At 74.9% G+C, this 57,671-nt stretch carries 44 protein-coding genes and 2 pseudogenes (2 of these 46 cut by a window edge); 27 read left to right on the top strand and 19 right to left on the bottom strand.

All coding sequences use genetic code 11. The features are described from left to right. The 6 genes in view from AB0F01_RS24685 to AB0F01_RS24660 are tightly spaced (at most 41 nt apart) and all read left to right on the top strand, a layout consistent with a single transcriptional unit that may run on beyond the window. Positions 1–1,433, top strand: the 3' portion of a protein-coding gene (locus AB0F01_RS24685; RefSeq protein ID WP_362099674.1) for a biotin carboxylase N-terminal domain-containing protein. The gene continues 628 nt to the left of window position 1, outside the view; only the last 1,433 of its 2,061 coding nucleotides appear in the window; its start codon lies off the left edge, out of view; the stop codon is at positions 1,431–1,433. Next, complete coding sequence (locus AB0F01_RS24680; RefSeq protein ID WP_362099672.1) at positions 1,430–2,593, top strand: acyl-CoA dehydrogenase family protein; 1,164 nt, start codon at positions 1,430–1,432, stop codon at positions 2,591–2,593. The genes AB0F01_RS24685 and AB0F01_RS24680 overlap by 4 nt, the downstream gene beginning before the upstream one ends. 41 nt (positions 2,594–2,634) lie before the next feature. Beyond that, the gene (locus tag AB0F01_RS24675) at positions 2,635–4,215 is read left to right on the top strand and encodes a 4-coumarate--CoA ligase family protein (RefSeq protein WP_362099669.1); all 1,581 of its coding nucleotides are present in this window, start codon (positions 2,635–2,637) and stop codon (positions 4,213–4,215) included. Further along, a complete protein-coding gene (locus AB0F01_RS24670; RefSeq protein WP_362099666.1) occupies positions 4,212–4,946 on the top strand; it encodes an enoyl-CoA hydratase family protein in 735 nt (244 codons plus the stop codon). Before AB0F01_RS24675 ends, AB0F01_RS24670 begins: the two co-directional genes overlap by 4 nt. Further along, positions 4,934–5,548, top strand: a complete 615-nt coding sequence (locus AB0F01_RS24665; protein ID WP_362099663.1) for a TetR/AcrR family transcriptional regulator — start codon at positions 4,934–4,936, stop codon at positions 5,546–5,548. The genes AB0F01_RS24670 and AB0F01_RS24665 overlap by 13 nt, the downstream gene beginning before the upstream one ends. A 21-nt stretch (positions 5,549–5,569) precedes the next feature. After that, the gene (locus AB0F01_RS24660) at positions 5,570–6,109 is read left to right on the top strand and encodes a hypothetical protein (protein ID WP_362099660.1); all 540 of its coding nucleotides are present in this window, start codon (positions 5,570–5,572) and stop codon (positions 6,107–6,109) included. Positions 6,110–6,137: 28 nt separating this feature from the next. On the opposite strand, the gene pdxH is transcribed toward AB0F01_RS24660, so the two are convergent. Continuing rightward, the gene (gene pdxH, locus AB0F01_RS24655; RefSeq protein ID WP_362099657.1) at positions 6,138–6,824 is read right to left on the bottom strand and encodes a pyridoxamine 5'-phosphate oxidase; all 687 of its coding nucleotides are present in this window, start codon (positions 6,822–6,824) and stop codon (positions 6,138–6,140) included. A gap of 400 nt (positions 6,825–7,224) precedes the next feature. Here pdxH and AB0F01_RS24650 point away from each other — a divergent pair, with 400 nt between their 5' ends. Continuing rightward, a complete protein-coding gene (locus AB0F01_RS24650) occupies positions 7,225–8,325 on the top strand; it encodes a citrate synthase 2 (RefSeq protein ID WP_362099655.1) in 1,101 nt (366 codons plus the stop codon). A 778-nt stretch (positions 8,326–9,103) separates the two neighbouring features. Continuing rightward, the gene (locus AB0F01_RS24645) at positions 9,104–10,501 is read left to right on the top strand and encodes a PAS domain-containing protein (RefSeq protein ID WP_362099652.1); all 1,398 of its coding nucleotides are present in this window, start codon (positions 9,104–9,106) and stop codon (positions 10,499–10,501) included. 313 nt (positions 10,502–10,814) lie between these two features. Here the strand turns inward: AB0F01_RS24645 and AB0F01_RS24640 are convergent, their stop codons facing one another. After that, complete coding sequence (locus AB0F01_RS24640; RefSeq protein WP_362099649.1) at positions 10,815–11,570, bottom strand: SIS domain-containing protein; 756 nt, start codon at positions 11,568–11,570, stop codon at positions 10,815–10,817. Positions 11,571–12,024: 454 nt separating this feature from the next. On the opposite strand from AB0F01_RS24640, the gene AB0F01_RS24635 reads away from it, so the two are divergent. Both AB0F01_RS24635 and AB0F01_RS24630 read left to right on the top strand, forming a co-directional pair. Continuing rightward, positions 12,025–12,717: a metal-dependent transcriptional regulator gene (locus AB0F01_RS24635; RefSeq protein WP_362099646.1), complete on the top strand. Its 693-nt coding sequence runs from the start codon at positions 12,025–12,027 to the stop codon at positions 12,715–12,717. Positions 12,718–13,550: 833 nt separating this feature from the next. Continuing rightward, positions 13,551–14,435 (top strand): alpha/beta hydrolase, encoded by an 885-nt coding sequence (locus AB0F01_RS24630; RefSeq protein WP_362099643.1) that lies wholly within the window; start codon positions 13,551–13,553, stop codon positions 14,433–14,435. A 328-nt stretch (positions 14,436–14,763) separates the two neighbouring features. On the opposite strand, the gene AB0F01_RS24625 is transcribed toward AB0F01_RS24630, so the two are convergent. The 3 genes from AB0F01_RS24625 to AB0F01_RS24615 form a co-directional block, all read right to left on the bottom strand. Beyond that, positions 14,764–16,356, bottom strand: coding sequence for a transporter (locus AB0F01_RS24625; RefSeq protein WP_362099640.1), 1,593 nt, complete (start codon positions 16,354–16,356; stop codon positions 14,764–14,766). Beyond that, positions 16,353–17,129, bottom strand: coding sequence for an ABC transporter ATP-binding protein (locus AB0F01_RS24620; RefSeq protein WP_362099637.1), 777 nt, complete (start codon positions 17,127–17,129; stop codon positions 16,353–16,355). The genes AB0F01_RS24625 and AB0F01_RS24620 overlap by 4 nt, the downstream gene beginning before the upstream one ends. 72 nt (positions 17,130–17,201) lie before the next feature. Then, a complete protein-coding gene (locus AB0F01_RS24615) occupies positions 17,202–17,855 on the bottom strand; it encodes a bifunctional DNA primase/polymerase (protein WP_362099634.1) in 654 nt (217 codons plus the stop codon). Positions 17,856–18,145: 290 nt separating this feature from the next. Here AB0F01_RS24615 and AB0F01_RS24610 point away from each other — a divergent pair, with 290 nt between their 5' ends. Then, positions 18,146–19,531 carry a transcriptional regulator gene (locus tag AB0F01_RS24610; RefSeq protein WP_362099631.1) on the top strand — a complete coding sequence of 462 codons (1,386 nt, stop codon included), beginning with the start codon at positions 18,146–18,148 and terminating at the stop codon, positions 19,529–19,531. A gap of 216 nt (positions 19,532–19,747) precedes the next feature. Then, on the top strand, positions 19,748–21,586 hold the full coding sequence (locus AB0F01_RS24605; RefSeq protein ID WP_362099628.1) for a hypothetical protein: 1,839 nt from the start codon (positions 19,748–19,750) through the stop codon (positions 21,584–21,586). 107 nt (positions 21,587–21,693) lie between these two features. Here the strand turns inward: AB0F01_RS24605 and AB0F01_RS24600 are convergent, their stop codons facing one another. Continuing rightward, complete coding sequence (locus tag AB0F01_RS24600) at positions 21,694–23,016, bottom strand: ABC transporter substrate-binding protein (RefSeq protein WP_362099625.1); 1,323 nt, start codon at positions 23,014–23,016, stop codon at positions 21,694–21,696. A 172-nt stretch (positions 23,017–23,188) separates the two neighbouring features. On the opposite strand from AB0F01_RS24600, the gene AB0F01_RS24595 reads away from it, so the two are divergent. After that, positions 23,189–23,635 (top strand): hypothetical protein, encoded by a 447-nt coding sequence (locus AB0F01_RS24595; RefSeq protein ID WP_362099622.1) that lies wholly within the window; start codon positions 23,189–23,191, stop codon positions 23,633–23,635. 47 nt (positions 23,636–23,682) lie between these two features. Continuing rightward, complete coding sequence (gene purU / locus AB0F01_RS24590; protein ID WP_362099619.1) at positions 23,683–24,564, top strand: formyltetrahydrofolate deformylase; 882 nt, start codon at positions 23,683–23,685, stop codon at positions 24,562–24,564. Between the two features lie 198 nt (positions 24,565–24,762). Here purU and AB0F01_RS24585 read toward each other — a convergent pair whose 3' ends face one another. Then, a complete protein-coding gene (locus AB0F01_RS24585) occupies positions 24,763–26,133 on the bottom strand; it encodes a zf-HC2 domain-containing protein (RefSeq protein ID WP_362099616.1) in 1,371 nt (456 codons plus the stop codon). After that, positions 26,130–26,711 (bottom strand): sigma-70 family RNA polymerase sigma factor, encoded by a 582-nt coding sequence (locus AB0F01_RS24580; protein WP_362099613.1) that lies wholly within the window; start codon positions 26,709–26,711, stop codon positions 26,130–26,132. The genes AB0F01_RS24585 and AB0F01_RS24580 overlap by 4 nt, the downstream gene beginning before the upstream one ends. A 311-nt stretch (positions 26,712–27,022) precedes the next feature. Here AB0F01_RS24580 and AB0F01_RS24575 point away from each other — a divergent pair, with 311 nt between their 5' ends. From AB0F01_RS24575 to AB0F01_RS24565, 3 genes are all read left to right on the top strand, one after another. Further along, positions 27,023–27,403 (top strand): STAS domain-containing protein, encoded by a 381-nt coding sequence (locus tag AB0F01_RS24575; RefSeq protein ID WP_362099610.1) that lies wholly within the window; start codon positions 27,023–27,025, stop codon positions 27,401–27,403. A gap of 323 nt (positions 27,404–27,726) precedes the next feature. After that, positions 27,727–28,239: an EF-hand domain-containing protein gene (locus AB0F01_RS24570; protein WP_362099607.1), complete on the top strand. Its 513-nt coding sequence runs from the start codon at positions 27,727–27,729 to the stop codon at positions 28,237–28,239. A 1,188-nt stretch (positions 28,240–29,427) separates the two neighbouring features. Then, positions 29,428–29,898 carry an ATP-binding protein gene (locus AB0F01_RS24565; protein WP_362099605.1) on the top strand — a complete coding sequence of 157 codons (471 nt, stop codon included), beginning with the start codon at positions 29,428–29,430 and terminating at the stop codon, positions 29,896–29,898. Positions 29,899–30,702: 804 nt separating this feature from the next. Here the strand turns inward: AB0F01_RS24565 and AB0F01_RS24560 are convergent. Then, positions 30,703–31,881: a helix-turn-helix domain-containing protein gene (locus AB0F01_RS24560; RefSeq protein WP_362099602.1), complete on the bottom strand. Its 1,179-nt coding sequence runs from the start codon at positions 31,879–31,881 to the stop codon at positions 30,703–30,705. A gap of 246 nt (positions 31,882–32,127) precedes the next feature. On the opposite strand from AB0F01_RS24560, the gene AB0F01_RS24555 reads away from it, so the two are divergent. Next, the gene (locus AB0F01_RS24555; protein WP_362099787.1) at positions 32,128–33,375 is read left to right on the top strand and encodes an MFS transporter; all 1,248 of its coding nucleotides are present in this window, start codon (positions 32,128–32,130) and stop codon (positions 33,373–33,375) included. A 21-nt stretch (positions 33,376–33,396) separates the two neighbouring features. Here AB0F01_RS24555 and AB0F01_RS24550 read toward each other — a convergent pair whose 3' ends face one another. Further along, on the bottom strand, positions 33,397–34,605 hold the full coding sequence (locus AB0F01_RS24550) for an NAD(P)/FAD-dependent oxidoreductase (protein WP_362099599.1): 1,209 nt from the start codon (positions 34,603–34,605) through the stop codon (positions 33,397–33,399). Positions 34,606–34,782: 177 nt separating this feature from the next. Here AB0F01_RS24550 and AB0F01_RS24545 point away from each other — a divergent pair, with 177 nt between their 5' ends. Next, positions 34,783–35,715 (top strand): GNAT family N-acetyltransferase, encoded by a 933-nt coding sequence (locus AB0F01_RS24545; RefSeq protein ID WP_362099596.1) that lies wholly within the window; start codon positions 34,783–34,785, stop codon positions 35,713–35,715. 306 nt (positions 35,716–36,021) lie between these two features. Here AB0F01_RS24545 and AB0F01_RS24540 read toward each other — a convergent pair. From AB0F01_RS24540 to AB0F01_RS24530, 3 genes and pseudogenes are all read right to left on the bottom strand, one after another. Then, positions 36,022–36,678 (bottom strand): annotated as a pseudogene (locus tag AB0F01_RS24540) (pyridoxal 5'-phosphate synthase); the annotation flags it as partial. A 242-nt stretch (positions 36,679–36,920) separates the two neighbouring features. After that, positions 36,921–37,349, bottom strand: a complete 429-nt coding sequence (locus AB0F01_RS24535; RefSeq protein ID WP_362099593.1) for a pyridoxamine 5'-phosphate oxidase family protein — start codon at positions 37,347–37,349, stop codon at positions 36,921–36,923. A 158-nt stretch (positions 37,350–37,507) separates the two neighbouring features. Next, positions 37,508–38,134, bottom strand: a complete 627-nt coding sequence (locus AB0F01_RS24530; protein WP_362099591.1) for a LysE family translocator — start codon at positions 38,132–38,134, stop codon at positions 37,508–37,510. 82 nt (positions 38,135–38,216) lie between these two features. On the opposite strand from AB0F01_RS24530, the gene AB0F01_RS24525 reads away from it, so the two are divergent. Continuing rightward, on the top strand, positions 38,217–38,669 hold the full coding sequence (locus AB0F01_RS24525; protein ID WP_362099588.1) for an Lrp/AsnC family transcriptional regulator: 453 nt from the start codon (positions 38,217–38,219) through the stop codon (positions 38,667–38,669). Positions 38,670–39,112: 443 nt separating this feature from the next. Here the strand turns inward: AB0F01_RS24525 and AB0F01_RS24520 are convergent, their stop codons facing one another. Beyond that, complete coding sequence (locus tag AB0F01_RS24520; RefSeq protein ID WP_362099785.1) at positions 39,113–39,748, bottom strand: TetR family transcriptional regulator; 636 nt, start codon at positions 39,746–39,748, stop codon at positions 39,113–39,115. A 134-nt stretch (positions 39,749–39,882) separates the two neighbouring features. On the opposite strand from AB0F01_RS24520, the gene AB0F01_RS24515 reads away from it, so the two are divergent. The 3 genes and pseudogenes from AB0F01_RS24515 to AB0F01_RS24505 all read left to right on the top strand — a co-directional run bounded on the left by AB0F01_RS24515 (position 39,883) and on the right by AB0F01_RS24505 (position 43,907). Continuing rightward, entirely contained in the window at positions 39,883–40,623 is a 741-nt protein-coding gene (locus AB0F01_RS24515) for a VOC family protein (protein ID WP_362099585.1), read from the top strand. 198 nt (positions 40,624–40,821) lie between these two features. Continuing rightward, positions 40,822–43,191 (top strand): annotated as a pseudogene (locus AB0F01_RS24510) (serine/threonine-protein kinase). 197 nt (positions 43,192–43,388) lie between these two features. Continuing rightward, positions 43,389–43,907, top strand: a complete 519-nt coding sequence (locus AB0F01_RS24505; RefSeq protein WP_362099582.1) for a hypothetical protein — start codon at positions 43,389–43,391, stop codon at positions 43,905–43,907. Between the two features lie 447 nt (positions 43,908–44,354). Here the strand turns inward: AB0F01_RS24505 and AB0F01_RS24500 are convergent, their stop codons facing one another. From AB0F01_RS24500 to AB0F01_RS24490, 3 genes are all read right to left on the bottom strand, one after another. Continuing rightward, complete coding sequence (locus AB0F01_RS24500; RefSeq protein WP_362099579.1) at positions 44,355–44,540, bottom strand: hypothetical protein; 186 nt, start codon at positions 44,538–44,540, stop codon at positions 44,355–44,357. A gap of 221 nt (positions 44,541–44,761) precedes the next feature. Beyond that, positions 44,762–47,719 carry a BTAD domain-containing putative transcriptional regulator gene (locus AB0F01_RS24495; RefSeq protein WP_362099576.1) on the bottom strand — a complete coding sequence of 986 codons (2,958 nt, stop codon included), beginning with the start codon at positions 47,717–47,719 and terminating at the stop codon, positions 44,762–44,764. A 370-nt stretch (positions 47,720–48,089) separates the two neighbouring features. Further along, positions 48,090–48,482 (bottom strand): nitroreductase/quinone reductase family protein, encoded by a 393-nt coding sequence (locus tag AB0F01_RS24490; protein WP_362099573.1) that lies wholly within the window; start codon positions 48,480–48,482, stop codon positions 48,090–48,092. 207 nt (positions 48,483–48,689) lie between these two features. On the opposite strand from AB0F01_RS24490, the gene AB0F01_RS24485 reads away from it, so the two are divergent. The 4 genes from AB0F01_RS24485 to AB0F01_RS24470 all read left to right on the top strand — a co-directional run bounded on the left by AB0F01_RS24485 (position 48,690) and on the right by AB0F01_RS24470 (position 54,880). Then, complete coding sequence (locus tag AB0F01_RS24485) at positions 48,690–49,550, top strand: LLM class F420-dependent oxidoreductase (RefSeq protein ID WP_362099570.1); 861 nt, start codon at positions 48,690–48,692, stop codon at positions 49,548–49,550. A gap of 355 nt (positions 49,551–49,905) precedes the next feature. Next, entirely contained in the window at positions 49,906–52,494 is a 2,589-nt protein-coding gene (locus AB0F01_RS24480; protein WP_362099567.1) for a bifunctional FO biosynthesis protein CofGH, read from the top strand. Positions 52,495–52,829: 335 nt separating this feature from the next. Further along, on the top strand, positions 52,830–53,405 hold the full coding sequence (locus AB0F01_RS24475) for a hypothetical protein (protein WP_362099564.1): 576 nt from the start codon (positions 52,830–52,832) through the stop codon (positions 53,403–53,405). 356 nt (positions 53,406–53,761) lie between these two features. Continuing rightward, positions 53,762–54,880: an ADP-ribosylglycohydrolase family protein gene (locus AB0F01_RS24470; protein ID WP_362099561.1), complete on the top strand. Its 1,119-nt coding sequence runs from the start codon at positions 53,762–53,764 to the stop codon at positions 54,878–54,880. 157 nt (positions 54,881–55,037) lie between these two features. Here AB0F01_RS24470 and AB0F01_RS24465 read toward each other — a convergent pair whose 3' ends face one another. Further along, complete coding sequence (locus tag AB0F01_RS24465) at positions 55,038–56,732, bottom strand: MFS transporter (protein ID WP_362099782.1); 1,695 nt, start codon at positions 56,730–56,732, stop codon at positions 55,038–55,040. A gap of 602 nt (positions 56,733–57,334) precedes the next feature. After that, positions 57,335–57,671, bottom strand: the end of a protein-coding gene (locus AB0F01_RS24460; protein ID WP_362099558.1) for a D-alanyl-D-alanine carboxypeptidase. 2,585 nt of this gene lie beyond the right edge of the window; only the last 337 of its 2,922 coding nucleotides appear in the window; its start codon lies beyond the right edge, outside the window — the gene reads right to left on this strand; its stop codon occupies positions 57,335–57,337.

The raw sequence follows: 57,671 nt of genomic DNA, 5'->3' as shown, positions 1-57,671 counted from the left end.
TCGGCACCCGCGACTGCTCCCTCCAGCGCCGCCACCAGAAGGTGATCGAGGAGGCCCCGGCGCCCGGCCTGTCCCCGCGGCTCACCGAGGAGTTGCACGCCCTGGCGGTGCGCGCCGCGCGGGCCGTCTCCTACGTGGGCGCGGGCACCGTGGAGTTCCTGGTGGCCGGTGACCGGGCGCATTTCCTGGAGATGAACACCCGGCTCCAGGTGGAACACCCGGTCACCGAGGCCGTGTTCGGCCTCGACCTCGTCGCCGAGCAGATCCGGATCGCCGAGGGGCACGCCCTGGCCGGCGAGCCGCCGCGCCCGCACGGGCACGCCGTCGAGGCCCGCCTCTACGCCGAGGACCCCGCCCGCGGGTGGGCCCCGCAGACCGGCCGCCTGCACCGCCTCGCCGTCCCGGGCCACGCGCGCCTGGACACCGGGTACACCGACGGCGACACCGTCGGCGTCCACTACGACCCGATGCTCGCCAAGGTCGTCGCCCACGCCCCCACCCGCGCCGAGGCCGTCCGGAAACTGGCCGCCGCGCTCGAACGCGCCGACATCCACGGCCCGGTCACCAACCGGGACCTGCTGGTGCGCTCGCTGCGGCACGAGGAGTTCGCACAGGGCCGCATGAACACCGGCTTCTACGACCGGCACCTGTCCGCTCTGACCGCCCCGGCCACGAGCCCGGATGTCCGCCCGTCTCCCGCCACCGCCCTCGACGGGGCCGCCGCGCGGCCCCCGCTGGCCGCGCTGGCCGCCGCCCTCGCCGACGCCCACGGCCGCTCCCGCTTCGGCGGCTGGCGCAACCTGCCCGCCCAGCCGCAGGTCAAGCGGTACGCGCTGGCGGGCGAGGAGCACGAGGTGCGCTACCGGCACACCCGGGAGGGCCCGGCGGCCGACGGGGTGCGGGTGGTGCACGCCGGGCCGGACCTCGTGGTGCTGGAGGCGGACGGCGTACGGTGCCGCTACACCGTCGCCCGCTACGGCGACCAGGTGTACGTCAACGGCCTCGCCCTCACCGCCCTGCCCCGCTTCCCCGACCCCGAGGCCCAGCTCGCCCCCGGGTCCCTGGTGGCGCCCATGCCGGGCACCGTCGTGCGCGTCGCGGACGGCCTGGCGGAGGGGGTGACCGTGGAGGCCGGACAGCCGCTGCTGTGGCTGGAGGCCATGAAGATGCAGCACCGGATCACCGCCCCGGCCGCCGGCGTCCTCACCGCCCTGCACGCCGTGGCGGGCCGCCAGGTGGAACCCGGCACGCTGCTGGCCGTGGTGCAGCCGGCCACCGGTCCCGCCTCCGCCCCCGACGACGTCCCCGCGACGCCCGCGACGCCCGGGCCGTCCCCCGCCGCGCCCGGTCCTTCCGGTGCCCCCGACACCTCCGCCCCGCCCGGTCCTTCCGGTGCCCCCGATACCTCCGACTCCGCCGAGGAGCGTCCATGAGCGTGATCGAGTCCGAAGAGCACCAGGCCCTGCGCGCGGCCGTCGCCGCCCTGGGCGCCAAGTACGGCCGTGACTACCTCACCAACGCGGTCTCCTCCGGCCGTCACCCGGCAGAACTCTGGGCGGAGGCCGCCAAGTTGGGCTACCTCGGCGTCAACCTGCCCGAGGAGTACGGCGGCGGGGGCGGCGGCATCGCCGAACTGTCCATCGTGCTGGAGGAGTTGGGCGCGGCCGGATGTCCGCTGCTGATGATGGTGGTGTCGCCAGCGATCTGCGGCACGGTGATCGCCCGCTTCGGCACCGAGGAGCAGAAGCGGGAGTGGCTGCCCGCCCTCGCGGACGGCACCCGCACCATGGCCTTCGGCATCACCGAACCCGACGCCGGCTCCAACTCCCACCGCATCACCACCACCGCCCGGCGCGACACGGACACCGGGGACTGGGTCCTCACCGGCCGCAAGGTGTTCGTCTCCGGCGTCGACACCGCCGAGGCCACCCTCGTCGTGGGCCGCACCGAGGACGCCCGCACCGGGAACCTCAAGCCCTGCCTCTTCATCGTCCCGCGCGACGCCGAGGGCTTCCGGCGGCGGGCCATCGACATGGAACTCAACGCCTCCGAGAAGCAGTTCGAGCTGACCCTCGACGACGTGCGGCTGCCCGCCGGTGCCCTGGTGGGCGACGAGGACGCGGGGCTGCTCCAACTGTTCGCCGGTCTCAACCCCGAGCGCATCATGGGCGCCGCCTTCGCGATCGGCATGGGCCGCTACGCCCTCGCCCGGGCCGTCGAGTACGCCCGGGAACGCACCGTGTGGAAGGTCCCGATCGGCGCCCACCAGGCCATCGCCCACCCCCTCGCCCAGGCGCACATCGAACTGGAGCTGGCCCGTCTGATGATGCAGAAGGCCGCCCACCTGTGCGACGCGGGCGACGACATCGGCGCCGGTGAGGCCGCCAACATGGCCAAGTACGCGGCGGGCGAGGCGTGCGTGAGGGCCGTCGACCAGGCCGTGCACACCCTCGGCGGCAACGGCCTGACGCGCGAGTTCGGCCTCGCCTCGTTGATAACGGCGGCGCGCGTGTCTCGTATTGCTCCGGTGAGCAGGGAGATGATTCTCAACTACGTCTCCCACCAGACCCTGGGTCTGCCCAAGTCGTACTGACGACACCCGCCGGACCGCCGTCCGGCGCGGGAGGAGGAACCATGTTCCGCAGCACGTACGCAGACGTCGAGCCGGTCGACCTGCCCATCCACGACGCGGTCCTGGCACGCGCCGCCGAGTTCGGCTCCCACCCGGCCCTCATCGACGGCACCGACGGCACCACCCTCACCTACGAACAACTCGACCGCTTCCACCGCCGGGTGGCCGCCGGGCTCGCCGAGGCCGGGGTGCGCAAGGGCGACGTGCTCGCCCTGCACAGCCCCAACACCGTCGCCTTCCCCACCGCCTTCTACGCCGCCACCCGCGCGGGCGCCTCCGTCACCACCGTCCACCCGCTCGCCACCGCCGAGGAGTGCGGCAAACAGCTCACGGACTCCGGAGCCCGCTGGATCGTCACCGTCTCCCCGCTGCTGGAGTCCGCGCGCCGGGCCGCGGAGATCGCCGGCGGGGTCGAGGAGATCCTGGTCTGCGACAGCGCGCCCGGCCACCGTTCCCTGATCGACATGCTGGCCTGCACCGCGCCCGAACCGGAGGTCGACATCGACCCCGCCGAGGACGTGGCCGCGCTGCCGTACTCCTCCGGCACCACCGGCCTGCCCAAGGGCGTGATGCTCACCCACCGGCAGATCGCCACCAACCTCGCCCAGCTCGAACCGGCCATCACCGCGGGCCCCGGCGACCGCATCCTCGCCGTGCTGCCGTTCTTCCACATCTACGGCCTGACCGCCCTGATGAACGCCCCGCTGCGGCAGGGCGCCACCGTCGTCGTGCTGCCCCGCTTCGACCTGGAACAGTTCCTCGCCGCGATCCAGAACCACCGCATCACCGCCCTGTACGTGGCCCCGCCCATCGTCCTCGCCCTCGCCAAGCACCCGATGGTCGCCGAGTACGACCTGTCCTCCCTGGAGCACGTCATCAGCGCCGCCGCACCCCTCGACGCGCACCTGGCCGCCGCCTGCTCCCGACGGCTCGGCCTGCCGCCCGTCGGCCAGGCGTACGGCATGACGGAGCTGTCCCCGGGCACCCACGTGGTCCCCCTGGACCTCATGGACCAGGCGCCGCCGGGCACCGTCGGCAAGCTGATCGCGGGCACCGAGATGCGCATCGTGTCCCTGGACGACCCCGGCAAGGACCTCGGGCCCGGCGAGTCCGGCGAGATCCTGATCCGCGGCCCGCAGGTGATGAAGGGCTACCTCGGCCGTCCCGACGCCACCGCGGCGATGATCGACGAGGACGGGTGGCTGCACACCGGGGACGTGGGACACGTGGACGGTGAGGGCTGGCTGTTCGTCGTCGACCGGGTCAAGGAGCTGATCAAGTACAAGGGCTTCCAGGTGGCCCCCGCCGAACTCGAGGCGCTGCTGCTGACCCACCCCGGCATCGCCGACGCCGCCGTCATCGGCGAGCGCGACGAGAACGGCAACGAGGTCCCGCACGCCCACGTGGTGCGTCAGCCGTCCGCCCCCGGCCTGACCGAGGGGGAGGTCATGATGTACGTCGCCGAACGCGTCGCCCCCTACAAGCGGGTCCGCCGGGTCACCTTCCTGGACGCCGTGCCCCGCGCCGCGTCCGGCAAGATCCTGCGCCGCGAACTCCGGTCGGCGCCCGAGGAGCCCTCGTGACCCTGATCGCCCGCACCCGCGCCCGGGGCGTCGAGACGCTCGCGCTCGACGCCCCGGAACGCCGCAACGCCCTGTCCGCGGCCCTCGTCGGCGACCTCGCCGACGCGCTGGCCGCGGCCGGGCGGGACCCCGGGGTCCGCGCGGTCGTCCTCACCCACACCGGCACCACCTTCAGCGCCGGCGCCGACCTGCGCGACCCGCCCGACCCCGACGCCCTGGTGGCGCTGCTGCGGCAGCTCGTCGAACTGCCGAAGCCCGTCGTCGCGCGGGTCACCGGGCACGTCCGCGCCGGCGGCCTCGGCCTGCTGGCCGCCTGCGACATCACGGCCGCCTCCGAGGACGCCACGTTCGCCTTCACCGAGGTCCGCATCGGGGTCGCCCCGGTCGTGATCTCGCTGCCGCTGCTGCCCCGCACCGACCCGCGCGCCCTCGCCCGCCTCTACCTCACCGGGGAGCGCTTCGACGCCGCCGAGGCCACCCGCATCGGCCTGCTCACCGCCTCCGGCCCGGACGTCGACGCCGTGCTCGCGCCGATCCTCGACGGCCTGCGCCGCTCGTCGCCCGAGGCCCTGGCCGAGACGAAACGACTGCTCACGGCTAGGGTGCTGGAGACATTCGACCGGGACGCGGCCGGCCTGACCGCGCTCTCGGCCCGGCTGTTCGCCTCCGACCACGCGCGCGAGGGAATGACGGCCTTCCTCGAACGACGGGATCCGACATGGGTGGTGTGAACACGGCCGAACGGGCCGGACGCGTCCCCAAGCAGGACCGCAGCCGGGCCACCCGGCAGCGCCTGCTGGAGGCCGCGGTGGCCTGCCTCGCCGAACACGGCTGGGCCGGGTCGACGGTCTCCGTGGTGGCCGAACGGGCCGGGGTGTCGCGGGGCGCCGCCCAGCACCACTTCCCGACCCGCGAGGACCTGTTCACGGCGGCCGTCGAGTACGTCGCCGAGGAGCGCTCCACCGCCCTGCGCGCCCTGTTCCCCGAGGGCGCCGGCGCCGGGGAGCGCCGCGCGGTGGTGGCCGCCCTCGTGGACCTGTTCACCGGCCCGCTGTTCCGGGCCGCCCTGCACCTGTGGGTCGCCGCCTCCAACGAGGAGCAGCTGGGCGCGCGGGTGACCGAGCTGGAGTCCCGGGTGGGCCGGGAGACCCACCGCATCGCCGTGGAACTCCTCGGCGCCGACGAGAGCCGCCCCGGCGTCCGCGAGAGCGTGCAGGGCCTGCTCGACATGGCACGCGGACTGGGCCTGGCCAACCTCCTCACCGACGACACCGCCCGCCGCGACCGGGTGGTCGCCCAGTGGGCGGCGCTGCTGGACGAGGCGCTGGGCTGAGCCGTGGGCGACCACTACCAGGTGATCGTCGACATTGACGCGACCGGGGAGGAGGCGGAGCGGCTCGCACGCCGCGCCGTGGAGTGGCTCGTGGCCGAGGGCATCGTCCTGCCCCCGCCCGGGCCCCGCCTGCCCGGCGGGCCCGCGGAGCACCCGCCCGGCCCGCACTGGCACCGGGTGGCGGACGGTGAACCGGACCGGTCCCCGACCGACGGCCTGACCGTGCACACCGGGCGCGCCGGGTTCACCAGCGGCGCCGACCTCCCCGGCGCGGCCCGGTGCCCCGCCTGCGGGACCGCCACCGACCTGGACGACGGGTTCTGGGAGCGGTTCTGCGACGCCCTGCGGACCTGGAAGGAGGCGGGCGCCGCGGCGGTCGCCTGCCCCGGGTGCGCCCTGGCCGTCCCCGTCCAGGAGTGGACCTGGGACGAGGCCCCCCTCGCGCTGGGCGCCCTCGGTCTGGAGTTCCGGAACTGGCCCGACCTCGGGGCCCCCTTCCGCGCCCGGACCGCCGCGGTGCTGGACGGGCACCGCACCGCGTACGTCTGGGGCAAGCTGTAGGGGACCCGTCCCCGGGGCGCCCGGCCCGTCAGGGCGCCAGCCGCTCCACCCGCCAGCCGCCCTCGTCCAGTGCCACGTACCGCAGCCGGTCGTGCAGGCGGTTCTCCCGGCCCTGCCAGAACTCCACGGTGTGCGGGGTCACCCGGAAGCCGCCCCAGTGCGGCGGCACCGGCACCTGCTCGCCCTCCGGGTAGCGGTCGGCGAGCTCGGCGTAGGCGGCGTCCAGCTCCGCGCGCCCGGAGATCACCGAGGACTGGCTGCTGGCCCAGGCGCCGAGCTGGGAGCCGTGCGGGCGGGTGCGGAAGTAGCGGGCCGTCTCGTCGCGGCCGGTGCGCCGGGCGACGCCGGTGACGACGACCTGGCGGGCCATCGGGTGCCACGGGAAGAGCAGGCAGACGTGCGGGTTCGCGGTCAGTTCGCGGCCCTTGCGGGAGTCGTGGTTGGTGTAGAAGACGAATCCGTCGTCGTCGAACTGCTTCAGCAGCACCGTGCGGGCGCTGGGCCGGCCCTCCGGGTCGGCCGTGGACACGATCATGGCGTTCGGCTCGAACAGCCCGCCGTCCGTCGCCGCCTGCTTGAACCAGCGGGCGAACTGCTCGACGGGGGAGGCGGCCAGCTCGGCCTCGGTGAGCCCGTCGGCCCGGTACTGCTTGCGCATCGCGGCGAGATCGAGGGGCGCGGCGTCTGGGTCGGTCACAGCGTCATCCTGCCGCATGCCCGGACGCCGTGGACAGATGTGGCCCCGGTCACGGAACGCATCCCAGGTGGCACTCAGTGCCGCCGACACTCCCCAAAACTGGCACTCAGGGATATCGTGCTGGCACTGACCCGGTTGGGTGACCGCCGGCCGGGCATCACAGGGGTGACGTCCCGGACCGCGAGCCCTCCCGTCAGGACCGAGGATCCACCGGACGATCCCCCGCAGCAGCAGCAGCAGCCGACCGGCCCGGTCCCCGAAACCTCATCCACCCCACTCACCCCCTCCACCCCTCACACCCCAGCCACGACCCCCCGGACCCGTCCGACCGTCGCGGGACCCGCACGGCCGGTCACGGTCCGTCTCCCCCCACAGACGCAGAACGTCATCCGTCATCCACATCACGAGGAGCCGCCTGATGTCCGACTTCGTACCCGGGCTCGAAGGAGTCGTCGCGTTCGAAACGGAGATCGCCGAACCGGACAAGGAGGGCGGTGCCCTCCGGTACCGGGGCGTCGACATCGAGGACCTGGTCGGTCAGGTCTCCTTCGGCAACGTCTGGGGCCTGCTCGTCGACGGCGCCTTCAACCCCGGCCTGCCGCCCGCCGAGCCGTTCCCCATCCCCGTGCACTCCGGTGACATACGCGTCGACGTGCAGTCCGCGCTCGCCATGCTGGCACCCGTCTGGGGCCTGAAACCGCTGCTCGACATCGATGCCGCCCAGGCCCGCGACGACCTCGCCCGTGCCGCCGTCATGGCGCTGTCCTACGTGGCCCAGTCCGCGCGCGGTCAGGGGCGGCCCATGGTGCCGCAGCGCGAGATCGACAAGGCCGAGTCCATCGTCGAACGCTTCATGATCCGCTGGCGGGGCGAGCCCGACCCGCGGCACGTGGCGGCGGTGGACGCCTACTGGACGTCCGCGGCCGAGCACGGCATGAACGCGTCCACCTTCACCGCCCGGGTCATCGCCTCCACCGGCGCGGACGTCGCGGCGGCCCTCTCCGGTGCCGTCGGCGCGATGTCGGGCCCGCTGCACGGCGGCGCCCCCTCCCGGGTGCTGCACATGATCGAGGAGATCGAGCGCACCGGGGACGCCGAGGCGTACGTCCGCAGCACCCTCGACAAGGGCGAGCGCCTGATGGGCTTCGGACACCGGGTCTACCGGGCCGAGGACCCCCGCGCCCGCGTGCTGCGCCGCACCGCCCGCGAACTGGGCGCCCCGCGCTACGAGGTCGCCGAGGCCCTGGAGAAGGCGGCCCTGGCCGAACTGCACGCCCGGCGCCCCGACCGGGTGCTGGCCACCAACGTCGAGTTCTGGGCGGCGATCGTCCTGGACTTCGCCGAGGTCCCGGCGCACATGTTCACGTCGATGTTCACCTGCGCCCGCACGGCGGGCTGGTCCGCGCACATCCTGGAGCAGAAGCGCACCGGCCGCCTCGTCCGCCCGTCCGCCCGCTACATGGGTCCCGGCACGCGCGACCCGCGCGAGATCGAGGGCTACGGGGACATCGCGCGCTGACCGTGTGACGCACGGACCGACGCGGTGCACGGGCACGACGCGGTGCACGGGCCGTCGCGGCGGACGGGCGACGCGGTGGGCGGCCCGGGAACGCAGACGACCCGCGAGTCGGGTTCCTCCGGGGAGGAGCCGGCCGGACGTACCGGCGACTCGCGGGTCGGGTGACTGCTTGGGACTGGGCCGGCTGCGCGCGTGGATCACGCGCTGGTCCGGCACCGCACTGAGTGGGTGACGGGCCGCTAGCCCGCAGTCACCTCACGCGTCCGGTTGTCATACATCTGCCGAACCACCTCCCTTCTCGTGTACCGGGAACCCTAAAAAGTGCCCCGCCCCCGAGGCAAGCGCTTTTTTCTCGGGCCCGGGACCGCCCGCCGGACGGCACGCACCGTGCGGCGGGCCGCACCGCCGCCGACCTGCGGCGGGGCGGTACCCGCTGTCCGGCCGGGAGGACGTCGAGCCCTGCCGGCCGGTGCGGAAGCGGTACCTCGGCGAGGCGCGGCCGGCCGGCACGACGGGGCGGTGCGGGCTCGCCGGGCCCCGGACGGGGAACGAGACCGAAGGGCGACGCCCGGCGGGGCAGCGGAGCCGTCGCCCGGGGAACGACCCGGCGCCGGCCGGATGACGGCGGGGCGCCGACCGCGTGAGAGCGTGGCGCCGCACAACGATTCCCACAATCTTGCGGGAACCCGATGTGCGCTGAGTCACGTTCACGTTGAATAGTTGCACGTGAGCGAACCGAACGTGCGGTACGTGCGGACGCAGCCGGCAGGGGGTCCAGGTGAGTGCTTCCCGGCGTAGTGGGGCCACCGACGAGCTCGGTCCCGACGAGCCCGGGCGGGTGGGTCGCGACGGCGCGGGCGGGTCCGACCTGCTCGCCGCGCTGCTCGACGGCATGGACGCGGCGCTGTGCGCCTTCGACGCCGACGGCGTGGTGACGCACTGGAACCGCGAGGCGGAACGCATCCTCGGCTGGACCGCGGCCGAGGCGGTCGGGCGGCACGGCTTCGCCGGGTGGGCGGTGCGCAGCGCCGACGCCGAGGAGGTCGAGGCGCGGCTGCTGTCGGCCATGGACGCCCCGGGCCGCCAGGTGCACGAGTTCGCGCTGCTGACCAAGGACGGCGGGCGGGTGCTGGTGCGCACCCAGTCCGCGGCCGTGCGCGGGCCGGACGGGCGGGCGGCCGGGGTGTACTGCGCGTTCAGCGAGGTGCACGCCCAGATCGACCTGGAACGCTCCATCGCCCTCAGCGAGGCCCTTCTGGAGGAGGCGAGCTGGGGGGTCGTCCTGGTTGACGCGGACCTGCGGCCCGCCGTGGTCAACGGCCACGCGGCGAAGGCACTGGGTGCCGGGCGCACGGCCGTCCTCGGGCGCCCGCTCGGCGAGCTGCTGACGCAGGGCGTGGAGGAGCTGGAGAGTGCCCTGACCCATGTGCTGGCGGAGGGTGCCCCGCCCGCGCCCGCGGAGATCTGGGTCAGCGTGCGCACGCCGGAGGGGGAGCGGCGGCGGTGCTGGCGCAGCGGTTTCGTCCGGCTGTCCTCGCCGCTCGCGGAGGAACCGGTGCCGCTCGGGGTGGGCTGGCTGTTCCAGGACGTGACCGAGACCCGGCAGGGCGAGCAGGAGGCGTCCCTGCTGCGGTTCCGCACGCAGCAACTGCACCGGGCGGCGCGGGCGGCGGCCGAGTGCGAGGACCCGGCCGAGGCGGTCACCGTCCACCTGGACTTCGCGCTCGCCGGGTTCGCCGACCACGCGCTGATCGACCGGGTGGCCGAGCGTCCGGTCCGCGCGGGGGACACCGGCCCCGTCCGGCTGGTGCGGATCGCGGCCACCCCGTCCGGCGCGCCGGGGCCGAGCCGGCTGGCCGGCCGGGCGGGCCTGCCCGTGCGCTACGGCGAGAAGCACCCGGCGCTGCAGTGCGTGCAGCGGGCCGGGTCGGTGCGGGTGGCCGCCGGTGCCGGCGACGAGGCGCGCGCCTGGGCGGTGGCCCGCCAGTGGCCGCCGGACACCGCGCACGCCCTGTGCACGGTGCTGCGCAGCCGTGGCCGGACACTGGGTGCCGTGACGTTTCTGCGTGGGGCGGGCCGGTCCGCCTTCGAACGCGCGGACACGCTGTACGCCGAGGACGTGGCCCTGCGCATCGCCACCGCTCTGGACCTGGCGGGGATCCTCGGCGAGGAGTAGGGCGGCGGGGCCCGCGCGGTATTTCCGGTGGACGCGGGCGGTCCGCCGGGGGCCCCGAGGTGACGCGGGCGACCGCGGCGCGGGGCGCGGTCCGGACGGTCTGGCGGAGTGCCCTGGTCCGCGCGCCCGCGGCACCCGCGGGCGTGGGAGGCGTCCGGCCTGCGTGAAGGGGTCTGATCGGAGTGGGAGGTGTCCGACGGACCCGTGCCGGGGCCCGGTGGGCACGTGCCGGGGCCCGGCGGGCTTGTGCCGGGGCCCGGTGGGCAGGGGAGGGGCCCGGACCGCGCGGGGCGCCGGTGGTGTGGTCCTCCGGTCAGCGGCGGTAGTAGATCCGGTCGCCGTACTCCTCGAAGACGCGGTCGTTCCACTCCAGGCCGCCGTCGACGTTGCCCGAGCGCAGCAGCGGCGGCTCGACGCCCCGGTCGGCGAGCGTGGCGGCGGCGGTCGCCATGACCGCCTGGAGCAGTGCCGTGGTGACCACGGTGGAGGCGGGGGCGAACGGCGCCGGGATCCGGTCGTGGGTCAGCTCCGCGTCGCCGACCGCGATCTTGGAGTCCAGCACGACGTCGCAGTGGTCCTTGAGGAACGTCCCCGAGGCGTGCCGGGAGGCGGTCTGCGAGGCGTACGCCACCGACGTCACCCCGACGACCCGCACGCCCAGGGCGCGGGCGTGCATCGCCATCTCCACCGGGAGCGCGTTGCGGCCGGACAGCGAGATGATCACCAGCACGTCCCCGGCGCGCACCGGCGAGGCGTCCAGGACGGTGGACGCGAGGCCGTCCACCCGCTCCAGGGCCGAACCGAGCGTGGCGGGCATGACGTCGACGCCCACGACGCCGGGGACGGCGAGCAGGTTCATCAGGGCGAGGCCGCCCGCGCGGTACACGAGGTCCTGCGCGGCGAGCGAGGAGTGGCCGGCGCCGAAGGCGAACAGCCGTCCGCCGTCCGCCGCGGTGTCGGCGATCAGGGTGCCCGCCGCCGCGATGGCCCCGGCCTCCTCGTCGCGGACCCGGTGCAGCAGGTCCGTCGCGGCGTCGAGGAACCGGTCGGCCGGCGTGCGGTCGCTCATGCGGCATCCCTTCGAGGTGGCTGTGTCGCGGATCACCGTGCGGTCTGGACCAGTGCCCTGTCAATACGGCGTCGCCGGACCGCCAGGTGCGGTTCGTCCCCCCTCGGCCGTCGGGACGGGGCCGGGGCGGGGCCGCGGACGGACCCCGGAGGGGCCCCGCCGGACGACGCGCGGGGGCCACGGCGGGGCGGAGGAGGGGCGGGCGGAGGAGGGGGTTGCCGAAGGGCTGCGGAAGAGGGCCGCCGCGGGGGCGCGGAGGGGCGGCGGAAGGGCCCGTGAGGGGGCGTGCAGGAGTGGCCGGGAAGGCCGGGCACCGCCTGTTCGTGCGCTTGTGCGCACCGAGGGGGCCGGTTGTCGGCCGGATGCGTAAGAATTGAGTCCAGGGCCAGCGCAGGAGCCGGTGAGCCGTCCAGCCTCCGGCAGAGCCGATCGCAGAGCTAATCGAGGGGCACGTATGTCCGGACTGATCGACACCACGGAGATGTATCTCCGCACCATCCTCGAGCTGGAGGAGGAAGGGGTGGTCCCCATGCGTGCCCGGATCGCCGAGCGGCTCGACCAGAGCGGCCCGACGGTCAGCCAGACGGTGGCGCGCATGGAGCGTGACGGACTGGTCTCCGTCGCGGCCGACCGGCACCTGGAGCTCACCGACGAGGGCCGCCGCCTGGCCACCCGCGTGATGCGCAAGCACCGGCTCGCCGAGTGCCTGCTCGTCGACGTGATCGGCCTGGAGTGGGAGCAGGTCCACGCCGAGGCGTGCCGCTGGGAGCACGTCATGAGCGAGGCCGTCGAGCGCCGGGTGCTGGAGCTGCTGCGGCACCCCACCGAGTCGCCGTACGGCAACCCCATCCCGGGCCTGGAGGAACTCGGCGAGAAGGACGGCGCCGATCCGTTCCTGGACGAGGGCATGGTCTCGCTGGCCGACCTCGACCCGGGCGCCGAGGGCAAGAACGTCGTGGTGCGCCGGATCGGCGAGCCCATCCAGACGGACGCCCAGCTGATGTACACGCTGCGCCGCGCGGGCGTGCAGCCCGGTTCCGTGGTGAGTGTGACGGAGTCGGCGGGCGGGGTGCTGGTGGGCAGCGGCGGCGAGGCCGCCGAGCTGGCCTCGGACGTCGCCTCGCACGTCTTCGTCGCCAAGCCCTGAGCCGCCGGGCGCGCGCCGACGCGCACAGCCGCGCACAGCCGCCCCGGGAGCCGTTGCGGACGGGCCCCGGGGTCCGTCGCGGGTGGGCCCGGGGGGTCGGCGCGGGCGGGTCGGCCGGGGCGCCGCCGTCAGGGCGGCCCCGGGCGAGGGTGCGCCCGGGGCGCGGGCTGCCCGGCGGGCTTCCGGGGCCCGTTCCCGCACCCCAGCAACTGCCGCACAGCAGGCGGGAGTTGGGGCGTCGGAGGGTGGGCGTCCCGGGGAGGCGTGGCCGGTTCCGCGCCGAATCCGGGAGCCAGTGCGCGGAACGGCTCCGCGCGGCCCGTTCCCGTGCGAGGCTGTCGCGTGGTGCATATACCTGAAGGGCTCATGGCCGGGCCGGACGGCGCCGGCCCGCGGCCGGGGAGGGCGGGAGGATGTGCCGTGACCACGTGAGGGGCCCCGGCGCCCTACGGCGCCGGGGCCTGTCCTCCCCTGTGCTGACCCGGAGCCCCGAGCTCCCAGGGTCATCCCCCGCGGACCGTTTTTCCCCGAGCGGTCCGCCTCCCGATGAAGATCTCCCCCGGGGCGCGGCAGTCAATCGTGACAGGGTGTCACTCGTATGAGGGGTGTTGCCGGGCGAGACGCTATTTTCGAATAGGTATTCGATAGCCTGCGGATGGACGGTCGGCAGCAAGGACGCAACACCCGCCGCAACGGCGGACGCGGCATCGGCGGATGAGGCACCGGCGGATGTGGCTTCGGCGGACGCGGCACCGGCCCGGCGGCCGGAACACCACGGCGGGCCGGGCCGTCAGGACGAGCACGACAGGCAGCGAGCTTGGGGGTGCCAGACCATGGCGCGACGCATCGACGTGACGGGGGCGGACGGCATACGTCTGGCCGCCTGGGAGTTCGGCGACCCGCCCAAGACCGCGCCCGACCGGGACGACGCCGGCGACGGCGCCCGGGGCGCCGGGGGCGTGCTGTTACTGCACGGCCTGATGGGCCGCGCCTCGCACTGGGCGTCCACCGCCCGCTGGCTCTCCGAGCGGTACCGGGCCGTCGCCCTGGACCAGCGCGGCCACGGCCGCAGCGAGAAGCCGCCGCTGGCCGCCTTCGGCCGCGACGCCTACGTCGACGACGCCGAGGCCGCCCTCGACCAGCTCGGCCTCGGCCCGGCCGTGCTCATCGGCCACGCCATGGGCGCGCTGACCGCCTGGCAGCTCGCCGCCAAGCGGCCCGACCTGGTGCGGGGGCTGATCATCAGCGACATGCGGGCCTCCGCGCTCGGCGCCGCGTCGCAGCGGGAGTGGGACGCGTGGTTCCAGGCGTGGCCGGTCCCGTTCGCCACGCTCGCCGACGTCCGCAAGTGGTTCGGGGAGGACGACCCCTGGGTGGAGCGGCCGAACCCGGCCCGGGGCGAGTTCTACGCCGAGGTGATGGCCGAGGCCGCCGACGGCTGGCGTCCGGTCTTCGACCCGGAGCAGATGCTCCGCTCCCGCGAGACCTGGGTCTACGACGCCCACTGGGAGGAGCTGACCCAGGTCCGCTGTCCCGCCCTGGTGGTCCGGGGCCTGGACGGCGAACTGGGCCGGGCGGAGGCCCAGGAGATGGTCCGCGTCCTGCCCCACGGCCGGTACGCGGAGGTCGCCGACGCGGGCCACCTGGTCCACTACGACCAGCCGGACGCCTGGCGGGCCGCCGTCGAGCCCTTCCTGGACTCCCTGACCCGCCCCTGAGCCACCCCCGAACCCGCCCCCCGACCAGGCCGCCCGCGGCCGAACGGGACGGACCGCCCGACCGCCACAGGGGACGGACTGACTGAGGGGGCGGACTGACTGGTGGACGGACCGGGCGTCCTCACGAACGGATGGGCAGGACGGCGTGACTGACGGGCGGACGGTCGGACTGACGGACGGGGCGGGCGGCCCGGCGGGCCCCGGCCCCCCTCCCGTAGGCCCGCCGCCGCGCCCGTGTCCCGCCGCCCGCTGCCCTCCTCCCGTGTACCCGCCGCCGCGCCTGCCGCCGCACCCGCGTCCCGCCGCCCGCCGCACCCCTCCCGCCGGGCTACGCCCTGCTGACCGCCGCGAGGATCTCCGGCAGGCGGGCCGCCGTGCGGGGGGCGGCCAGACGCAGGCCGACGACGGTGAGGGCGGCCCCGTACAGGGTGCCGACGGGCAGCAGCAGCCAGGTCCACGGGCCGCCGCCCGCGCTGACGTTGAGCCAGATCGCCGCCGTGATGACCGGGGCGCAGAGCAGCGCCGCCGCGACCATGCCGCCGAAGACGGAGATCCAGGCGAGGCCGGTCTGGCCGGGGGCGACGTTCTTGTAGCCCTCCTGCGGGATGGAGTAGGGAAAGCGGGCCGAGGTCCACGCCCCGGTCGCCAGCATCGCCCCGAGCAGGGCGAAGGACAGGCCCAGCGCCTCCGGCACCCGCCGCCAGTCGCCGAGCACGGCCGCGGTCAGGACGGTCACGAAGGTGGCGTACGGCAGGGTGATCAGTACCAGGGCCAGCGCCCGGCCGCGCAGCTCGGCGTGGGCGTCCCGGGCGGAGGAGACCGTCGTCGCGACGATCCAGAAGGCCGAGGTGTCCTGGCCGAACTGGTTGTACATCATGATGCCGAGCATCCCGGCGGCGAAGCAGGCGAAGTAGACGGAGCCGGTGCCCTGCCAGGCGTTGAAGACCGGCACGATCAGGCCGATCGCCAGGGAGGTCACCCACGCGGCCTTGGTCTTGGGGTCCCGCCAGACGTAGCGCAGACCGCGGTCCGCGACGGTGCCGGTGCGGCCCGCGGGCAGCAGCCGGGCGAGGGTGCCGGAGGGGCGGTCGCGGACGGCGGCCCGCGAGGACGGCAGCGTGGAGCCGTCGGGGGCCGTCATCAGCCGGGTCAGCGAGCGTGTCCACAGGGCCAGCAGGACGGCCAGGGCGCCCGCGCACAGGGCGAGCCGGGCGGCGGCGACCGCGTGGGCGCCCTCGCCCGCCGCGTGCACGGCGGCGAGCGCGGAGGCCGGCGGGACCCAGGCGAGGACGTCCGCGACCGGAGCGAGCTGCTTCAGCCCGGAGGAGCCGATCCGCTGGGCGCCGAAGTTGACCACCTGCGCGCCGACCGCGATCAGCAGGCCGCTGAGCACCGCGAGGTCCCGGCCCCGGCGGCTGCTCAGCAGCCGCACGTTGGCCGCCGCGACCGCCCGGGCGAGCGCCACGCACACCAGCAGGGCCAGCGGCACGGCGACCGCCCCGGCCGCGAGGGCGGCGGCGCCGTCCGCCACCGCGATCACCGAACCCACGAGCAGGCACAGCGTGAACAGCGGCCCGATGCCCACCAGCGACGCCACCAGCAGCCCCCGCACCAGCGGTCGCGGACGCAGCGGCAGCATCACCAGCCGGGTCGGGTCGAGGGTCTCGTCGCCGCTGGGGAAGAACAGCGGCATCACCGCCCAGCCCAGTGCCAGCACCGCCACCAGCAGGACCACCAGGGACTCCACGTGCCCGACCCCGCGCAGCGCGACCAGGCCGACCACCTGGAGCGCGGCGAACAGCAGCGCGAAGACCGCCGAGGCGAGGTAGGCGGCGCGGCGTCCGCCCGAGCCGCGCAGGCCGTTGCGCAGCAGGGACAGCTTCAGCCGGACGAGGACGGGGGTGAGGGCGGGCGCGCTCACCGGGCGCCCCCGCCGCCGAGCCAGTCCAGGTCGGAGGCGGCGTCCCGGCCGTGCGCCCCGACGAGGGCGAGGAACGCCTCCTGGAGCGAGGCCGCGTCGCCGCGCACCTCCGCGAGCGGGCCGTGCGCGCGGATCCGGCCCGCCGCCATCACCGCCACCCAGTCGCACAGCGACTCGACCAGCTCCATGACGTGGGAAGAGAACACGACGGTGGCGCCGGAGGCGGTGTAGCGCTCCAGGACGCCCCGGATGGTCTGCGCGGAGACCGGGTCGACGCCCTCGAACGGCTCGTCCAGGAAGAGGACTTCGGGGTTGTGCAGCAGGGCGGTGGCGAGGCCGATCTTCTTGCGCATGCCGGTGGAGTAGTCGACCACCAGCTTGTGCTGGGCGCCGGCCAGGTCCAGGACGTCCAGGAGCTGGCCGGCCCGCTTGTCGACCTCGGCGCCGGGCAGCCCGCGCAGACGGCCCGCGTAGCCGAGGAGTTCGCGGCCCGAGAGCCGGTCGAACAGCCGGAGGCCCTCGGGCAGCACGCCGATGCGCGCCTTGACCGGGACCGGGTCCCGCCACACGTCGTGGCCGACGACCTCGACCGTGCCCGCGTCGGGCCGGAGGAGGCCGGTCACCATCGACAGCGTCGTGGTCTTCCCGGCCCCGTTCGGACCGACGAGCCCGATGAAGCGGCCCGCGGGCAGCTCCAGGTCGATCCCGGCGACCGCGACCTGCTGCCCGAACCGCTTCCAGAGCCCTTCCACACGTACGGCACCAGCACCCACCGCGTCTCCCTCCGTCGCCCGAAACCCTACGGGGGGACCCGGGGGTCGCTCAGGGGCGCGCGGGCGCGTCGCCTAGCGCTCCCGTCCGCACGCGTAGGCCAGCGGCGAGATCAACTCCTCCGCGTCCGGCAGCCAGCGGTTGGCCGGAGTCGGCCGGCAGGCCCACTGCACGGCGCCCCGGGAGCCGAAGCGGGTGGGCGGCGCGGCCACCCAGGCGCCCTCGCCCAGCACCACCAGATCCAGCGAGGACGGCGCCCAGCCCAGCGTGCGGACCAGGTCGGGCACCTTCGCCGCCGCACCGGGCAGGACGAAGAACTCCATGCGCCGGTACGGCGTCAGCGTGACCGGACCGAGCGTCAGCTCCATCCGTTCCATGCGCGCGAGGGCGAGGAACCCGGCCGTCTCCGGGACGGAGATCGCGTCGAAGGTACGGCCCGTGGGCAGCAGGACGGACGCCGTCGGCCGGTCCTGCCACAGGCGGCGGGCGACGGTCGCGCTGCCCGTCGCCCGGTCCGCCCACTCCGGTCCCGCGGGGTGTGCGCCGGGGGCGGGACACGCGGCGTCACCGCAGGAGCAGCGCTGGACGCCGTCCACCGGTTCGAGCCAGGTCCCCGGGAACACGTCCCAGTGCCGCTCCTCGACGTAGCGAACTGCGGTGTCCAGCAGCGATTCCCCGCGCTGCTTCGGGATCTGTGCGGCTTCGGTGCCCGGGATCGTCTCTTCCACGATGAACACAACTACGGCCGTCACCAGGGGTTACGCCCGTGCACGTGCGCGGGGGAGAGCACCCGCCCCGCGACCGGGGCGCATGGGTGCACCGGTGGGGGCGCGCAGGGGGATCCGCCTCCACGCGTGGGTAACCAGGAGAAGGGCCGGGACCGGCAACAACACCGGCAAACCTCACACACCTCGCATTTTCGGCACCGGGGTGGGGCATTGATCTTCACGGCCGCAACTCGCCGCGGGAACGCGGGGGGTACGGCCGCGGGAGCCGCCGAGACAGCAGGGGGTACGCCATGGCCGCGAGGCCACTCGTCGCGCGACAGCCGAACGAACGGCTGCAGGCGCTCATCCAGGAGGCCGGGTGCTCCAACGCCGGCCTCGCCCGCAGGGTCAACCTGTGCGGGGCCGAACACGGCCTCGACCTGCGGTACGACAAGACGTCGGTGGCCCGCTGGCTGCGCGGTCAGCAGCCGCGCGGCCGGGCACCGGCGGTCATCGCGGAGGCACTGGGCCGCAAACTCGGCCGCACGGTCACGATCGACGAGATCGGGATGGCCAACGGCAAGAACCTCGCCTCGGGAGTGGGCCTCCAGTTCTCGCCGACGGTACTGGGCGCCATCGAGCAGGTGTGTGAGCTGTGGCGCAGCGACGTGGGACGCCGGGACTTCCTGTCCGGCTCCTCCGTCGCCGCCTCCGCGCTGGTGGAACCCAGCCGGGACTGGCTGATCTCCGTCCCCGACGCCCAGGTCGCCCGCTCGGCGGGCCCCCGCGTGGGCCGGTCCGACGTGGGCGCGGTGCGCTCCATGACCCAGGCCCTGGTGGACCTCGACCACCAGTACGGCAGCGGGCACGTGCGCCCGGTCGTCGTGCACTACCTCAACAGCGTCGTCTCCGGACTGCTGACCGGCTCCTACCGGGAGGCCGTGGGCCGCGAACTGTTCGCGGCCGTCGCCCGGTTGACCGAGCTGGCCGGGTACATGGCCGTCGACACGGGCCAACCGGGCCTCGCCCAGCGGTACTACATCCAGGCGCTGCGCCTGGCCCAGGCCGCCGGGGACCGCGGGTACGGCGGGTACGTGCTCGCCGCCTCCATGAGCCACCTCGCGGCGCAGCTCGGGAACCCGCGCGAGATCGCGCAGTTGGCGCGGGCCGCGCAGGAGGGCGCGCGCGGGCGGGCGACACCGCGCGCCGAGTCCATGTTCCACGCGGCCGAGGCGCGCGGCCACGCCCTGATGGGCGACGTGCGCGCCGCCGAGACGTCCGCCGGGCGCGCGATGAGCGCCCTGGAGGCGGCCGACCCGGCCGCCGGGGACGACCCGCCGTGGATCCGGCACTTCGACGAGGCCTACCTCGCCGACGAGTTGGCCCACTGCCACCGGGACCTCGGGCAGGCCCGGGCCGCCGAGCGGTGCGCCCGGGCGGCGCTGGCCGGACACCCGGAGTCACGGGCGCGGCGGCGGGCCATCGGCCATGTGCTGCTGGCCACGGCGCAGGTGCAGCAGCGGGAGATCGATGCGGCCTGCAGCACGGGCCTGCAAGCGGTCGAACTGCTCGAGGGACTGCGCTCCGACCGCGGCGCCGAGTACCTGGAGGACCTGCGGCAGCGCCTGGAGCCGTACCGGGACGAGCCGGCGGTCCGCGAGTTCGGCGCCCGCACCGCGCTGCCCGTCGCGGCGTGAGGGAGAACACACCGGTACCACCCGGTGTACGGCGTACTGCCCGCGCCTGTCACGGAGTTGACGTGGGAAAGGAGCCATGAACAGCGTGCCGTGACGTGGTTTTGTTACTGCTCCCGCTGGGCAGGAGCAGTCGCCCCGTGCTGCGTGGCACCGCGCTCGGGGGACCCGGTAGCGTGAGCCGACGACGCACGAGGTCCCCCATGGGTAGGAGTACCGGTGACGCAGAGTGGACAGGGCGAGGAGCCCTCGGCGCGCCCCGCGCGCGAAGGCATCGTGCTGCCCTCCGACGGCGGTGACCCCTTGGTGCCGGGCCTGTCGGCCCCGCCCGCCGGTCCCGTACCGGGCGCCCCGGGCGCCGACGGCGGACAGGCGCCCTCGGCGCCGTCCGGCGGCCGGACGTGGGGCGAGCCGTGGGGTCCGGGGCAGCAGGCGTCCGCACCGGTGACCGGCCAGGACTGGCAGCCCTCGACGCCCGCGTCACCGTCTCCCGGCGCGCAGCAGTGGGGCGGCCCCGCCGAGTCCGGCTGGGGCGGCCAGGACGGCCGGCGCGGCCCGGGCCCGCTGCCGCCCGAGGGCGCCCCGCCCGCGTCGCACGGCGGCCCGCCCGCCCACGGCGCCCACCCGCAGGGGCCGGACGCCGGCTACGGAGCGCCCGCCCCGCGGACCGACGCCTACGGAGCACCGGACGGCGGTCACGGCGGGGCTCCGGCGCCGCAGGACCCCTACGGCTCCCAGAACCCGTACGGCTCCCACGACCCCTACGCCCCGCAGACGCCGCAGGCCCCGCACGACCCGTACGCGCCTCACGCGCCTCGCGCGCCTCACGCTCCCCACACGCCCCACCCCGGTTACGGCGCCGCCGCCGCGCAGCCGCAGGTGTCGCCCGAGGGCGCGACCCAGTACCTGCCGCCCGTCCCGGCCGGACCCGGGGGAGGGGCGGCCGACGGGGCGGAGGGGGCCACCCAGTTCCTGCCGCCGGTGCCCGCCGCCCCCGTCGACGAGGGCCCGACGCAGTACATACCCCCGATACCCGCGGCGGGTCCGGGCGCACTGCCGCCCGAGATGTCCGCCGGCCCGCACCCCGCCTCCCCTCCGGGGCACCACCCGCAGGGCCCGGCCGGGCACGGCGCGTTCCCGCCCGCCGGTGACCCGGACGCCGAGGCCACCCAGTACATCGCCCCGGTCACCGACCAGGGCCCCGCGCCCTACGGCGCCCCCGCCGGTGACGACCACCGGCAGCCGCCCGCCGAGTTCGACAACCTCTTCCGCAGCGACGAGGGCCCGGCCGGCGCCACCCAGCAGATGCCGCGCATCGAGGACCCGGTGCCCGGCCGGGCATCGGTCCCGCCGTCCGGCCCGGGCGGTGGCGGCAGCCGACGCGCCTCCGGGCCCGCCGGCCGGGGCGGTGGCCGCACCGGCTCCCGGGTGCCCCTGCTCGCCGCCGTGGGCGTCGGCATCGCCGTCCTCGGTGTCGGGGCGGGCGCGCTGCTCGGCGGCGGGGGCGGCAGCGACGACGGCGACCGGAACCAGCCGGTGTCCGCGTCCGCCCCGGCGAGCACGCAGCCCTCGCCCACCCCCACCCCCACTCCCACCGTCGACCCGGCCCGGCAGCAGGCCGTCGAACTGGACAAGCTGCTCGCCCACAGCGGTGAGAGCCGGGCCACCGTGATCAACGCGGTCGCGGACGTGAAGCAGTGCAAGGACCTGGCCAAGGCGGCCAAGGACCTGCGGGACGCGGCCGGGCAGCGCAACCAGCTGGTCACCGACCTCTCCGCGCTCTCCGTGGACAAGCTGCCCGACCACCAGGCGCTCACCACCGCGCTCACCAAGGCGTGGAAGGCGTCCGCCGCGGCGGACAACCACTACGCCGCCTGGGCCGACCAGACCGCCGGCAAGCGGGGCTGCCGCAAGGGCCAGGCGCGCACCACCGGCCGGACCCAGGCCGGCAACCGCGCCAGCGGCACCGCGACCGCGGAGAAGGGCAAGGCCGCCCGGCTGTGGAACGCGATCGCCAAGCAGTACGGCCTCACGGAGCGTCAGCCGGCCCAGCTGTGACCCGGAGCCGCGACGGGGCGGGGCCGGCGGGAGGACACCTCCCACCGGCCCCGCCCCCGTGGTGATCCGGGGCGGATCCCTCCCGCCCGCGCCCGCCGGGCGTCACCTCACAGGTCGGCGTCCAGCAGGGTCTCCGTCACGTCGGTGAAGCCGTCCCGGGCCGACACCAGCCGGCCGTCCCGCACCACCTGGAGCGTCACCTGCGCGTTCACCAGCCGCGGATAGCCGACCGCGGCCAGCTTGTCGTGGAACGACCAGCGCAGCGTCGGGGTGAGCCCGCCGGTGGTGACCTTCAGCCCGCTCCGCAGGGCCCGCGCCACGGTCCGGGCGGTCACCTCCCCGCCGTCGAGCGACTCGACCGCCTGCCGCAGGACCGTGTACGCGATCCAGGTGGTCTGCACGCCCGCGTCGCCCGGGTCGATCCGGTTGTCGCCGAACGCCGCCTCCTCGATCACCTGCTTCATCGGCTCCCAGCGCCGGTCACCGGCGTGCGGGTACCAGCCGGTGACGAACGACCCCTCGTAGGGGCCGGACGCCCCGCCGGACGCGTCGACGGTGCTCTGGTCGAGGCTGCCGAGCACCGTCCCGGTGCGGACGTCGGGGAACTTCTGCCGGGCCCGCCGGAAGGAGTCCATGAAGGTGCTCGTACGGTCCCCGAGCGCCGGCACCACGCAGCCCTGCCGCTCCTGGTCGGCGGTGGCCCGCTCCAGTGCCTGCCGCACCTCGGCGTCGTACGCGGTGGCCTCCTCGGGAGCCCGCTGGTCGCCGGCCGGGGCGTGGCCGCCCGCCACCAGTCCCGAGTCAAGCAGCTTGGGCAGCTGGTCCCCGACGATGCTGTCCGGCCGGACCAGGGCGACCGGCCCGCACCGGTCGGCGAGGGTGCGGCCGAGCCCGGCCAGCAGGGCGGGCTGGCCGCCGTTGACGGGGTAGGACAGCGGGCTGGTGAACTCCTCCTCGGTCATGCCGTAGCCGCCGATGTACGCGATGCCCGCGCCCTCCAGGGTGCGCAGGAAGGAGTCGGCGTGCTGGCTGTAGGAGCCGACGACGGCGACCACGCCCTCCTCGACCGCCCGCCGCGCACACCGCGCGGCGGTGACGCTGTCGTTGCGTTCGTTGCAGGTCAGGACCTTCAGTTCGCGGCCGTCGAGGCCGCCGCGCTCGTTGATCCAGCGGGCGTAGGCCCGGGCGAAGGCGGGCATGCCGGGCTTGTTGGTGGCGGCGGTCTTCTCCGGCGCCCACGTCATGACGGTGATCGGGCCGTCGTCCCCGGAGCCCCCCGTGGCACCGGGGACGACCCCGCAGCCCGCGATGAGCGACACGCACGCCGCGAGCGCACCCGTGGTCAGCGCGCCGGCTCTGCGGCGCCGGGGGAGGAGGCGCGAGAGAGGACGGGGGAGGACAGTGCTGCGGGTGGGTCGCCTGCCGGTCATGGCCCCGCACGATTCCGTCACACGGCCAACCCCGGAGTGACCCTTGGTCGACGTCCGGTGACAGCGAGGTGAATTACGGGGTCCGGTGCCGGGACCGGACGGCGGAAACGTACGATCGACGACCGTGCAGGGTTCGGAGAACACTTCCCGTCGCGGCCGTCGCTCGTCCACCATGGGCGGCATGCCACTCAACGACATGCCGTGGTGGCGCTGGCGCAGCAATGTGCGCTCCGCGCTGCACATGCTCTCCGACCCCGGGTTCCAGCGGGACGTCTGGCTGGCCGGGGTGGACGGCTACGGGGACGTCACCGACGCGGTCTACCGCCTGGTCGAGGACACCTGGCTGGACAACTGGTCCGCCGAGAAGTACGTCGGCACGATCTTCCGCGACTCCCAGGAGGCCGCGCTGGTCGACACCGCGGTGCTGCGGGTGCTGCGGATCATGCACCAGGTCGGCCCGGACGCGCCCGTCACCGCCTACCTGGAGCACCAGGGCTGGCCGGAGGCGGTCCGGGCGGCGCGGGACGCGCACGTGCGGATGGCGGCGAGCGACGGCGAGGACCCCGACGCCCCGCCGCGCACCCTGGAAGTGCTGCAGATCCTGACGCGGTCCGCGTAGCGGAACGGCCCGTCGGCCGCCGGCCCCGATGTGGGACCCTTGCCCGCATGAGCGAGCAGTCCACCCGAGTCGCGGCCCCGGCCGACCAGTACGTCCTCACCCTGTTCTGCCCCGACAAGCAGGGCATCGTCCACGCCGTGTCGAGCTACCTGTTCATGACCGGTTGCAACATCGAGGACAGCCAGCAGTTCGGCGACCACGACACGGGCCTGTTCTTCATGCGGGTGCACTTCTCCGCCGAGGCACCGGTCACGGTGGACAAGCTGCGGGCCAGCTTCGCCGCGATCGGCGACGCCTTCCAGATGGACTGGCACATCGACCGGGCCGACGAGAAGATGCGCATCCTGCTGATGGTGAGCCGCTTCGGGCACTGCCTGAACGACCTGCTGTTCCGTGCACGCACCGGGGCGCTGCCGGTGGAGATCGCCGGCGTGGTCTCCAACCACACCGACTTCGCCGAACTCGTGGCTTCGTACAACATCCCCTTCCACCACATCCCGGTGACGAAGGACACCAAGCCCGAGGCCGAGGCGAAGCTGCTGGACATCGTCCACGAGGAGCGGGTCGAACTGGTCGTCCTCGCCCGCTACATGCAGGTCCTCTCCGACGACCTGTGCAAGCAGCTTCCCGGGCGGATCATCAACATCCACCACTCCTTCCTCCCCAGCTTCAAGGGCGCCAAGCCGTACCACCAGGCGCACGCCCGGGGCGTGAAGCTGATCGGCGCCACCGCGCACTACGTCACCGCCGACCTCGACGAGGGCCCGATCATCGAGCAGGAGGTCGAGCGGGTGGGCCACGACGTCTCCCCCGACCAGCTCGTCGCCATCGGCCGCGACGTCGAGTGCCAGGCGCTGGCCCGCGCGGTCAAGTGGCACGCCGAGCGCAGGATCCTGCTGAACGGGCGGCGCACGGTCGTCTTCGCCTAGGTCCTGTCGTCACGTTCCCGTCGTCCGCCCGCGGGGCGGCCGTGCGGCGTCAGGTGCGTGCTCTCGCTGCACCGGACGCCGCTCCTGAGGGGCAGACGTTGCCTGCCGCGGCACTGGCCACCGGCCGACCCGGCGTCCGCCGCTGGTCGGCCCGGAGCTCGTCACCGGCCGGTCCGGCGTCCGCCACTGGGCGGCCGGTCACATTCGGCTCAGGCTCGCCGCCGCGTACAGCACGTCCCGGATCGCCTCCCGGTCCCCGACCTGCCCGGCCGCCGCCTCCTGCGGGGTGACGTGTCCGGCGGCCAGGCGGCAGAACTCCGCCCCGTCCAGGGCGACGTGGGCCACCTCGTGCTCGGCGGACCCCTTCGCGGCCGGCGAGTCCAGCGGGATCAGCCACTCGCCGCCGCCGGAGCCCTCGATCTCCAGCCGCAGGCTCCGCCCCGGTTCACCGGCGGCGACCAGGTGCCGCTCGACGGGCGTGGCCAGCCCGGACCGCCGGCGCGCCTCCAGCACGCTCGGCAGCATCCGGGCCGCCAGGTCGACCATGCGGTGCAAGTGCCGTCCGGTGGGCGGGTCATAGGGGTAGTCGACGGCCTCCGCGATGTCCTCCGCGTGCACCCAGCACTCGAAGGCCCGGTCCAGCATGGCGTCGTGCAGCGGCAGTTCGAAGTCGCCGTAGGGCACCGGCAGGTCACCGGTCCGGTCCCCGGCGGAGGACACGGTGCGCACCAGGTTGTGGGTCTGTTCCCGCCAGGGCGCCCGCACCGCGCGGGTGTGCGGGACGTGGGCGGCCCGCCAGTACGCCTCGGTGCGCGCGGCCGGGGTGTCCCGCTCGGCCGCGACCTCGCCGAGCGGATCGTCCAGGCCGAGGGCGACGGCGACCATCCCGTCGACGGTCAGCAGGTGGGCGATCACGCCGGCGACGGTGGTCCGGCGGGTGGTCGCCTCGTCGGCCCGGTACCAGCGCAGCCGGACCGGGGCGTGCCACTCGGCGTCGCCGAAGTCCTGGAGCAGCGCGTCCAGCCGCGCGGTCTCCGCGTCGTAGGCGGCGGCCCAGTCGGGCACGGGGATGCGGGGCGGGCGGCGTTCCAGGCAGGAGTCCAGGACGCGGGTGCGCAGGCCGGGGTCCAGGTCGAGGCTCTCGGGCCGCTGGAGCAGGCCGACCGCCTCGCGCAGGCGCAGGGCCTCGTCGGCGCAGGGCCCGCACTCGCCGAGGTGTTCCTCGACCGCCGCCGCCTCCTCCGGGGCGCAGGCGGCCAGCGCCCAGGCGCCCAGCAGGGACGTCAGCACCCGGTGGTCCAGGACCGCCGGTTCGGCCCGGGGGACGACGCCCGCGCTCCCGGCGGGTGCGGGCGGGGGCGGCGCGCCGTCCTCCGCGGAGGGCTGGGGGAGCGGGACGCGGGGGTCGTCGCCGGGTGCGCCGGCGGGCGTACCGTCCGACCCGTATGCCGGGGGCGTGCCCGGGTTCGGGCCGTGGTGCGGGGGCCCCGGGAGGCCGCCACCGTGTCCGCCGTCCTCGCCGCCCCCGTCGCTGTCGCCGTGGTCGGAGGCGAAGCGGTCGTCGTTCATGCGGCACCCCCGATGCCCGGCGGGCCGCCCGAGGCGTCGGTGTCATGGGCCGTGGAGAGCAGCTGGAGGCCCAGCCGGAGCCGGCGGCGGGCCTCGTCCTCGGTGACGCCGAGGTCGGCGGCGGTCTGCCGGTAGTCGCGCCGCTGGAAGTACGCCAGCTCCAGCGCCGCCCGCAGCGGCACCGGCATGGACTGGACGATGTAGTCGGCGCGGGCGGCCACCGAGGCGTGGCGCACCTTGTGCTCGAGTTCCTCCGGTGTGCCGGGACCGCCCCGGGCGAGGGCGGCGGTCTCCGTCACGCGCAGCCGCTGCACCGCCAGCCGGTGGGCCAGCCCGGCGAGCCAGGCGCGCAGGTTGCCCTGCCGGGGGTCGTAGGTGTCCGGGTGCTCCCAGACGTGCGAGAAGACGTCCCGGGTGACCGCGTCGGCGGCGCGCTCGTCCCCGAGGACCCGGTGGGCGAGACCGTGCACCAGGGAGGCGAAGCGGTCGTAGAGCTCGCCGAGGGCGGCGGCCTCGCCGCGCACCAGCCTCTGCTGCATCGTGCGGTCCCACCGGGGCGGTCCGTTCCGTTTCGCCACGCGGCCCCTCACCCCCTGTTCGCCTCGTCCGCCTCGTCCCCGAATGTAGTCGGCGTCACCAGGGACGCACGCCCCTTTGTGGCAATGTGCGCCCCCCGCGCGGCCGTACGTGGTAGGACGCGCGGCCGTGGCTGCAGGACGCCCTACCCCCCTGCAGCCGATCAGAACCGATCGAATAGGATCGAAGTCGACTGAATCAAGCCTTTTCTGTTCGGTAACCGTTTCTGATCTCGCGTTTCGGGGAAACGGCCGGTGGGCAGCCGCGCTGCAAGGAAGCGTAGGGACTGCTTCCGTTTCGGCGAGCGAAGGGCGTGGTGGTGACCTTCACAGTGACCGACGGGGAGCAGGGCGCATGGGCCGTGCTCCGGGTGTCGGGCGAGCTGGACCTGATGACGTCCCCGGTGCTGCGCCAACGGGTGCACGACGCCGTGGCGGACGGCCGGCACAGTCTCGTCCTCGACCTGTCCGACGTGTGGTTCTGCGACTCCAGCGGGGTCGGCGTGCTCATAGGCGCCCGGCGCCTGCTGCGCTCCTGCGGGGGTGAACTGCGGCTGATCCTCCCCGCCCGGGGCGCCGCCGACGGCAGTCACGTGAACAAAGTGCTGGGCGCACTCGGTGTGCGCCGACTCTTCGACATCCACCCGGACGTGCCCTCCGCCGTGGACGAGGACGCCCGCCCGCTGTCGGCCTGACCGCGCACGAGGACGACGGCGGAGACGAAGACGCGGACCCGTGGGGCCGTCGTACGCGGACGCTCACCGGGGCCTGCCCGAAGCGGGGTTCGGAACGTCCGGGGCGGAGTGCCGGATGGTCCGGCCGGTCCGGTTCGTCCTGTCCGGTCGCGCGCCCCCGGCCGCGGCCCCGGGCATCGCGCACCCCGAAGGGAGCGACAGGGGTGTCGCGGAACGTGCCCGGTCCCGGCACAGGTGCCGTTTCCGGTCCCCGGGACCGTCCCCCACGACGTACGCTCCGAGCGAGAAGAACCCACTGACACCTAAGGCGGCCTGAAAAAGACATGGTCACCAGCGAGCACGACCGCAGGATCGCGGACCGCTTCGCCTCGTTCGACCAGAACGGCAACGGCTACATCGACCGCGAGGACTTCTTCCACGCGGCCAAGACGCTGCTGGCGGAGTTCGACGTCGCGGCCCGTTCCGACCGGGGGCAGTCCCTGTACGGCGGGGCGGAGGCGTTCTGGCAGGGCATGGCCGGGATCGCGGATCGCGACGGCGACCAGCGCATCACCCGTGACGAGTTCGTCAACGGTGCGCTGAAGCGACTGCGCGACACCCCGGACCGGTTCGGCGAGATCGCGCGCCCCTTCCTGCAGGCGGCCCTCGCCGTGGCGGACGGCGACGGTGACGGTGCGGCCACCGTCGAGGAGGCCGCCCGCGTCCTCGTGGCGCTCGGCGTCGAGGGCGACCTGGCCCGCACCGCCGCGGCCACGCTGGACACGGACGGCGACGACCGGATCGGTGAGGACGAGATCGTGCGGTCCTTCGCCCGCTACTTCACCGTCCCCGAGTAACTCCCGCGACGCCCCGCCCCGTCGGCGCCCCGCACCCGTGCGGGGCGCCGTTCCTTTCCGCGGCCCCGCGTATCCCTCGCGGCCCTCCGCTGTCCGCGTCCGACTCCCGTCCGGCGCCCGTCTCAGTCCCTTCCGGGTCCTGTCCGGGCCCGTGTCCGGTCCCCCGGTGCATCCGGTGCATCGCTCCGGCGTCCGGCCGCCAACGCTCACGAGGGCCGCGTCCCTGCGGGCGCGCGGCCGGTGCAACACGCCCGGACCCTCGAACACTTCGGGCGGCTCGCGCACGTCTTCCGCCCGGCGGCCCACCCGTTGCCCCGGCGTCTCGGCGCGCCCCCGGAACGGCCCGCCCGCCGGGCTGCCGTCACCGCCGTCACGGCGCCGCCGCACGGGCGCCGGCCCCCGTCACGGCCGCCACCCGACGGTCCCGCCGTCGTCAGGTGCCCCGGCCTCACCGCCGGTCCCCACGGCGTCACCGCCACGCCGCGCCCCGCGGGCCGGACGCCCTGTGCCGGTGCCGGACTTCCCCAGGTGAACGGCGGCACGGTGCACCGGGCACCCGGAGGCTCCCGGCACCCCGTGGCGCGCCCCGAGCGGGACCGCGGCAGCGCCCGCCAAGTCACGCAAGGTGAGGAAGCGTTGGCGGTGGGTACGGGTGTCGACGGTCGCGGTGCGGGCGCCCCGTCTGCGCTTTCCTCCGGGCGGCCGGGCGAACGGAAGGCGATGTCACGGATCGTGGCATCAGGGGGTCACGGAGCGTCGATACCGGGTTGTGTCCCGCGGGTGACTCGTCACGGCCTGTCGCCGGGCGTCCGCTCCGGTACCTTGTGTGAGATGCGAGTGGTTATGAGCACGCACCGCACCGGAGTTGCCCTCGGGGCCGCGCCGGACCCGCTGGTGACTGCGCCTTCTCGCCGGGCGGCCGGGCCTGTCGGCGCCGCCTGTTCGACTCCCCGGAGCGGGCGTCGCACAGTATGCCCCACGGGTACTCCTTCGCGCTGGAATATGCCCGAAGCGCTTGTTGGGGTGACGGAACGTCAACCATGCTGTGCCAGACGGGATTCACGGTCCGTGATCCCTTCCCCGGCCGTCGTTCTGGCCATGCAGAAAATGGCTACGATCGTGGCCTACGTGAGGCGCGAGCCTAAGTGTCCGCCGGTTCGGATGGTGTGAGCGGTGCAGGTGCTTCGAGTGCAGCTGGATATCCGGCCCGACCCCGCCGAGGTGGGGCGAGCCCGGCGGTGGGCCCGCTCGCGACTGGCCTGCTCCGGCATAGGGCCCGACGAGCCGATCGCCGAGACCCTGATCCTGCTCGTCTCGGAGCTGGTCACCAACGCCGTGGTGCACACCGGTTGTCCGGCCGTGCTCTGCCTGTCCCTGCCGGACGGGGCGGACGGGACGGACGAGAGCGCCACCGTTCGGCTGGAGGTGGCCGACCGCAGCGGCCGGGCGCCGGTACCGCGGTGCGTGGACGGTGACGCGACCGGCGGGCGCGGCCTCGCCCTGGTCGACGGCCTGGCCGACCGCTGGGGCTGGAGCTCCGAGGGCACCGGCAAGCGCATCTGGTGCGAACTCGACCGCTGCGCCGAGCCCGGTGGCGCCGCCCCGGTGTGCGGTGGCGCCACAGTGACCTACGACGGGCTGGCCTACGAAGCGGTGTAGGCGCGCCGTGGAGTGCGTCGAGTGCCCCGAGCGCGTCGAGTGCTCCGAGGGCGTCAAGTGAGTCGAGCGCATCGAGCGTGTCGGTGTCGGCTTCGGACCCTGGCGTGCCGCTGCCGCTGCCGCTGCCGCTGCCGTTGCCGCTGCCGTTGCCGTTGCCGGGGGTGGCCGGTGCGGGGGCACGGGCGCACGGGTGCGGAGCCGCGTGCGGCGGGGTCGCGTGTGGTGCGCCGGGCGTGCTTCCGTGCGCGGCGGGCGGCGAACGGTGCATCAGCGGCGAACCGGACGAACGTGCAGCAATCGGTGTTGACGTGACGTGACCGGCTCACCACTCTGGTGCTCAGCGATCCGCCGCGAGGGGACGGCGAGGGACTCGAAGGGGGGAGGTCCTCGGCGAGTGCGGGTCGTGACGCGGCGTCGCAGTCTCCGGAGGGAACCGGGCAGGAGCGGTCCTTCGTGAGGTCCTGGGCGGGAACGGCCCACCGCACTTCGGGGCGGGGGCGGTTCCCGGGGGAGCCCGGGAGGGATCGCCGAGTCGGAACGGCGGTGCGGAGAGGCCGTGTTCGGGGCGGCCGGCACCGCACCGCCGCCGACGTCGTCACGGCCGGCCGCGGCGGATTGCCACGAGGGACGGGATGCGGCACGAGCGGTGTCGGGGGCGGCCCATGTCGGGGGCGGCCCGCCGGGGGCGACCGGCGTCGGGGGCTGCCGAGTTCCTCCACAGGCTGTGGACAACTTTTCGGGATCCGGCCACTGATCCGGCCACTCATGCGGGACCGCCCGGCGCCGCGCCGGTGCCCGGGGCGCTCAGGCGCCGACGGCGGTCACCGGGGCGGGGGCGCGCCCGGGGCCGGGAACGGGCTCGGGACCGGTGTCGCCGACGGGAGCGGTGACCGCGGGCTCGGTGGCCGGGACCGGCGCGAGCCGTTCCGCGGGCGCCCGTTCCGCCCCGTGGCCCGCCCCCCGGCCTCGGTCGCGCCCGGTGCCGGTGCGGAACGTGCGCCGGTAGGCGGTCGGGGTCACCCCCAGCGCCGCCTGGAGGTGCTGCCGCATCGACTGCGCCGTGCCGAAACCGCAGTCGTGGGCCACCTGGTCCACGGACCGGTCGGTCGTCTCCAGCAGGTGCCGCGCCCGCTCCACCCGCTGCCGGGTCAGCCACTGACCGGGACTGACCCCGGCCTCCTCCCGGAACCGGCGGGTGAAGGTCCGCACCGACATCGACTCCCGCGCCGCCAGGTCCCGCAGCTGGATCGGCTCGTGCAGCCGCTCCAGCGCCCACGCGCGGGCCCGCGTGGTGGACGCCTGCTGCGGATCCGGGACCGGCCGCTCGATGTACTGCGCCTGCCCGCCGTCGCGGTGCGGCGGCACGACGGTACGGCGGGCCACGTCGTTGGCGACGGCGGCGCCGTGGTCGCGGCGCACCATGTGCAGGCAGAGGTCGATCCCGGCCGCGACGCCCGCCGAGGTCAGGATGTCGCCGTCGTCGATGAACAGCACGTCGGGGTCGACCCGGATGCGCGGGAAGAGGCGCTGGAAGCGCTCCGCGTCCGCCCAGTGGGTGGTGGCCGGCCGGCCGTCGAGGCGCCCGGCGGCGGCCAGGACGTAGACGCCGGTGCAGATGGACGCGATCCGCGCGCCGGGCCGCACCAGGGCGAGCGCCGCCGCCAGTTCCGGCGTCAGTTCGCCGCGGTCGTACACCGGGCCCAGCTCGTAGGAGGCCGGGACGACCACGGTGTCGGCGGTGGCGAGGGCCTCGGGTCCGTGGGCGACGTGCAGGGTGAAGTCGGCGTCGGTCTCCACCGGCCCCGGCGGCCGGACGGAGCAGGTGACGACTTCGTACAGCCGCCGTCCCCGGGCGTCCCGTGGGCCGCCGAAGATGCGGTGCGGGATGCCGGTCTCGAAGGGCAGCAGCCCGTCGAGCGCGAGGACGACGACCCGGTGCGGCCGGAAGCCGTCGGGTGCGGGAGGGGGCGCGGCCGGATCCATGGCCCGATCCTAGCGAATACTGTCCTCCGGGCCACTCGTTGCGCGGACGGCCGGTCACCGAAGCTCTTGGGCGTGACACACATCAGGGGGACGGCCGCCGCCGGCAAGCGGCCCGGGCCGGAACAGGAAGCGCACGCGGGACCGCGGACAGCCACCGGCCGACGGCCCGGCGACGAGCGGGGCGACCGGCGGCCCGGCGACGAGCGGGGCGGCGGCCGGGGTGCGGGGGGTCCGGCGGGACGACGCGTGCACCGGGCCTGGTTCGTCGCCGCCGTGACCTTCGTGACGATCATCGGCGCGGCGGCCTTCCGGTCCGTCCCGGGCCTGTTCATCGACCCGCTCCACGAGGAATTCGGCTGGTCCCGCGGCACCATCGGCGCCGCCGTGTCCGTGAACCTCGCGCTCTACGGCCTCACCGCCCCCTTCGCGGCGGCGCTGATGGACCGCTACGGCATCCGCCGGGTCGTGGCCGGGGCGCTCACCGTCATCGCGCTCGGCTCGGGCCTGACGGTGTGGATGACGGCCGCCTGGCAACTGATGCTGTGCTGGGGCCTGTTGGTGGGGCTCGGCTCCGGCTCCATGGCGCTGGCCTTCGCGGCGACCGTCACCAACCGCTGGTTCACCGAGCGGCGGGGCCTGGTCACCGGCATCCTCACGGCCGCGTCCGCCTCCGGGCAGCTGATCTTCCTGCCGGTGCTGTCCTGGATCGTCGCCACCCACGACTGGCGTCCGGCGGCCGTCACCACGGCACTCGCCGCCCTCGCGGTCGTGCCGTTCGTCTGGCTCCTGCTGCACGACCACCCGGCGGACGTCGGGCTGAAGCCCTACGGGGCGAAGGAGTTCGTGCCGAAGCCGGTGCCCGTGCCCGGGGCGGCCCGGCGCGCGGTCACGGTGCTGTTCCGGGCGGCCCGCACCGGCCCCTTCTGGCTGCTCGCGGGCTCCTTCGCGATCTGCGGCGCCTCGACCAACGGCCTGATCCAGACCCACTTCGTGCCCGCCTCCCACGACCACGGCATGCCCATCACGGCCGCCGCCTCCCTGCTCGCCGTCATCGGGGTCTTCGACGTGGTCGGCACGGTGGCCTCCGGCTGGTTCACCGACCGCTTCGAGGCCCGCCGCCTGCTCGCCGTCTACTACGCGCTGCGCGGCGTCTCCCTGCTGTTCCTTCCGATGCTGCTCGCGCCCACGGTGCAGCCCCCGATGGTCTTCTTCATCGTCTTCTACGGCCTCGACTGGGTGGCCACCGTCCCGCCCACCCTCGCCCTGTGCCGCGAGCACTACGGGGACGACAGCGCGATCGTCTTCGGCTGGGTGCTCGCCTCGCACCAGGTCGGCGCGGCCGTCGTCGCCTTTCTCGGCGGCGTCGCCCGGGACGTGTTCGGCTCCTACGACGTGGTCTGGTACGCCTCGGGCGCCCTGTGCGCGGCGGCGGCCCTGATGGCCCTGGTGATCCGCCGCCGTCCGGCCCTGCCCGCGGGGGCGGTGACGCCGTAGGGCGGGTGCCCCGGGGGCCTGTCAGGCCGGCAGGCGGGACACGCCCGGCGCCCCGCGGCGCGCGACCGCCCGCGCGATCCGTTCCGCGTCGAGGGCCATCTCACGGAGGTTGCCGCTGATGGGGTTGGTGAAGCCGGTGAAGTACAGGCCGGGCGCGCCGGCGGGGGAACGGCCGCCGTGCGCCACCGGCCTGCCGCGGTCGTCGAGCACGCCCAGGTGGCCGACGAGCCCCTCCAGCGCACGGACGTAACCGGTGGCCGCGACGACCGCGTCGGGCTCGATGCGCGTGCCGTCGGCGAGCAGCACCGCGCCGTCGTCGAACCCCTCCACCGCGGCCACGATCTCCACCCGGCCCGTGCGCACCGCGTCGACCAGGCCCACGTCCTGCACGGGGATGGCGCCCTCCAGCACCCGGCTGTAGAGGCCGGTGTCCGGCCGGGGCAGCCCGTGCGCCGACAGGTCCGGCAGGGCCACCCGGGCCTGCGCCCGGCTCAGCCGGTCGACCAGGCCGACCGGCAGCCGCCGCACCAGCACGCCGGAGTACTGGGCGGGCCAGCCCGCCGTCGAGCGGCGCACGATGTGCGGCGCCGTGCGCACGGACAGCCGCACCCGCGCGGCACCGCCCTCCACCAGGTCGACGGCGATCTCCGCCCCCGTGTTGCCGACGCCCGCGACCAGCACGTCCCGGCCCGCGAAGGGCACCGGGTTGCGGTACGCGTGGGCGTGCAGGAACTCGCCGGTGTACGAGGCGCGGCCGGGCCAGTCCGGCACCCGGGGCGTGTGGTTGTAGCCAGTGGCGACGACCACGGCGGCACCGGTCAGTTCCCGGCCGCCGGTGGCGCGCAGCAGCCAGCCGGTGCCGTCGGCGGTGCGCTCGACGCGGTCGACCTCGACGCCGGTGACGATCTCCAGACGGTGGTGCTCGGCGTACTTCTCCAGGTACCGCACCACGTCGTCCCGGGACACCCAGCGGCCGAACCGGCGCGGCATCGGCAGGCCGGGCAGCGCGGACAGGCGCCGGGTGGTGTGCAGGCGCAGCCGGTCGTAGTGCCGGCGCCACGAAGCGCCCACGGCCTCGGACCGCTCCAGGACGACGGCGCGTATCCCCCGGGCGCGGAGCGCCTGGGCGGCGGCGAGTCCGCCCGGGCCGCCGCCGATCACGTAGACGGGGCGGTCGGCGGGCTGCGGAGCCGTGGGCGGGGCGGATCTGGTGGAGTCGGAGTCGGCCATGAACGCGAGCGTATGCGGGCACCTCCTTGATGGGTATCGGTCAAGACGGGAATTGGTTGCGGATCGATCACAACTGTGCGGGCCGGGACCGGCTCCGCCGACGTGAGTGGCACGGGCACCGTCCGCCCCGGAGGAAAAGGAGAGGCGCCGGGCCGGGGCCGGTGGGCACCATGAGCCATGGACACCACAGACGCCCCAGCCCCCGCGAGCACCGCCGACTGGTGCCTGCCCGCGGACACCGACGCCTTCCTCACCCGGGCCGGATCGTTCCTCCCCTCACGCGCGGCCCTGCACACGATGCTGCTCACCGTCACCCGGACCCTGAGCACGCGGGGCCCGCACGCCTACGGTGACGGCACCCCCGAGTTCGGCGTGCTGGAACGCGACGGGACCGTCGAAGCCGCCTTCCTGCGCACACCACCGCACCGGCTGCACCTCACGCCGCTGACGGCCCCCGAGGCGGACGCCCTGGCCGCCCGGCTCGCGGACCTCGGCCGGGCGCTGCCCGGCGTGCACGCCGAGCAGGACACGGCCGCCGCCTTCGCCGACGCCTGGCGCCGCCGGACGGGCGCCCCCGCCACCGTGCGCGAGCGTCAGCGCCTGTACCGGCTGGGCGAGTTGACCGTGCCCACGCCGGCGCCCCCCGGTCGCGCCCGGGTCGCGGGCCCGGCGGACCGGACGCAACTGGCCGCCTGGTACGGGGACTTCTGTGCCGCCGTGGGCCAGGCCCCGCCACAGGACCCGGACGGCTGGGCGGACGCCCGTGCCGGGGCCGGCGAGGTCGTCCTCTGGGAGCTCCCGGACGGCACCCCGGCCGCCATGGCCTGCCGCTCCCCGATCGTGGCCGGGCAGTCCCGCGTGGTGGGCGTGTACACGCCTGTCGAGCTGCGCGGGCGCGGATACGCCGGTGCGGCCACGGCCGAGGTGAGCCGGGCGGCGGTGGCGGAGGGCGCCGAGGAGGTCCTGCTCTTCACCGACCTGGCCAACCCCACCAGCAACGGCCTCTACCAGCGCCTCGGTTACCGTCCGATCGCCGACTTCACCGTGTACGACTTCGGGGCCCCCACGCGGGACGCCCCGCGGGACGTCCCCGCAGCCGCCGGGGCGTGACGGCCCGGCGGGGAGCGGCGCACGGCGGACCCGAGGGCCGGCTCACGCTGCGGGGCCGGGGACCGGCTTCCGGTGGGAGGCCGGGGGCGGCTTTCGGCGTGAGGCGGGGGCCGGTGCACACCGGGAGGGAAGGAGCGGCTACGGCCAGAGCAGCTCGCGGAGCCACCGCCCCGCCGTGCCGCGCCCGTCCGTGTTGCCGTCCACGTCCCCGCCCACGTCCCCGTCCGCGGGGACGTGTCCGTGCGTGTCCCCGTCCGCAGGGATGTGTCCGTGCCCGTCACCGGGCCCCGCATCGTCGACGGCCCCGCCACCCTCCGCGGCGCGTAGCCGGTACCGCAGCCGGACGTGGCGGCGGCGGGCGTCGCCCTGGAAGAACTCCACCTCCTCCGGGTGCAGCCGGTACAGCGTCCAGGACGGCACGGGGGCGTCCGGCTCGGAGGTGGCCCGTTCCCAGGCCGCTTCCGAGGCCCGGGCCAGCTCCTCCACCGAGTCCAGCACCTCGCTCTGCCGCCCGGTGAGGGCGGCGGCCAGCGCGCCGGTGGAGCGCACCCGCAGATCGGCGCGAGCCTCCTCGGCCGGGGCCGCCGCGACGGGCCCGCGGACCCGTACCTGGCGCCCCAGGACCGGCCAGTGGAAGACCAGTGCGGCATACGGGCGGGCAGCCAGCTGGGTGCCCTTGCGGCTGTGGGCGTGGGTGGCGAAGGACCAGCCGTCGGCGTCCGCGCCGTGCAGCATCACGACCCGGGCGTCCGGCCGCCCCGCCTCGTCGGAGGTGGCCAGGGTCGGGGTGTGCGGTTCGCGCTGCCCGGCCGCCGCCACCTCGGCGAGCCAGCGCGTGAACAGCGGCAACGGCTCGTCCGGCGCGGTGCCCGGGTCCAGCGGTGGCAGCTCGGTGACCTCCGGGTCCCACACCCGCAGGGACCTCAGCAACTCGTCCAGCTCGTCCAGCTCGTTCGGCTCCATCGGCTCCATCGGCTCGTTCGGCTGGTGCGACTCGTGCGACTCGTGCGGATCGTCGGCCATGCCTCATTGTCCGTCGCGGGCCGCTGTCCGTCGCGGGCCACCCGGACCTGGGCACCCGGACCGGGGCACCAGCCGGCCCGGCACGGCCCGGCACGGCACGGCCCGGCCCGGCACGGCGAAACGGCACGTCATGGCGCGCCCGGCCGCCCGCCGCCGACGGACGGATCACGCCGACGGACGGATCAGAACGAGCCGAGGTCCGAGGACACCCACCGCTCCGGACGCATGCGGACGACGACCTGCTCGCCGTGGTTCTTCCAGGCGTAGTCGACGTAGCCGTCGACCTTGTCGGCCGGGAGATAGCGTGCGGAGATCTCCCGCAGCTTCTCGACGGTGGCGGGGACGGTGTCGAGGACCGGGCCCTCGACCGAGACGTAACGGAGCGTGGGTTCGACGCGGTCGACCATGAGGGAGAACCGGCCGGCCGCACCGATCAGCTTGTTCTTGCGGCTGTGCAGACCGGTCAGGATCCAGGCGTCCCCGCCGGGCGCGTACTGGTACCAGATCGGCACCGTCAGCGGCGCCCGTCCGGCCTCCCCGGTGACGGAGAGGGCGGCGACGAGGGGCTCGGCCAGGAACTGTTCACGCTCTTCGCGGCTCAGGGCAGCCATGGGGTTCCTCCGGAGGACGGGAAGCGTCGGACCGTACACGCGGGCGGCGGGCGTACCGTGCGCTCGCGTGCGGCACAACGAGGTCGGGACACCGCCGGGTTCCACCCGTCCCCCGGATGGCGGAAACCCGCCGTGCTGCGGCCCGCGTGCGGCTCGCGTCAGAGCACCGCGAGCCGCTGCACCAGCAGGAGGGCGCCGATGCCGAGCATCGCGGCCCCCGAGGTGCGGACCACCGCCCGCGCCGCAGCCGGACGGGCGCCCAGGACGGCACGCGCACCGGCGCCCACCGCGAGGTAGACGGCCGCGCAGCACGCCATGTGCGCCAGCCCCAGGACGACGGTCTGCGCCGCCACAGGCAGGTGGGCGTCGGGCCCGGTGACCAGGAACTGGGGGAGCACCGAGAGGTAGAGCAGCAGGCCCTTGGGATTCAGGCCGCTGATCACGGCCCCCTGACGGAAGGCGCGGACACCGCTCTCGTCGGGGGAGCCGGCATGGGCGCCCGGCGTTCCCGGGCGGCGCAGCACGCTCCAGCCCAGCCACACCAGATACGCCGCCCCCGCCACGGTGAGGACCGTGAGCAGCACCGGGGACCCCGCGACGAGGACCGCCAGCCCGGCGGCCGCCAGCACCGTGTGCAGGGCGTACCCGGCGACCAGACCGCCGACCGAGGCCGCCACCGACCGTCCGCGCAGTCCCGCCGAGATCGTGTAGGCCCAGTCGGCACCCGGGACGCACACCAGCATCAGGTCGAGGGCGAGGAAGGTGAGGAGGGTCCCGGTGTCCATGAGGGCGAGATTAGGTGGGTTCGGGCCGAATGTGTTCCCGTATTTTTCCCGTTCAGCCGCCTGTTGGGGCAAGGTTTCCCCCATGGACGACATGGACCGGAAAATTCTTGCGGAGCTCCAGCTGGACGGGCGGCTGACCGTGACCGAGCTGGCGGCGCGGGTGCGGCTGAGCGTCTCGCCCTGTCACCGGCGGCTGCGGGAGCTGGAACGGTCGGGAGCGATCAGCGGGTACCGGGCGGTGGTCGACCCGGCGGCGGTGGGGCTCACCTTCGAGGCGCTGGTCTTCGTGTCCATGCGGCAGGAGGACCGGGAGACGGTCCGGGAGTTCGAGCAGGCGGTGAGCGAGGTGCCCGAGGTGCTGGAGGCCCAGCGGCTGTTCGGGGAGCCGGACTACCTGCTGCGGGTGGTCGCCGCCGACCTGTCCGCCTACCAGCGGCTCTACGACGAGCGGCTGACGACCCTGCCGGGCGTGCAGCGGCTGACGTCCACGCTGGTGATGAAGCACCTGGTGAAGGACCGCCCGCTGCCCGCCTGAGCGGCGTCCGGGCGGACCGGGTACGGAACAGGCGGCGGTCCACCGAAGTGAACCGCCGCCTGTCGGACAGGACTTGCGGATGCTGAGAGGGCGAGGAAGGTGAGGAAGCCGAGGAGCACGACAGCGGCGCGGGAGCGATGAGGGCGAGGAGGGAGCCGGCGTCGAGCAAGCCGAGGAGGACTACAGCGCCGGGGAACACGCAAGAAGTGCCGCAGCCCCGAAGAAGCGGGGGAGGCGAAGGAGACGAGGGGGAAGAAGGGGAAGGAGAAGACGCACGAGCCACCGGAGGCCCGGGAAGCGAGGTAAGCCCGCAAGCGAGGTAAGCCCGCAAGCGAGGGAGTCCCGAGACGAAGGTAAGCCCGCAAGCGAGGGAGGCCCGAGACGAGGTGAGCCCGCAAGCGAAGGAGGCCCGAGAGGCGAGGGAGGCGCAGGTCCCCGCGCGGTTACCGGGTCGGCTTGCGGCCGGTGACCCCGAGGTGCACCAGCAGCGCGAGGTTCGGCTTGAGTTCCGCCTGCTTCACGCCCCAGGAGGTGAACCCCTTCTGGTGCGAGGCGACCGCCGCGAGCATGGTGACGAGGAAGCCGGCGATCGCCGCCGGGTTCACGTCCTTGTCGATCCGTCCCTTGGCCTGCAGCTCGGTGACCGCGTCCGCCAGGGAGCTGTTCACCGAGTTGAGGATCTTCATCCGGAGCTTGTAGAAGCGCTTGTCGCCCTCGGCCGCCCCGAGGTCGACGACCCGCAGGATCGCGTCGTTGCGTCGCCAGAAGTCCAGGAAGCCGTCGACGAGTTCCTGCGCCGTCTGCCAGCCGGCCTTGCCGGCCCAGGAGCGGCCCTCCAGCAGCCCGGCCAGTTCGGCGGCCTCGGCGGCCGTCCGGTCGGCGATCTCCAAGACCGCGCCCTCGACGTCCGGAAAATACTGGTAGAAGGTGGCCGGCGAGGTTCCGGCCTTCCTGGCGACATCGATGACTTTGACGTCCCGGTAGGGGGAGGAGCTGAGCATCTCGCCGAGACAGTCGAGCAGCTTCTGCCGGGTCGCCTGCCCACGTCGTCCGGCCACGCGGCCGTCCACGGTACGCACTTGTCCTGTCATGTCGTCAGCTTACCGAGGGGGCATGGGAGCGCGATTCGGCCGACTGCAAATGGGGTGTGGGGGTTCCTGGACCGTGGTGTGCCTGGTCTGCGGGGTGCGGGCGACGTGGTTACGTTGGCGGCATGGCCGAAAACAGTGCATCGCGTCATGCAGGGGCGGCGGAGTACGCGGAGGGTGCGCCGTGCTGGGCCGACGTGCAGCTGCCGGACGTGGCGGCGGGCCGGCGGTTCTACGGCGACCTCTTCGGGTGGACCTTCGAGGAGCGTCCCGAGGGCCGGGTGCGGGCGCTGAAGGACGGTGAGCCCGTCGCCTCCCTCGGACGGAAGACCGACGGCCGGCTCCCCACCGTGTGGACGGTCTCCTTCTCCACCCCGGACGCCGAGGCGCTCTGCCGGCGGATCCGTGCGGCGGGCGGGCAGATCGTCTCCGCCCCGCTGCCGGTCGACGGGCTGGGCACCGCGGCCCTCGTCACCGACCCCGAGGGCGCCGTGTTCGGGCTGTGGCAGCCGGACGGGCACCGCGGCTTCGGCCGCCGCCGGGAGCCCGGCACCTTCGCGTGGGTCCAGCTGTACACACGGGACACCGAGGCGGCCAACGACTTCTACGGTGACCTCTTCCACGACGCCCTGTTCGGGCCGGACGCCGAGCCCGACTTCGGCCGCGCCCCCGTCTCCGACGTCTTCCCCGCCGAGATGCCGCCCCACTTCCTGGTGCACTTCGCCGTCGAGGACCCGGCCGCCACGATGGCGGAGGTGACCCGGCTCGGCGGACGCGTGCAGGTCCCGCCCTTCGAGACGTCCTACGGCACGGTGGCCGTCGTCACCGACAACCAGGGGGCGTCCTTCGCACTGCTGCGCCGCTGAGCCGCCCGCCCGACGTGCCGCCCGAGTCGTACCTGTCGTGAAAATCACTGGACATCCCCTTTGTCCCCGGGTTCGCAACCTGCGCGCCGGACAGGAAGAATCGGGGGGCGTGCCGCCGCGGCGGTGCGGTGGTGAGACGCTGCACTTCGGTCGCGTGCACAGGCGGTGGCGCGACTCGTACGGGGAGGTGGCAGGCAAGTGGTGGATCAGCTGACGCAGCACGATCCGCGGCGTATCGGGCCGTTCGAGGTGCTGGGACGGCTGGGTGCCGGTGGCATGGGACTGGTCTACCTCGCGCGCTCGGCGTCCGGGCGGCGGGTGGCGATCAAGACGGTCCGGACCGAGCTGGCCGAGGACCAGCTGTTCCGGGTCCGCTTCACACGCGAGGTGGAGGCGGCCCGCGCGGTCTCCGGCTTCTACACCGCGGCCGTGGTGGACGCCGATCCCCGGGCCGCCGTGCCGTGGCTGGCCACCGCCTACGTCCCCGCGCCCTCCCTCGAGGAGATAGTGAACGAGTGCGGGCCCCTCCCGCCCCAGGCGGTGCGCTGGCTGGCGGCCGGGGTGGCCGAGGCGCTGCAGTCCATCCACGGCGCCGGACTCGTCCACCGCGACCTCAAGCCGTCCAACGTCCTCGTCGTCGAGGACGGCCCGAGGGTGATCGACTTCGGCATCGCGTCCGGCGTCTCGAACACCCGTTTGACGATGACGAACGTCGCCGTCGGCACCCCCGCCTACATGTCGCCCGAGCAGGCCAAGGACTCCCGCAGCGTCACCGGGGCGAGTGACGTGTTTTCGCTCGGCTCGATGCTGGTCTTCGCGGCCACCGGGCACCCGCCCTTCCACGGCGCCAACCCGGTCGAGACCGTATTCATGCTGCTGCGCGAGGGCCCGGACCTCGACGGCCTGCCGGACGAGCTGCGCCCGCTGATCGAGTCGTGCATGCAGATGGAGGCCACGGCCCGCCCCAACCCCGCCGACCTCCAGGCGCAGCTCGCCCCGCACCTGTTCGGCTCCGGCACCGACGACAGCGGGACGGCGTCCGCCTGGCTGCCCGAGCGGGCGGTGCACCTGATCGAGACCCGCCGCGGCGGCCGTCCGTCCCCCCGGCCCGCCCACGGCACCGGGCGCGGTGCCGGTCCTGCCCGGCCCGCGGTGCCGCCGCCTCCGCCCCCGCCGCCGCACGACCCGGTCGTCCCGCCGCCGCCCCCGTCCCGGCCCGCGCCGGTGGGGGCACCGGCCGCCGGCACCGGACCGGTGCGGCTGGCGGGCGCGGCCGTGCCCATCGGCCCCGGGCCGAGGGTCGCCGACGTGCGGGCCGCCGCCGTGACGGCGCCCCCGCCCGAGGCCGCCCTCGCCGCCTCCTGGGCCAAGCCGCGCCCCGGCGTCAACGGCGCCGACCCCGCCGTGCCGCCCGCCCCGGCGGCCCCGGAGCAGCCCAGCGGCTGGCGGCCGTGGCGGTTCCGGATGTCCAACGACGTGTGGGGCACCCCGTCCGTCGACGGCGACCTCGTCTACGTGACCTCCTTCGAGGTGCACGCCCTGGACGTGGCCACTGGCCGTCGCCGCTTCAAGACCCGGGACGTCGCCTGGTCCATGGCCGTCGCCGACGGCCGCATCCACGCCTCCGACGGTCCCACCCTCTTCGCCCTCGACGCTCGCGAGGGCGGCGACCTGTGGCGGCTGTCCACCGACGCCTGAGTGTACTCGCTGCGGGCCGAGCGGGGCACCGTCGTCACCGGCACCCGGGGCGGCGGCGCGCAGGGCTGGGAGGCGTCCACCGGGCAGAAGCTGTGGGAGATCACCGGCTGCCAGACCGACTTCGAGACCCCGGAGGCGGGCCCCGACCTGCACGACGGCACGGTCTACGTCTGGCAGGACGCCCGGCTGCGCGCCCTCGACGCCCGCACCGGCGAGGAGCGCTGGTCCTACCCGATCGGTGACGCGGCCTCCTGCGGGGGCGTCCCGGTCCGCGTCACCCAGGCCCCCGACGGCTACGTCTACGTCTCCGCCGGGACGCGGGTGCTCGCCCTGGACGTCGCGGGCGGTCATGTGCGCTGGCACTTCGAGGCCCCGGCGGTCTTCCTCTGCCCGCCCGCCTTCGTCCCCGGGCCGGCGGTCACGGGCGGCGGCGTCTACCTGGCCGACTACCTCGGCACGGTCTACGCCCTCGACGCCACCGACGGCCGCGACCGCTGGCGCATCGCCACCGAGGCCCGCGCCTCCGTCGAGCCGGTCCTGGTCGCCGCTGGTCACGTCCACGTCGGCAGCGGCAAGGGCCTCTACACCCTGGACGCCGTCACCGGCACGCCCAAGTGGCGCTTCCAGTCGGGCGGGGACATCGTGGGCGCCCCGGCCGTGGCCGAGGGGCGCATCCACTTCGGGTCCACCGACCACCTCCTCTACACGCTGAAGGCCGACGACGGCCGGCTGCGGTGGAAGCTGGCCACCGGCGGCGAGATCACCGGTTCCCCGGTGGTCCGGGACGGTGTGGTGTACGCCTGCAGCAAGGACCGCTGCGTGTACGCGCTGGACGCGGAGAAGGGCACCGGCACGGCCCGCACGACGTGACGCCCCGCCGGGCGGGCGCGGCCGGTCCCCGTCCGCCCGGCGGGCGCGGGCGGTGCGCCCCTCGGGTGCGGGCCGTTGCTCCCTTCGGGTGCGGAGCCCGATGACGGGACGGTCGAGGGTCGGTGACATGACCGTGACACCGTGTCAGTAACGTGCGGGACATGCGTTTTCGGGGGAACACACTCAGACTCACTGCCGTGTCCGTCCTGGTCGTCCTCGCCCTGACGGGCTTCTCGACGGGACGTGGCAGGGGTGGTGGCGACGGCGGCGGTGGCTGCAGCAGTTCCTCGCAGAACCACGACTCCTCCTCGACGTCCGGCGGCAGCCACCACCGCGACTACGACGACGACGATGACGACGACGACACCTACGGCTCCGGCACGGGCGCCGATTCCGGCTCCAGCGGTACGAGCGGCGGAAACGCCACCTCCGAGTCCCTGGTCATGGCCGACACGGAACTGCTGAACTGTGCGTCGAAGAAGGTCCGGTACGCGAACGTCCGGGTCACCAACCCCAACCTCGACCACGGCACCTTCACCGTCCGCCTCACCTTCCAGGAGCGTGACGGCACCGGCATCACCACCGTGGAACAGGATGTCGCCGTGCCCGGCGAGGACAGCGTCACCGTGAAGGTCTGGATCGACGCCGCCCCCCGGCGAGCCAAGCTCGTCGCCCGCTGCGACCTCGACCCCACGGCGGCGCCGGCCACCCGCTGAGCCGCGGCGGCCCGGCCCTCCGTACGGGAACGCGTTCCGGACCACCGGGTCCGGGACGCGTTTCGCGCGTGTCCGCCGTCGGCCGACCGGACCCGACGGTGATCCGTCGGGGTGCCCGATGGACGCCCGTGGACGCCCGTGGACGCCCGGCCGCGCCGCGCCGCCGGCGCGGGCGCAGACGCGGCGCCGTGCGCGTCGACGGGGGCTTCGAAACCGGGACTTCGCGACGGGGGCTGTGCAACGGGGGTTCTCTTTCCCGGACTTGGCCGTCGTGAGCCGTCACCGGACCCGTCGCTCCCCGCACACGAGGCGGGCGGACGGGTGCCGGGCACGCGGGAGGGGTGGCAGGTCACGCGGACCTGCCACCCCTCGTCCGTGCCCCAGGCACGGCAGCGGGACGCGGCGGCCCCCCTCCGGCCGCCGCGTCCCGCCCCCGTGCCGAGATGGTTACCGGACCGGCTTGAACGGCTCCGACGTGGCGTGCATGTCCTTGGTCTCCAAGGGCTCGGAGGTGGCGTGCATGTCCTCCGTGCCGGCCTGCCCCTGGCCGGGCTTGTCGCCGGTCACGGGCGCCGGCTCGGTCCCCCCGGTGGCGTGCATGTCCTGCGGCTTGACGTCCTGCTCGTCGCTCATGCGGTGCTCCCTTGCGTCGGTGTGTCGTGCGGTGGTCGGCGAGGGCCCGTCCGGACATTCCCCCGAGGACGCCCGGGCGGGCCCACCGGGCCGCCGCCCCTTCCCCCCAGAAGGGGTGCGGCCCCTCTCCGGTCGACCCGCCTGCCCCCCGACGCGCCGGATCGACCGGAACCCAGCATGGCGCCGGGCGATAAACGAATGATGAACGGCGAGCCGGTTTGTCACACGGCCGGTACACGGTCCAGGAGTTCGCGCACCGTGGCCGCCTCGGACGCGCCCAGCTCCTCGTAGATGCGCAGGGCGTCGCGCCAGCACACCTCGGCGCGGCCGGTCTGGCCCGCGCCCGTCAGGGCGTGCCCCAGCACGGTGAGCACGTTGCCGCGCCGCCACTCCCCGCCGATGCCGCGCAGCACCGTCAGGGCCATCTCCGCGTTGCTGGCGGCCTGGCCGAACCGCCGGGCCGCGATGTCCACCTCGGCCAGCCGGAACAGGGTCATGCCCTCCCACAGCCGCTGCCGGCTCTCCCGGAACACCTCGAGGGCCTCGACGAGCCGGTCCGCCGCCTCGTCGAGGCCGCCGCTGCGGGTGAGCGCCATGCCCAGGGCGTACCGCCCGTTCGCGCCCCGCATGGAGTTGCCCATCGCGTCGTAGATCGCGATGCCCTGCTCGGCCAGGGCCACCGCGCTGTCGATGCGGCCGGTGGCGAGGTGGATCCGGGAGAGGTTGCACAGGGCGCTGGCCTCACCGGGGCGGTCGCCCAGGGTGCGGAAGTGCTCGATGGCGTACGAGAGATGCTCCTCGCCGTCCTCGTTGCGGCCCTGGTACAGCGCGATGATGCCGCGTGCGTTGCGCGCCCAGGACGCCGCGAGCAGGTCGTCGGCCTCCTCGGCCAGCCGGATCACGTGCCCGGCCTCCTCGTCGGCCCGGTCGAACCGGCCGCCGTCCACGTGTGCGTGGGCCAGTGTCATCAGGGCCCGCGCCCGCACCCGGGGCCCGCCGGACCGGTGCGCCGCCTCCAGCAGCACCTCGGCCGTCGCCGCGTACTCGCGCGGGTTGGCCCCCGACTCCGAGATGTCGAGCGCCGCCCACAGCAGGTCGGCCGCCCGGTCGAGCGTGTCCGGGCGGGACGCCGACTGACGGGCCAGCGCCAGCAGGCAGTTCGCCTCCGTGTACAGCCAGTCCCGCGCCCGCTCGCGGTCCGGGAAGGTCAGCCCCGGGTGGGCGGTCGGCGCGAGGTGGTCCACCAGCCGGTCGCCCGGACGCTCGGCCGCGTACACCCCCGCCGTCGTCGCCAGCGTGAAGTCGAGCAGGCGGGACAGCGCGCCCTCCCGTTCGCTCGGCGGCAGCTCGTCGCGCTCCGCGCAGGCACGCGCGTAGAGCCGCACCAGGTCGTGGAAGCGGTAGCGGCCCGGCGCGGCCGACTCCAGCAGGGAGGTGTCCACCAGGGACTCCAGCAGGTCCTCCGTGTCGTCCGCCGGGAGGTCCAGCACCGCCGCTGCCGCCGCCAGCGACAGGTCGGGCCCGTCGGCCAGACCCAGCAGACGGAAGGCGCGGGCCTGGGCCGGCTCCAGCTGGCCGTAGCCCAGCTCGAAGGTCGCCTTCACCGCCAGGTCCCCGGCCTGCAACTCGTCCAGCCGGCGGCGCTCGTCGGCCAGCTTGGCCGCCAGCACCGACACGGTCCAGGTGCGGCGCGCCGCCAGCCGGGAGGCCGCGATCCGGATGGCCAGCGGCAGGAAACCGCAGGCGGCCACCACGTCCAGCGCGGCCTCCCGCTCCGACGCCACCCGCTCCTCGCCGACGATCCGGGTGAACAGGGTCAGCGCCTCGTCCGGAGACATCACGTCCAGGTCCACCAGATGGGCCCCGGCCAGGTCCACCATCCGCACCCGGGAGGTGACCAGGGCCGCACAGCCCTCCGTGCCCGGCAGCAGCGGGCGCACCTGGGCGGCGTCGCGCGCGTTGTCCAGCAGCACCAGCACCCGGCGGCCGTCCAGCGCCGAGCGGTACAGCGCCGCCCGGTCCTCCAGCGAGTCGGGGATCGCCGAGTCCGGGGTGCCCAGCGCGCGCAGGAACGAGCCGAGGACGGTCTCCGGCTCCGCGGCCCGGGCACCGGCCCCCTGGAGGTCCACGTAGAGCTGCCCGTCCGGGAAGGCGGGGCGGGCACGGTGCGCCACGTGCACGGCGAGGGTCGTCTTGCCGACGCCCCCGATCCCGGCCAGCGCGGAGACCGCCATCACCCGGCCCTCGGCCGAGGCGAGGGTCTCGCCGAGTTCGCGCACGAAGAACGCACGTCCGGTGAAGTCGGGCACGGTCGCCGGGAGTTGCGCCGGCCGCACCGGGGCCGGGGCCGTCGGCTCGGGTGCCGGGGAGGACGGCTCCGCCAGGTGCGGGTCCGCACGGAGGATGCGCTGCTGGAGGTCCTGGAGGCCCGGCCGCGGGTCCACGCCCAGTTCCTCGGCCAGCAGCCGCCGCGTGTCGGCGTACACGGCCAGTGCCTCCGCCTGGCGCCCGCTGCGGTACAGCGCCAGCATCAGCAGCTCCCGCAGCCGTTCGCGCAACGGGTGGGCGGCGGTCAGCGCGGTCAACTCCGAGACGGCTTCCGCATGGCAGCCCTGCTCCAGGTCCATGTCCAGCCGCGTCTCCAGGAGTTGGAGCCGCCACTCCTCCAGCCGCACCCGCTGGGTCTCCGCGTGGGGACCCGGCACCCCGGCCAGTGCCTCGCCGTCCCACAGGCCGAGGGCCCGGTCCAGGGTCGCGCGCGCCGCGCACAGGTCCCCGGCGGCCCGCGCCTTCTCCGCCTCGGCGGCCAGTTCCTGCGCGACGACGAGGTCCAGCGCGCCGTCGGACGGAAGCCGCACCGCGTACCCGCCGGACTCGCTCAGCAGGACCCCGGGGTCCAGGACCTTGCGCAGGCGGGAGGCGTAGGTGCGCAGCGCCGCCAGTGCCTGGGAGGGCGGTTCCTCGCCCCACACCGCGTCGATCAGCTCGGCCGCCGTGGCCGTGCGGCCCTCGCGCAGCAACAGGGCGGCGAGCAGCGCGCGTTGCTGCGGCGAACCGGTGGCGACGGGCTCGTCACCGCGCCGGGCGCGCACCGGGCCGAGCACGCAGAACCGCAGCGCCGCGGACTCCGCCGGGGAGTCGGGCCGCCGCTGCTCCGGCACTCGCGGCACACCGTCCATGCAGTCCCCCCATTGTCACTGAGCCACCACGCCAGTTTGCCTTGCACACGGCGGATGCGTCAGCCGTGGGAGACGCCGATCACACGGCGCCGCGTCCTGGTTCACAAGGTCTTTACAGCCTTCTGCGTGCACTCGCGCCGTGGTGTCACCCCCGGGCGGCTCGATCCGGTTGCCGGGGCCGTTAGATGACTACCCGTCAGGGACGTCCCGGAGGCGGAGGCTCCGTACCGCCCGCACGCTCCCCCGACCCCTGACCGACCCCCGCCCCCGGCCCTCTCATTCCCGGCTTCTGATTCCCGGCCATTGGTCCTCAGCCTCTGATCCGCGACCTCTGGCCCCCCGGCCCTCGTCCCGGCCCGTCGCGTCCGCCTCAGTCGTCGAGGTCGATCCGCACCGTCAGCAGCTGCGCGCCGAACGCCCGCACGGCGACGCCGTTGAGGCGGGGCAGGCGGCGCAGCCGGGCCCTGGGGTCGTCGTCGGGCAGCAGCACGGCGGTGCCGGTGTGCCAGCGACCCCGCAGGCGTACCCGCACGCGGGGGTCGGCCTTGATGTTGCGGACGTACTGGGACCGCTCGCCGAACTCCGACACCAGCCAGAACGCGTCCCCGGCGCGCCGGCCGCCCACCGGGGTGGTGCGGGGCAGTCCGGAGACCCGGCCGGTGGTCTCCAGCAGCGTCTGGAGCGGCATACGGCGCATGACGGGGTTGATCCGGCGCTGGAACGCGGTGGCGATCCGGTACCTGCGGGCGGCTCGGGACGTCATCCGGCGAGGTTACCGGCGGTCCGCGGCCGGTGGGCGCGCACCGGCGGGTTCCCGCCACGCGCGGGGACGCCTGACGGGTCCGGGCACCCGCGGGGGTGCCGGCGGCGGGCGGCGCGTCCGGAAACGTCCTGTCCGACCGGTCGGTATGGACAGGTCGGCCCGGCCCCCGGTATGGATGGGGAGTCGTCCGCGTACGAAAGGCCGCCCATGCGCATCGCCGTCACGATCTTCCTCACCGACGAGACGATCACTCCCGTCCGGCTCGCGCGCGAGCTGGAACAGCGCGGATTCGCCGGGCTGTACCTGCCCGAGCACACCCACATCCCCGTCGAGCGGACCACCCCCTACCCGGCGGGCGGCGAACTGCCCCGCGAGTACGGCCGCACGCTCGACCCCTTCGTCGCCCTCGGCCAGGCGGCGGCCGTCACCGAGCGGCTGGGCGTCGGCACGGGCATCACGCTGGCCGCCCAGCACGACCCGATCGACCTGGCCAAGCAGATCGCCACCCTGGACCACCTCTCCGGCGGCCGGTTCACGCTCGGCGTCGGCTTCGGCTGGAACGTGGAGGAGGCCGCCGACCACGGCGTCGACTGGCGCACCCGGCGTGATCTGGTGCGCGACCGGATGGGCCTGATGCGCTCCCTGTGGTCCGAGGAACCGACCTCCTACGAGGGCGAGTTCGCCAGCGTCCGGGCCAGCTTCGCGCACCCCAAGCCGGTGCAGAAGCCGCGCGGGCCGGTGGTGGGGCCGCGCACCCTGGTCGGGGGCGGTGCCGGGCCGAAGCTGTTCGCGCACATCTGCGAGTACGCCGACGGCTGGCTGCCGATCGGCGGACGCGGCCTGTCCGAGGCGCTGCCCGCCCTGCGGACCGTCTGGGCCGACGCGGGCCGTGACCCCGAGGCCCTCCAGGTGGTGCCCTACGCCGTCCACCCGACCCCGGGCAAGCTGGCGCACTACGCCGAGCTGGGCATCGAGGAGACCGTCGTGCAGCTGCCGTCCGAGGGCGAGTCCGAGGTGCTGCGGGCCCTCGACACCGTCCAGCCGTTCGTCGACGGGACCGCGGGGTGACGGCTGCTCGGAAGGAGCGGTGGCGGCCTGCCGGGAAGTGCGGGGGCCGGCCCGCCCGGAGCCAGGGCGGGCGCACCCCGCAGGGGACCGGCGGGCGCGCACCTACGGGACTGGCGGGCGTCCGCCGTACGGACCCGGCGGTGCCCTCCGGGCAGGGCGGACGGTCGCGCGCGGTGCCCGCCGCCCCGACCGGCCCGTCCCGGCCGGTCGGGGCGGCCCCCGGAGGGGCGGTCCCGGCCGGCCGGGGCGGCTCCCGGAGGGGCGGTGTCGTGCTCCCGGCGTCCCCGGACCGTGCCCGGACGGTGGGCGTAGCGGCCGCCGTCCCGCCTGATCACCCCGAACGTATGCTCAAAGGATGACGACTTCCGTGACCTCCGGAACCGGCGGCCCGACCGCGAACTCCATGCGGCGCGCACTGAAGCGGGCCCGGGACGGCGTCTCCCTGGACGTGTCCGAGGCGGCCGTGCTGCTGCAGGCCCGTGGCGCCGACCTGGAGGACCTGTCCGCCTCGGCCGCCCGGGTGCGCGACGCCGGCCTGGAGGCGGCCGGACGGCCCGGCGTCATCACCTACTCCAAGAGCGTCTTCCTGCCGCTGACCCGGCTGTGCCGGGACAAGTGCCACTACTGCACGTTCGTCACCGTCCCCGGCAAGCTGCGGCGGGCCGGGCACGGGATGTTCATGTCGCCGGACGAGGTGCTGGACGTCGCCCGCAAGGGCGCCGCCCTCGGCTGCAAGGAAGCCCTCATCACCCTCGGCGACAAGCCCGAGGACCGCTGGCCCGAGGCGCGCGAGTGGCTCGACGCGCACGGCTACGACGACACCCTCGCCTACGTCCGCGCCATGTCGGTGCGCATCCTGGAGGAGACCGGCCTCCTGCCGCACCTCAACCCGGGCGTGCTGACCTGGACCGACCTCCAGCGCCTGAAGCCGGTGGCGCCCTCGATGGGCATGATGCTGGAGACCACCGCGACCCGCCTGTGGTCCGAGCCGGGCGGCCCCCACCACGGCTCCCCGGACAAGGAGCCGGCCGTGCGGCTGCGGGTGCTGGAGGACGCGGGACGCTCCTCCGTCCCCTTCACCTCCGGCATCCTGATCGGCATCGGCGAGACCTACGAGGAGCGCGCGGACTCCCTGTTCGCGCTGCGCAGGATCTCCCGGGCCCACCACGGCATCCAGGAACTGATCATCCAGAACTTCCGCGCCAAGCCGGACACCGCGATGCGCGGCATGCCGGACGCGGAACTCGACGCCCTGGTCGCCACCGTCGCCGTGGCCCGGCACGTCCTCGGCCCGTCCGCCTGCATCCAGGCCCCGCCGAACCTGGTGGACTCGGAGTACGGGCGGCTCATCGCGGCCGGCATCGACGACTGGGGCGGGGTCTCCCCGCTGACCATCGACCACGTCAACCCCGAGCGGCCCTGGCCCCGGATCGACGAACTGGCCGAGACGTCCCGCGCGGCCGGGTTCGAACTGCGCGAACGCCTCTGCGTCTACCCGGAGTTCGTCCGCCGCGGGGAACCCTGGCTGGACCCCCGGCTGCGCCCGCACGTGGCCGCGCTCGCCGACCCGGACACCGGCCTCGCCCGCCCGGACGCGGTGCCCCGCGGCCTGCCCTGGCAGGAGCCGGACGAGGCGTTCACCGCCACCGGCCGCACCGACCTGCACCGCACCATCGACACCGAGGGCCGCACCGGCGACCGACGCGCCGACTTCGACGAGGTGTACGGGGACTGGGAGGCCCTGCGCGAGGCCGCCGCCCCCGGGCTGGTGCCCGAACGCGTCGACACCGACGTGCGGGCCGCGCTGAACACCGCCGCCGACGACCCGACCCGCCTCACCGACGCCGAGGCGCTGGCCCTGCTGCACGCCGACGGCCCGGCCCTGGACGCGCTGTGCCGCATCGCGGACGACGTGCGCAAGGCAGCCGTCGGCGACGACGTCACCTACATCGTCACCCGCAACATCAACTTCACCAACGTCTGTTACACCGGCTGCCGTTTCTGCGCCTTCGCCCAGCGCCGCACCGACGCCGACGCCTACACCCTCTCCCTGGACCAGGTCGCCGACCGCGCCCAGCAGGCGTGGGACGTCGGCGCGGTCGAGGTCTGCATGCAGGGCGGCATCCACCCGGACCTGCCCGGCACCGCCTACTTCGACATCGCGCGGGCGGTGCGCGCACGCGTCCCCGGCATGCACGTGCACGCCTTCTCCCCGATGGAGGTCGTCAACGGCGCGACCCGCACCGGGATGTCGATCCGCGAGTGGCTGACGGCGGCGAAGGAGGCCGGCCTGGACACCATCCCGGGCACCGCCGCCGAGATCCTCGACGACGAGGTCCGCTGGATCCTGACCAAGGGCAAACTGCCCGCCGCGACCTGGATCGAGGTCGTCACCACCGCCCACGAGCTGGGCATCCGTTCCTCCTCGACGATGATGTACGGCCACGTCGACCAGCCCCGCCACTGGCTCGGCCACCTGCGCACCCTGGCCCGCATCCAGCAGGAGACGGGCGGCTTCACCGAGTTCGTCACCCTGCCCTTCGTGCACACCAACGCCCCCGTCTACCTGGCCGGCATCGCCCGGCCCGGCCCCACGGTCCGCGACAACCGCGCGGTCACCGCGATGGCCCGGCTGCTGCTCCACCCGCACATCCCCAACATCCAGACGAGCTGGGTGAAGCTCGGCGCGGAGGGCGCGGCCGAGATGCTCCGCTCCGGCGCGAACGACCTCGGCGGCACGCTGATGGAGGAGACCATCTCCCGGATGGCGGGCTCCTCGTACGGCTCGTACAAGTCCGTGAAGGACCTGGTCGCCGTGGCCGAGGCGGCCGGCCGCCCGGCGAAGCCGCGCACCACGCTCTACGGGGAGGTCCCCGAGGAGCGCCGGCGCGCGGCGGAGGCCTCCGACGGCCACCTGCCGGAACTGCTGCCGGTGCTGGACTGAGCGGCGGACGGGCGCCCGGCGGCGGCAGGCGGGAGAGCGGCGGAGGACCGGGTCCGCGGGGCCGCGCGAGCGGGGGCCGCCTCCGGCCGGGACGAGCGAGCCCGGACGCGGGCCGAAGGGCTCGGAGGGGGCGAAGCCGGGGGCTCGGAGGGACGGACGGACGGGCCCGGAGGGGGCGGGCCGAGGGGGCTCGGAGGGGACGGGCGGACGGGCCTGGAGGGGACAGGACGGAGGCTCGGAGGGGACGGGCCGAAGGGGTCCGGAAACGGGCAGTAGGATGATCCGACCTCCGGTTTCGGGGGCCGGAACTCCGCCGACCGAGGAGATGCGTACCGTTGCCTGCCCGTCTTCCCTCGTGGGCCTGGGTGACCGGGCTGACCGCGGGTGCGCTGGCCGTGGTGGCCGTCCTCGCGGTGCAGGCGGACCAGGGCCCCAAGCCGAGGCCCGCCGCCGCCACGAGCGCCCCCAGCGCGTCCGCGACGGCCGACGACCCGAAGCCGTCCGCCTCCCCGAAGGAGAAGAACCCGGAGGCCGTACCGGCCGACTCCGGCACCGGACGCCGCGTCGTCTACTCCCTCGGCCTGAAGCGCGTGTGGCTGGTCGACGCCAGTGACGCCGCCCGCCGCACCTTCCCCGTCTGGCCGGGAACGGTCGACCCGAAGCCCGGCAGCTACACGATCGGCACCCGCACCGAGGCCACCACCGGCAGCGACGGGGTCCAGGTCGAGCACATCATGTACTTCGCCGCCCAGGCAGGCGTCTCCATAGCGTTCTCCAACGCCGTCGACGGCTCGTCCCCGCCGCCCGCGGAGCCGGGTGCCAAGACCGGCGGCATCCGCGTCGCCAAGGAGGACGGCACCGCCCTGTGGGCCTTCGGCACGGCCGGGACCACCGTACGGGTGGTCGAGTAGCCGCACGGCACCGGCAGCACGCCGTAGCGTCACGCAGCCGCACTTCCGCACGTCGGTAGCTCGGTACTTCCGTAGCTCGGTACCTCCGTAATTCGGTACCTCCGTAGCTCGGTACTTCCGCAACTCCGTACTCCGGTGCCTCCGCCCTGCCGCACCGCCGCGTCCGTCCGCGCTCCCGCTGTCGCCCCGGCAGGCCGCGGCGGCGGCCCGCCCGGCCCGCCGCAAACCGGCCGGACGGGCACAGCCGCGACCACTCGGGCCAGCCGGGCCATACCGTTCCGCGCCCGCGAGCCGCCCGTCCCCGTTCGATTACAGTGCTGGCGTCGTACGTGTGCACGGTGTCCTGGGAGGTCTGGGTGGGTGCGACGACCGGGCCCGTGTGGGGGCGCCGCGAACAGCAGGACTTCCGCAGCCGGGTGCGCGGAACCCTGCTCGGCGTGGCCCTCGGCGACGCGCTGGGCGCGCCCGTGGCGACCCTCACCACCGACGCCATCCGCGAGGCGCACGGTGCCGCCGGGGTCGTCGACCTCGGTACCGCCTACGGCCGCCGCGGCGCCGTCACCCACCTCACGCAGCTCACCCTGTTCTCCGTGGACGGGCTGATCCGCGCCCAGGTGCGCCGCGACACCGGTGCCTGGCACCCGCCCACCGACCTGCACCGGGCGTACCTGCGCTGGGCCACCACGCAGCGCGACTGGGGCCCCGACGAGCGCCGCAAGGACGACGGCTGGCTGGCCCGCGAGGAATGGCTCTACGCCCGCCGGGACCCCGCCCGGGCCCTGCTGCTGGGCCTCGGCGACGACACCATGGGCACCCCCGAGGCGCCCAAGAACCCCGGCGATCCCGGCCCGGAGGCCGCCGCCCGGTCCGCGCCCTTCGGGCTGCTCGTCGGCTGGGAGCCGAACCTGGTCGCCCAGCTCGCCGTCGAGTGCGCGGCGCAGACCCACGGCCACCCCGACGCCTGCCTCGCCGCGGGCGCGTACGCGGTGACCGTGCACGCGCTGGCCCGGGGCGAGAACCCGGACGCGGCCGTGCAGAGCGCCCTCGCCCTGCTGTCGGCCCTGCCCGGCCACGCCACCGTCACGGACGCCCTCCAGCAGGCCCTGGGCGCGGTCCGGCAGGGCATGCCCACCCCGGAGCGCGTCTCCCGGCTGAGCGGCACCGGCACGGCGGCGGAACTGGTCGCCGCCGCCGTCTACTGCGCCCTGGTCGCCGAGGACGTGCGCCACGGCCTGTGCCTCGCCGTCAACCAGGACGGGCCCAGCGCCGTCACGGGGGCCCTCACCGGCGGACTGCTGGGCGCCCTGCACGGCGAGACGGCCCTGCCCCCGGCCTGGCTCGCCGAGCTGGAGGGCCGCCCCACGGTCCTGGAACTCGCCGACGACTTCGCCATGGAGATGACCCAGGGCGCCGCCCTGCACAGCCCCACCGTCTCCTCCGCCGCCTGGCTGGCCCGCTACCCGCGGGCGGTCTGAGCGCCGTGAACCGGCCGGGCGGGCCGGACGGGCCGGGCTGGGCGGGCTGGATGGCCGGGTTGGGCGGGCCGGGCGGGCCGGACGGACCGGGCTGGACGGGCCGGGCGGGACCGGAGGGCACCTGGGAGTGGCCGGGGGACCGCCCGGTCGGTGCCGGTCAGCGCAGTTCCTCCGGGCACGGCGTCCCCCGCGACCACTTGTACGGCGCCGCCAGCCGGTAGGTGCCGGGCTCCGGTGCCAGCAGCACCGTCCACACGTCGCCGTTGGCGTCCTCCTCCGTTTCCATCAGGCAGCCGTTGACGTTCTCGTACGTCGCCGGCTCGCCCTCCGGACGGTTCTCGGACTCCTCGGTCTCCCGGGGCGGCTCCAGCGCCGTGCCCTCGGCGTCGACCAGACTCAGCCACGGCGAGTGCGGGACGCGGATGAGCACCCGCCCCGCCTTCTCCACCCGGATCGTCATCGCGCCCTGCTCGGCCCGCTCGACGACCGCGTCCGGCCCGGCCAGCGGGGTCGGGTCCACCACCTCGAACAGCTGCCAGTTCGCGTCGCCCCACACCTGCGTCAGGTAGGGCAGCCCGCGCTGCACCAGCTCCCGCTCCCGCTCGCCGCCGTCCCCGTCCGGCTTGTCCTTGGGCAGCACCACGTAGTGCACGGCCCAGCGCTTCAGCCACTCGTGGTAGTTCGCCGAGTTGAGGGTGTCGTCGTAGAACAGCGGGTTGCGCTCCATGTCGGCCTGCCGGTTCCAGCCCCGCGCCAGGTTGACGTACGGGGCGAGCGCGGACGCCTCGCGGTGCGAACGGGCCGGGACGACCTCCACCCGGCCGCGCTCGGCGCCGACCTCCTGCAACTCGTTCACCAGCGGGGCCAGCTCCCGCGCCCAGGACGCCGCCGGGGTGGTGTTCACGACGTCGTCGACCGACTTGAACCCGATCCACACCGTGAAGCCGACGAACGCGATGACGATGGCGTACCACTTGCGGCTCCGGGGCACCGCGAACGGCAGCGCCGCCACCAGCACCACGCCCGCGAACAGCATCGCCAGCCGCGTCATGTTGGACCCGATCTGCGAACTGATCAGCCAGACCAGCACCACGCCCAGCCCGTAGACCCCGGCCGTGATCCGCACCGTCCGCCACTCCCGGGGCACCAGGAACACCACCAGGAGCGAGTAGAGCAGCGGCAGGACCACCGAGCCGAACCCCATCGGCTGGGTGCCGGAGAACGGGAACAGCCAGGCCGACAGCGCCACCACCGCGGTCGGCGCCAGCCCCAGCGCCCACGCCCCCGGCCGGCGCTTCTGCAGGAACAGCGCCACCGCCACCAGCCCCACGAACAGACCCGCCACCGGCGACGCCATGGTCGCCAGCGCCGCCAGCGGTGCCGCGCACAGCGCCTTGGCCCAGCGTTTGTAGCGCCAGCGGTACGGCCAGCAGAAGACGACGGCGACCGCGCCCAGCGCGAACATCGTGCCCAGGCCGTACGTGACCCGCCCCGAGGCCGCGTTGCACAGCAGCGCGAACACCCCGGCCAGCGCCGCCCACAGGGGGTTGCGCACGCTCCTGCTGCGCATCAGCACCAGCGTCAGCAGGCCCGCCGACACGGTCCCCGCGATCATCATCGTCGTCCGCACCCCGAGGAGGGACATCAGATACGGGGACACCACGCTGTACGACACCGGGTGCATGCCGCCGTACCAGGCCAGGTTGTACGCCTGGTCCGGATGACGGCCGACGAACTCGGCCCAGGCGTCCTGGGCCGCGAGGTCGCCGCCGCTGTTGGCGAAGGTGAAGAACCAGACGATGTGCAGCACCCCGGCGAGCCCCGTGACGGACAGCACCGGATGCCGCAGCATCCGCGCCCGCACGGCCCGCACCGGACGCGGCAGACGGGAGCCGTCGGGGTGTGCGGGAGGGGAAGCCGGGGTCGGGTCGGGGTCGGGGTCGGGGTTCAGGTCCGGGTCGGGGCCCGGGTCCGGGTCCGGGTCGGGTTCCGGGTTCAGGTCCGCAGCGGCGGAGGTGCCGGTGGCGGAGGGGGCGGTGGCCGAGGTGCCGGTGGCGGAAGGGGCCGAGGGGCCGGTCTCAGGCCCGGGGGCGCGGCCCGGGGCGTCGTCGGCCGGAACACCGGGTTCGGTCCCGGTACCGGTCCCACGCCCGGGGGCGGGCCGGCCCGCCGGGCGGTGAGGTGGTCCGGGCGCGGGTATTCGCGCACCCGAGGCCGGGCTCGGATCGGCGTCGTCGGCGCGTGTCGGCTCCGCAGTGGCCACCTGTAGGCACTCCCCGTGTCCCGTCTTCTGTTCGCGGCAGTGTCCCGTCCGACGTGGTGTCCACCACCGTGCTCCGGGAACCGGCGACCTGCCCGATTCGTGACGCTAGCACGCACCCCGCCGGCCGTCCCCCGCGGTGGAGGACGGCCGGCGGACGGGGCGAGCCCGCGTCCCGCCGTCGGCCGGGCCGATCAGGCGAGACGCGTCAGCTTGGCGGTGAAACCGGGCTCCACGAGATCCTCCTGGAGGGCGACCGGCACCTTGACGGCACTGCTCGTGCCGTCCCCCACGGTCAGCGAGCCGACCTTGGTCCCCGCCTTCGCCTGGTGCGGCACCTCGTCGGCGGCGAACGTCAGCTCCACCGACAGCCCGGCCCAGCCCACGGCCTTCACGTCCTCGGTCACCGCGACCGGCGTACGGCCGCCGAGCCCGTCGTCCACGTACCCGACGACCTCGCCCTTCTTCAGGATGGTCGCCGACTCCAGCACGCCCTGCGCGGCCCGGATCAGCTCGTCGCCCGCGGTCAGC

It is taken from the genome of Streptomyces sp. NPDC029526, assembly GCF_040637405.1.
Lineage (GTDB): Bacteria > Actinomycetota > Actinomycetes > Streptomycetales > Streptomycetaceae > Streptomyces.
The sequence above is the reverse complement of the archived record's forward strand: the minus strand, read 5'-3'. Positions and strand labels throughout refer to the sequence as shown.

Bases quoted from the DNA above. Each gene is read 5' to 3' on its own strand.
- AB0F01_RS24545 (WP_362099596.1), top strand. From the start codon at position 34,783: ATGGACACCACAGACGCCCCAGCCCCCGCGAGCACCGCCGACTGGTGC.
- AB0F01_RS24610 (WP_362099631.1), top strand. From the start codon at position 18,146: ATGGCCGCGAGGCCACTCGTCGCGCGACAGCCGAACGAACGGCTGCAG.
- AB0F01_RS24650 (WP_362099655.1), top strand. From the start codon at position 7,225: ATGTCCGACTTCGTACCCGGGCTCGAAGGAGTCGTCGCGTTCGAAACG.
- AB0F01_RS24550 (WP_362099599.1), bottom strand. From the start codon at position 34,605: ATGGCCGACTCCGACTCCACCAGATCCGCCCCGCCCACGGCTCCGCAG.
- AB0F01_RS24490 (WP_362099573.1), bottom strand. From the start codon at position 48,482: ATGACGTCCCGAGCCGCCCGCAGGTACCGGATCGCCACCGCGTTCCAG.
- AB0F01_RS24570 (WP_362099607.1), top strand. From the start codon at position 27,727: ATGGTCACCAGCGAGCACGACCGCAGGATCGCGGACCGCTTCGCCTCG.
- AB0F01_RS24495 (WP_362099576.1), bottom strand. From the start codon at position 47,719: ATGGACGGTGTGCCGCGAGTGCCGGAGCAGCGGCGGCCCGACTCCCCG.
- AB0F01_RS24585 (WP_362099616.1), bottom strand. From the start codon at position 26,133: ATGAACGACGACCGCTTCGCCTCCGACCACGGCGACAGCGACGGGGGC.
- AB0F01_RS24500 (WP_362099579.1), bottom strand. From the start codon at position 44,540: ATGAGCGACGAGCAGGACGTCAAGCCGCAGGACATGCACGCCACCGGG.
- AB0F01_RS24525 (WP_362099588.1), top strand. From the start codon at position 38,217: ATGGACGACATGGACCGGAAAATTCTTGCGGAGCTCCAGCTGGACGGG.
- purU (WP_362099619.1), top strand. From the start codon at position 23,683: ATGAGCGAGCAGTCCACCCGAGTCGCGGCCCCGGCCGACCAGTACGTC.
- AB0F01_RS24635 (WP_362099646.1), top strand. From the start codon at position 12,025: ATGTCCGGACTGATCGACACCACGGAGATGTATCTCCGCACCATCCTC.
- AB0F01_RS24480 (WP_362099567.1), top strand. From the start codon at position 49,906: ATGACGACTTCCGTGACCTCCGGAACCGGCGGCCCGACCGCGAACTCC.
- AB0F01_RS24630 (WP_362099643.1), top strand. From the start codon at position 13,551: ATGGCGCGACGCATCGACGTGACGGGGGCGGACGGCATACGTCTGGCC.
- AB0F01_RS24515 (WP_362099585.1), top strand. From the start codon at position 39,883: ATGGCCGAAAACAGTGCATCGCGTCATGCAGGGGCGGCGGAGTACGCG.
- AB0F01_RS24600 (WP_362099625.1), bottom strand. From the start codon at position 23,016: ATGACCGGCAGGCGACCCACCCGCAGCACTGTCCTCCCCCGTCCTCTC.
- AB0F01_RS24485 (WP_362099570.1), top strand. From the start codon at position 48,690: ATGCGCATCGCCGTCACGATCTTCCTCACCGACGAGACGATCACTCCC.
- AB0F01_RS24465 (WP_362099782.1), bottom strand. From the start codon at position 56,732: ATGCTGCGGCATCCGGTGCTGTCCGTCACGGGGCTCGCCGGGGTGCTG.
- AB0F01_RS24680 (WP_362099672.1), top strand. From the start codon at position 1,430: ATGAGCGTGATCGAGTCCGAAGAGCACCAGGCCCTGCGCGCGGCCGTC.
- AB0F01_RS24535 (WP_362099593.1), bottom strand. From the start codon at position 37,349: ATGGCTGCCCTGAGCCGCGAAGAGCGTGAACAGTTCCTGGCCGAGCCC.
- AB0F01_RS24560 (WP_362099602.1), bottom strand. From the start codon at position 31,881: ATGGATCCGGCCGCGCCCCCTCCCGCACCCGACGGCTTCCGGCCGCAC.
- AB0F01_RS24595 (WP_362099622.1), top strand. From the start codon at position 23,189: ATGGGCGGCATGCCACTCAACGACATGCCGTGGTGGCGCTGGCGCAGC.
- AB0F01_RS24675 (WP_362099669.1), top strand. From the start codon at position 2,635: ATGTTCCGCAGCACGTACGCAGACGTCGAGCCGGTCGACCTGCCCATC.
- AB0F01_RS24640 (WP_362099649.1), bottom strand. From the start codon at position 11,570: ATGAGCGACCGCACGCCGGCCGACCGGTTCCTCGACGCCGCGACGGAC.
- pdxH (WP_362099657.1), bottom strand. From the start codon at position 6,824: ATGCGGCAGGATGACGCTGTGACCGACCCAGACGCCGCGCCCCTCGAT.
- AB0F01_RS24665 (WP_362099663.1), top strand. From the start codon at position 4,934: ATGGGTGGTGTGAACACGGCCGAACGGGCCGGACGCGTCCCCAAGCAG.
- AB0F01_RS24530 (WP_362099591.1), bottom strand. From the start codon at position 38,134: ATGGACACCGGGACCCTCCTCACCTTCCTCGCCCTCGACCTGATGCTG.